Annotated in this window: 51 protein-coding genes (2 of these 51 running past the window's edge); 23 read left to right on the top strand and 28 right to left on the bottom strand. The window is 71.0% G+C overall.

From position 1 onward, the window contains the following. On the top strand, positions 1-66 hold the end of the coding sequence (locus BLU79_RS34305; RefSeq protein ID WP_093909883.1) for an SDR family NAD(P)-dependent oxidoreductase. It extends 900 nt beyond the left edge of the window; only the last 66 of its 966 coding nucleotides appear in the window; its start codon lies beyond the left edge, outside the window; the stop codon is at positions 64-66. Positions 67-121: 55 nt separating this feature from the next. On the opposite strand, the gene BLU79_RS34300 is transcribed toward BLU79_RS34305, so the two are convergent. The 4 genes from BLU79_RS34300 to BLU79_RS34285 form a co-directional block, all read right to left on the bottom strand. Next, positions 122-361, bottom strand: a complete 240-nt coding sequence (locus BLU79_RS34300) for a hypothetical protein (RefSeq protein WP_093909882.1) — start codon at positions 359-361, stop codon at positions 122-124. A 62-nt stretch (positions 362-423) separates the two neighbouring features. Beyond that, positions 424-1,713 carry an ROK family transcriptional regulator gene (locus BLU79_RS34295; RefSeq protein WP_093909881.1) on the bottom strand — a complete coding sequence of 430 codons (1,290 nt, stop codon included), beginning with the start codon at positions 1,711-1,713 and terminating at the stop codon, positions 424-426. 57 nt (positions 1,714-1,770) lie between these two features. Continuing rightward, positions 1,771-2,733, bottom strand: coding sequence for a phosphotransferase family protein (locus BLU79_RS34290; RefSeq protein ID WP_093909880.1), 963 nt, complete (start codon positions 2,731-2,733; stop codon positions 1,771-1,773). 24 nt (positions 2,734-2,757) lie between these two features. Then, positions 2,758-5,940, bottom strand: a complete 3,183-nt coding sequence (locus BLU79_RS34285) for a bifunctional cytochrome P450/NADPH--P450 reductase (protein ID WP_093909879.1) — start codon at positions 5,938-5,940, stop codon at positions 2,758-2,760. Positions 5,941-6,081: 141 nt separating this feature from the next. Between BLU79_RS34285 and BLU79_RS34280 the strand changes: the two genes are divergently transcribed. After that, positions 6,082-6,723, top strand: coding sequence for a PAS and helix-turn-helix domain-containing protein (locus BLU79_RS34280; RefSeq protein WP_093909878.1), 642 nt, complete (start codon positions 6,082-6,084; stop codon positions 6,721-6,723). Between the two features lie 196 nt (positions 6,724-6,919). After that, positions 6,920-7,414, top strand: a complete 495-nt coding sequence (locus BLU79_RS34275; protein ID WP_093909877.1) for an FBP domain-containing protein — start codon at positions 6,920-6,922, stop codon at positions 7,412-7,414. Positions 7,415-7,431: 17 nt separating this feature from the next. On the opposite strand, the gene BLU79_RS34270 is transcribed toward BLU79_RS34275, so the two are convergent. Further along, complete coding sequence (locus BLU79_RS34270) at positions 7,432-8,766, bottom strand: erythromycin esterase family protein (protein WP_093909876.1); 1,335 nt, start codon at positions 8,764-8,766, stop codon at positions 7,432-7,434. 267 nt (positions 8,767-9,033) lie between these two features. Here BLU79_RS34270 and BLU79_RS34265 point away from each other — a divergent pair, with 267 nt between their 5' ends. The 3 genes from BLU79_RS34265 (at position 9,034) to BLU79_RS34255 (ending at position 12,764) form a co-directional block, all read left to right on the top strand. Then, a complete protein-coding gene (locus BLU79_RS34265; protein WP_093909875.1) occupies positions 9,034-10,287 on the top strand; it encodes an aromatic acid exporter family protein in 1,254 nt (417 codons plus the stop codon). Positions 10,288-10,334: 47 nt separating this feature from the next. After that, positions 10,335-11,393: a hypothetical protein gene (locus BLU79_RS34260; protein ID WP_093909874.1), complete on the top strand. Its 1,059-nt coding sequence runs from the start codon at positions 10,335-10,337 to the stop codon at positions 11,391-11,393. A 159-nt stretch (positions 11,394-11,552) separates the two neighbouring features. After that, positions 11,553-12,764: a lactonase family protein gene (locus tag BLU79_RS34255; RefSeq protein ID WP_093909873.1), complete on the top strand. Its 1,212-nt coding sequence runs from the start codon at positions 11,553-11,555 to the stop codon at positions 12,762-12,764. Here BLU79_RS34255 and BLU79_RS34250 read toward each other — a convergent pair. Beyond that, positions 12,732-13,457, bottom strand: coding sequence for a DUF2470 domain-containing protein (locus BLU79_RS34250; RefSeq protein WP_093909872.1), 726 nt, complete (start codon positions 13,455-13,457; stop codon positions 12,732-12,734). The genes BLU79_RS34255 and BLU79_RS34250 overlap by 33 nt on opposite strands. Positions 13,458-13,552: 95 nt before the next feature. Beyond that, the gene (locus BLU79_RS34245) at positions 13,553-14,161 is read right to left on the bottom strand and encodes a TetR/AcrR family transcriptional regulator (protein WP_093909871.1); all 609 of its coding nucleotides are present in this window, start codon (positions 14,159-14,161) and stop codon (positions 13,553-13,555) included. 115 nt (positions 14,162-14,276) lie between these two features. On the opposite strand from BLU79_RS34245, the gene BLU79_RS34240 reads away from it, so the two are divergent. Next, positions 14,277-15,791, top strand: coding sequence for a cytochrome P450 (locus BLU79_RS34240; protein ID WP_093909870.1), 1,515 nt, complete (start codon positions 14,277-14,279; stop codon positions 15,789-15,791). On the opposite strand, the gene BLU79_RS34235 is transcribed toward BLU79_RS34240, so the two are convergent. Beyond that, positions 15,753-16,583: a pentapeptide repeat-containing protein gene (locus tag BLU79_RS34235; RefSeq protein WP_093909869.1), complete on the bottom strand. Its 831-nt coding sequence runs from the start codon at positions 16,581-16,583 to the stop codon at positions 15,753-15,755. The genes BLU79_RS34240 and BLU79_RS34235 overlap by 39 nt on opposite strands. Before the next feature lie 150 nt (positions 16,584-16,733). On the opposite strand from BLU79_RS34235, the gene BLU79_RS34230 reads away from it, so the two are divergent. After that, positions 16,734-16,934, top strand: a complete 201-nt coding sequence (locus BLU79_RS34230; protein WP_062700935.1) for a DUF5999 family protein — start codon at positions 16,734-16,736, stop codon at positions 16,932-16,934. Between the two features lie 4 nt (positions 16,935-16,938). Here BLU79_RS34230 and sigJ read toward each other — a convergent pair whose 3' ends face one another. From sigJ to BLU79_RS34180, 10 genes are all read right to left on the bottom strand, one after another. Continuing rightward, a complete protein-coding gene (gene sigJ / locus BLU79_RS34225; protein ID WP_093909868.1) occupies positions 16,939-17,832 on the bottom strand; it encodes an RNA polymerase sigma factor SigJ in 894 nt (297 codons plus the stop codon). A 31-nt stretch (positions 17,833-17,863) separates the two neighbouring features. Next, positions 17,864-18,607, bottom strand: coding sequence for a PIG-L deacetylase family protein (locus BLU79_RS34220; RefSeq protein ID WP_093909867.1), 744 nt, complete (start codon positions 18,605-18,607; stop codon positions 17,864-17,866). A gap of 28 nt (positions 18,608-18,635) precedes the next feature. Then, the gene (locus BLU79_RS34215) at positions 18,636-19,937 is read right to left on the bottom strand and encodes an alpha/beta fold hydrolase (RefSeq protein ID WP_093909999.1); all 1,302 of its coding nucleotides are present in this window, start codon (positions 19,935-19,937) and stop codon (positions 18,636-18,638) included. 132 nt (positions 19,938-20,069) lie between these two features. Next, complete coding sequence (locus BLU79_RS34210; protein WP_093909866.1) at positions 20,070-21,092, bottom strand: LacI family DNA-binding transcriptional regulator; 1,023 nt, start codon at positions 21,090-21,092, stop codon at positions 20,070-20,072. An 83-nt stretch (positions 21,093-21,175) separates the two neighbouring features. After that, positions 21,176-22,606, bottom strand: coding sequence for a BNR repeat-containing protein (locus BLU79_RS34205; RefSeq protein ID WP_093909865.1), 1,431 nt, complete (start codon positions 22,604-22,606; stop codon positions 21,176-21,178). Positions 22,607-22,672: 66 nt separating this feature from the next. After that, positions 22,673-22,993: an L-rhamnose mutarotase gene (locus BLU79_RS34200; protein ID WP_007386537.1), complete on the bottom strand. Its 321-nt coding sequence runs from the start codon at positions 22,991-22,993 to the stop codon at positions 22,673-22,675. Positions 22,994-23,025: 32 nt separating this feature from the next. Continuing rightward, on the bottom strand, positions 23,026-24,105 hold the full coding sequence (rhaS, locus tag BLU79_RS34195) for a rhamnose ABC transporter substrate-binding protein (protein WP_093909864.1): 1,080 nt from the start codon (positions 24,103-24,105) through the stop codon (positions 23,026-23,028). Positions 24,106-24,135: 30 nt separating this feature from the next. Further along, on the bottom strand, positions 24,136-25,128 hold the full coding sequence (locus BLU79_RS34190; protein ID WP_093909863.1) for an ABC transporter permease: 993 nt from the start codon (positions 25,126-25,128) through the stop codon (positions 24,136-24,138). Beyond that, on the bottom strand, positions 25,121-26,161 hold the full coding sequence (locus tag BLU79_RS34185; RefSeq protein ID WP_093909862.1) for an ABC transporter permease: 1,041 nt from the start codon (positions 26,159-26,161) through the stop codon (positions 25,121-25,123). Before BLU79_RS34185 ends, BLU79_RS34190 begins: the two co-directional genes overlap by 8 nt. Beyond that, positions 26,158-27,675 carry a sugar ABC transporter ATP-binding protein gene (locus BLU79_RS34180; protein ID WP_093909861.1) on the bottom strand — a complete coding sequence of 506 codons (1,518 nt, stop codon included), beginning with the start codon at positions 27,673-27,675 and terminating at the stop codon, positions 26,158-26,160. Before BLU79_RS34180 ends, BLU79_RS34185 begins: the two co-directional genes overlap by 4 nt. A 273-nt stretch (positions 27,676-27,948) precedes the next feature. On the opposite strand from BLU79_RS34180, the gene rhaI reads away from it, so the two are divergent. The 6 genes from rhaI (at position 27,949) to BLU79_RS34150 (ending at position 35,698) form a co-directional block, all read left to right on the top strand. After that, a complete protein-coding gene (rhaI, locus tag BLU79_RS34175; protein ID WP_093909860.1) occupies positions 27,949-29,109 on the top strand; it encodes an L-rhamnose isomerase in 1,161 nt (386 codons plus the stop codon). A 137-nt stretch (positions 29,110-29,246) separates the two neighbouring features. Beyond that, positions 29,247-31,286 (top strand): bifunctional aldolase/short-chain dehydrogenase, encoded by a 2,040-nt coding sequence (locus BLU79_RS34170; protein ID WP_093909859.1) that lies wholly within the window; start codon positions 29,247-29,249, stop codon positions 31,284-31,286. Positions 31,287-31,294: 8 nt separating this feature from the next. Further along, complete coding sequence (locus tag BLU79_RS34165) at positions 31,295-32,731, top strand: rhamnulokinase (RefSeq protein ID WP_093909998.1); 1,437 nt, start codon at positions 31,295-31,297, stop codon at positions 32,729-32,731. 71 nt (positions 32,732-32,802) lie between these two features. Continuing rightward, positions 32,803-33,558 carry a (Fe-S)-binding protein gene (locus BLU79_RS34160; RefSeq protein ID WP_093909858.1) on the top strand — a complete coding sequence of 252 codons (756 nt, stop codon included), beginning with the start codon at positions 32,803-32,805 and terminating at the stop codon, positions 33,556-33,558. Beyond that, positions 33,555-35,033, top strand: a complete 1,479-nt coding sequence (locus BLU79_RS34155; protein WP_093909857.1) for a LutB/LldF family L-lactate oxidation iron-sulfur protein — start codon at positions 33,555-33,557, stop codon at positions 35,031-35,033. Before BLU79_RS34160 ends, BLU79_RS34155 begins: the two co-directional genes overlap by 4 nt. Next, complete coding sequence (locus BLU79_RS34150) at positions 35,030-35,698, top strand: LutC/YkgG family protein (protein WP_093909856.1); 669 nt, start codon at positions 35,030-35,032, stop codon at positions 35,696-35,698. The genes BLU79_RS34155 and BLU79_RS34150 overlap by 4 nt, the downstream gene beginning before the upstream one ends. Here the strand turns inward: BLU79_RS34150 and BLU79_RS34145 are convergent. From BLU79_RS34145 to BLU79_RS34135, 3 genes are all read right to left on the bottom strand, one after another. After that, a complete protein-coding gene (locus BLU79_RS34145) occupies positions 35,671-38,796 on the bottom strand; it encodes an alpha-L-rhamnosidase (protein WP_093909855.1) in 3,126 nt (1,041 codons plus the stop codon). The two genes, BLU79_RS34150 and BLU79_RS34145, sit on opposite strands and share 28 nt — an antisense overlap. Before the next feature lie 179 nt (positions 38,797-38,975). Beyond that, entirely contained in the window at positions 38,976-39,905 is a 930-nt protein-coding gene (locus tag BLU79_RS34140) for a hypothetical protein (protein WP_093909854.1), read from the bottom strand. Between the two features lie 95 nt (positions 39,906-40,000). Further along, a complete protein-coding gene (locus BLU79_RS34135; RefSeq protein WP_093909853.1) occupies positions 40,001-40,591 on the bottom strand; it encodes a hypothetical protein in 591 nt (196 codons plus the stop codon). Between the two features lie 170 nt (positions 40,592-40,761). Between BLU79_RS34135 and BLU79_RS34130 the strand changes: the two genes are divergently transcribed. Beyond that, on the top strand, positions 40,762-41,553 hold the full coding sequence (locus BLU79_RS34130) for an ABC transporter ATP-binding protein (protein ID WP_177001289.1): 792 nt from the start codon (positions 40,762-40,764) through the stop codon (positions 41,551-41,553). 3 nt (positions 41,554-41,556) lie between these two features. Next, on the top strand, positions 41,557-42,867 hold the full coding sequence (locus BLU79_RS34125) for an FtsX-like permease family protein (protein ID WP_093909851.1): 1,311 nt from the start codon (positions 41,557-41,559) through the stop codon (positions 42,865-42,867). 71 nt (positions 42,868-42,938) lie between these two features. Here BLU79_RS34125 and BLU79_RS34120 read toward each other — a convergent pair whose 3' ends face one another. Beyond that, positions 42,939-43,517, bottom strand: a complete 579-nt coding sequence (locus tag BLU79_RS34120; RefSeq protein WP_093909850.1) for a TetR/AcrR family transcriptional regulator — start codon at positions 43,515-43,517, stop codon at positions 42,939-42,941. Positions 43,518-43,650: 133 nt separating this feature from the next. Between BLU79_RS34120 and BLU79_RS34115 the strand changes: the two genes are divergently transcribed. After that, entirely contained in the window at positions 43,651-44,508 is an 858-nt protein-coding gene (locus BLU79_RS34115; RefSeq protein ID WP_093909849.1) for an AAA family ATPase, read from the top strand. Beyond that, on the top strand, positions 44,505-45,863 hold the full coding sequence (locus BLU79_RS34110; protein WP_093909848.1) for a vWA domain-containing protein: 1,359 nt from the start codon (positions 44,505-44,507) through the stop codon (positions 45,861-45,863). The genes BLU79_RS34115 and BLU79_RS34110 overlap by 4 nt, the downstream gene beginning before the upstream one ends. A gap of 32 nt (positions 45,864-45,895) precedes the next feature. Here BLU79_RS34110 and BLU79_RS34105 read toward each other — a convergent pair whose 3' ends face one another. Then, positions 45,896-46,600 (bottom strand): SDR family oxidoreductase, encoded by a 705-nt coding sequence (locus BLU79_RS34105; protein WP_093909847.1) that lies wholly within the window; start codon positions 46,598-46,600, stop codon positions 45,896-45,898. 178 nt (positions 46,601-46,778) lie between these two features. On the opposite strand from BLU79_RS34105, the gene BLU79_RS34100 reads away from it, so the two are divergent. After that, positions 46,779-47,756 (top strand): NAD(P)-dependent alcohol dehydrogenase, encoded by a 978-nt coding sequence (locus BLU79_RS34100; RefSeq protein ID WP_093909846.1) that lies wholly within the window; start codon positions 46,779-46,781, stop codon positions 47,754-47,756. A gap of 24 nt (positions 47,757-47,780) precedes the next feature. Here the strand turns inward: BLU79_RS34100 and BLU79_RS34095 are convergent, their stop codons facing one another. The 3 genes from BLU79_RS34095 to BLU79_RS34085 form a co-directional block, all read right to left on the bottom strand. After that, positions 47,781-48,140, bottom strand: coding sequence for a cupin domain-containing protein (locus BLU79_RS34095; protein ID WP_093909845.1), 360 nt, complete (start codon positions 48,138-48,140; stop codon positions 47,781-47,783). Positions 48,141-48,312: 172 nt separating this feature from the next. Then, a complete protein-coding gene (locus tag BLU79_RS34090; protein ID WP_093909844.1) occupies positions 48,313-48,681 on the bottom strand; it encodes a nuclear transport factor 2 family protein in 369 nt (122 codons plus the stop codon). 9 nt (positions 48,682-48,690) lie between these two features. Continuing rightward, on the bottom strand, positions 48,691-49,224 hold the full coding sequence (locus BLU79_RS34085) for a cupin domain-containing protein (protein WP_093909843.1): 534 nt from the start codon (positions 49,222-49,224) through the stop codon (positions 48,691-48,693). Between the two features lie 123 nt (positions 49,225-49,347). Here BLU79_RS34085 and BLU79_RS34080 point away from each other — a divergent pair, with 123 nt between their 5' ends. After that, positions 49,348-50,418 carry a helix-turn-helix transcriptional regulator gene (locus BLU79_RS34080; RefSeq protein ID WP_177001288.1) on the top strand — a complete coding sequence of 357 codons (1,071 nt, stop codon included), beginning with the start codon at positions 49,348-49,350 and terminating at the stop codon, positions 50,416-50,418. Between the two features lie 42 nt (positions 50,419-50,460). On the opposite strand, the gene BLU79_RS34075 is transcribed toward BLU79_RS34080, so the two are convergent. Both BLU79_RS34075 and BLU79_RS34070 read right to left on the bottom strand, forming a co-directional pair. Then, the gene (locus BLU79_RS34075) at positions 50,461-51,435 is read right to left on the bottom strand and encodes a threo-3-hydroxy-L-aspartate ammonia-lyase (protein WP_093909841.1); all 975 of its coding nucleotides are present in this window, start codon (positions 51,433-51,435) and stop codon (positions 50,461-50,463) included. Next, a complete protein-coding gene (locus tag BLU79_RS34070; RefSeq protein WP_093909840.1) occupies positions 51,432-52,148 on the bottom strand; it encodes a helix-turn-helix transcriptional regulator in 717 nt (238 codons plus the stop codon). The genes BLU79_RS34075 and BLU79_RS34070 overlap by 4 nt, the downstream gene beginning before the upstream one ends. A gap of 259 nt (positions 52,149-52,407) precedes the next feature. On the opposite strand from BLU79_RS34070, the gene BLU79_RS34065 reads away from it, so the two are divergent. The 3 genes from BLU79_RS34065 to BLU79_RS34055 form a co-directional block, all read left to right on the top strand. Next, complete coding sequence (locus BLU79_RS34065) at positions 52,408-53,580, top strand: MFS transporter (RefSeq protein WP_093909839.1); 1,173 nt, start codon at positions 52,408-52,410, stop codon at positions 53,578-53,580. Between the two features lie 360 nt (positions 53,581-53,940). After that, the gene (locus BLU79_RS34060; protein ID WP_093909838.1) at positions 53,941-55,704 is read left to right on the top strand and encodes a glycoside hydrolase family 35 protein; all 1,764 of its coding nucleotides are present in this window, start codon (positions 53,941-53,943) and stop codon (positions 55,702-55,704) included. After that, a protein-coding gene (locus BLU79_RS34055) for a beta-galactosidase (protein WP_093909837.1) crosses the window boundary here: on the top strand, positions 55,704-56,316 show its beginning. It continues 1,751 nt past the right edge of the window; only the first 613 of its 2,364 coding nucleotides appear in the window; the start codon lies at positions 55,704-55,706; the stop codon falls past the right edge of the window. Before BLU79_RS34060 ends, BLU79_RS34055 begins: the two co-directional genes overlap by 1 nt.

The raw sequence follows: 56,316 nt of genomic DNA, 5'->3' as shown, positions 1-56,316 counted from the left end.
CAGGCGGCACGTCTGTGGGAGCTGTCGGCGGAGCTGACGGGCGTGAACGCGTTCCCCACGCCCTGAGAACCTGTGGAGCGGTGGTGCGGTGGGCGACCAGGGGCCGTTCCTGTCCCGGCTCTCAACCGGACGGCTCCTGAGGCACCGGATGTTCCGAAGGGACCGTGTCCGACCGCGGCACCCCCTGTCGGCCCGTGCCCGCCTCGTCGGTGTCGGGGACGTCGTCCGCCTCGGTGGCGTCGTCGGCGGGCTCGACGGGCACCTCCCACGGGTCCTCCCCCGTGTCCGCCTGCTGGTCCGGCAGGTCCCGCGGTACGGGCTCGCCGGTCCGGTCGGGCGCCTCGCGATCGTGGTCAGCCATCGTGCATCTCCCTGGCGTCGTCCGAACGCCCCGCGAGTACCGCCTGCCTCACCGGCGAAACGTCAGGGCGCCACCCGCTCGGCGAGGGACGCGCCCCGAGCGGACGACTCCCCGTCGGGCACGGACTCGGCGCGTCGGCCGCCGCGTGCGAAGAAGTCGGCGAGCGGCAGGATCGCGGCACCGACGGTGACCGCGTCCGGGCCGAGCCTGCCCAGGTCGACGGTGACCTTCTGGGCCGGACGCCGCAGGGCGTACGCGGCCGCGTGGCGGCGTACGGCGGGCAGGAACCGGGCGCCCAGCTGGAGACCCGCCCAGCCGCCGATCAGGATGCGCTCGGGCATGAAGAGGTTGATCAGGTCGGACAGGCCGGCGCCCACGTACTCGGCCGTCTCCTCCAGCACGGCGAGCGCCCTCGGGTCGGCCGCTTCGCCCTCGGGCGGATACGCGCCGGCCAGCATCGCCGCCAGCGCGGTCTCCTCGTCGGCGCCCTCCGGCACGCTTCCGCCTTCCTCGCGCCAGCGGTCCAGCAGCGACTCGGCGCCCGCGTAGGCCTCCAGGCAGCCGAGCGCACCGCATCGGCAGCGGCGCCCCCTGACCCGTACCGTCAGATGCCCCCACTCGACCGCCCGCCCGTGCTCCACCTCGGGGGCGACCAGACAGGCGCCGACGCCGGAGCCGAAGAGCACGACGATCGCGCTGCGGGCGCCGCGTCCGCCGCCGAACCACATCTCGGCCTGGCCGAGGGTTCTGGCGCCGTTGTCGATGAAGTAGGGGACGTCGTCCGGGAGTTGGGACCCGTCCCGCAGCAGCTTCTCCAGCGGCACCGCGTCCCAGCCGATCGTCTGCCCGTGCACCACGGCACCGGTGCGCGGCGTGTGTTCGACGATGCCGGGGACACCGATGCCGACGCCCAGGAGCCGCTCGGGCCCGATTCCGGCGCCCGCGAGCACCTCGGCGATGCCGTCGCGCACATGGCCGACGATGCCGTCCACCTCGTACCGGGCCTGCGCCAAGGGCCGTTCGGCGCGGGCGAGTTCGGTGAGGGTCAGGTCGAAGAGCCCGATCCGCACCCGGGTCTCGCCGACGTCGACGCCGATCATGTGGCCGCTGCCGGGAGCCACGCGCAGCAGGATGCGCGGTCGGCCGCCGTCGGAGTCGACGCTGCCGGCTTCCTCGACCAGGCCGTCGGAGATCAGCTCGGCGACGACGTTACTGACGGACCCGGAGCTGAGCCCGGTCGCCGGGCCGAGTTCGAAGCGGCTGAGGGGGCCGTCGAAATAGAGGCGCTGCAGTACGGCCGTACGGTTGCCCCGCCTGAGGTCCCGTACCGTGCGCCCGTTCCGCCCCGCCATGCGCTTCCCTTCGGACCAGCCCTGTTCCACCCCGTTCGAACCCGCCCCCATTGTGACCTACGTCGTGAGGTCCTCGATCTCGGCCAGCGCCGCCACCAGTTCCGGGGCGACCGTCTCCTGGACCCAGCGGTTCTGTGCGGCGTCGGCCGCCCGCGGGACCGTCTCCGTGAGCATGATCAGGTAGAGGTAGCCGCGGTACAGAGCCAGGCGCAGGCGGGCCGGTACGTCGAAGACGGCACGCCCTCCGGCCTCCCGGTATCCCGCCAGGAACGCCTCGTCCGTCTTGATGTCGCCGAGCAGCGCCAGGGAGACGAAGTCGGCCAGCGGGTCGCCCCAGAACATGCGCTCACCGTCGATGAGGCCGCCGATCCGGGCCTCCCCCGCCGCACGGTCCACCAGGATGTTGCCCTGCCACAGGTCGAAGTGGACCAGGCTCGGGACGGTGACCTCGTCCAGCGCCTCGTAGCCGGCGTGGAGCGCACGGGCTACATCGTCCACGGGACGCAGCAGCCGGGCGCCGTAACGGCGGGCGTCGTCGAGGATCGCGTCGAGCATCCCGGTGAACGCCGTGCGCCAGTCGGAGGCGAGCGGGCCGAGGGCGCCGGACGGGTAGCCGAAGCCCGGCCCGGTCATGGTGTGCAGTCGGGCGACCTGGCCGCCCAGCTCCGTACGCAGGGTGCTGCGCTCGGTGTCGGTGAGTGCGCCGTTCCAGGGGTCGCCCGGGCAGGCGGTCATCAGCAGGTGGCTGCCCAGGGCCACGACACGCGGGGCCGCGACGTCCGCCTTGGCAGCCGCGCCGTAGAACTCCGCCTCGGACACGAGGAGTTCGCTCTCGTACGTCAGACCCGGGACGGTCGGCGCGGGCGGCACCTTGAGCACGAACCGGCGGCCATCGCAGAGAAGCAGTTCCTCGACCGTGTTGTAGGTGCCGCCCGACAGCGGGCGCAGGTGGGCGAGGTGTCCCGGCGGCAGACCCGCCGCCCCCAGGACCTGTCGGGCCCGTTCCCAGGAGTCCACCACCGTGCGCCCACCCCTCCCCGTCGGTCAGCCGGCCGCGTACACGTCCTCGACGTAGCGGCCGTCCGCGATCAGCCCGTCGAGCCACCGCCCGGCCGCCCCGTCGTCGGCGCCCGGTGTGCGCTCCCGGTACAGCGTACGGAACGCCTCCCGCACGCCCGGCGCCATCCGGGAACCGTCGCCGCAGACGTAGACCCGGGCACCCGCGCCGAGCAGCTCCCAGACCTCGTCGGCCTCGGCGGCGATGCGGTGCTGCACGAAGCTCACGCCGTCCTGCGGGGCGGCGCTGAAGGCGGGGCGGAGCGAGACGGCACCGGCGGTCTCGGCCAAGAGCAGTTCCTCGGCGTGCAGGAAGTCGGCGTCCGGGGCGTCGCAGCCGAAGTAGCAGAGGGTCGGGGCGAGGTCGGCACCGGTCGCGAGGGCGGCCGTGCGGTCGGCGATCGCGCCGCGGAAGGGGGCCAGGCCCGTGCCCGCCGCGACCATGACGACCGGGGTCGAGCCGTCGATCCGGAAGACCTCCCGGCACGGCTGGACGCGCGCGTACACCGTGTCGCCGGGCTCGACGGCGGTGAGGTAGCCGGATCCGGTGCCCTGGTAGGTGCCCTTGCCGGAGCGTGCGGGGGCCTGGAGCAGGGAGACCATCAGGTCCGCGTGGCCGGGGTCGGCCGACGGCGAGGAGGAGATCGAGTAGTGGCGGGGACGCAGAGGCGTGAGGAGATCGAGGAGCGTCGGCCAGTCCAGGGCGCCGCGCAGGGCCGGGAAGTCCTCGATCACCTCGACGAGGGTGCGCGGATCGTCGGTCAGGTTCGCGAGAGCCATGCGCTCCGGCGGGCAGGGGTTGGCGGCGGCGAGGACGGAGAGCTGGGCCGCGCTGGGGCGCTCCTGCAACTCGACGTGGTGTGTGAGTAGTTGACGTACCGTCAGGGGCCGGTCCAGCGCGAGGCCGTCGCGGCGCGGGCGGGTGGCGCGGATGTCCAGGACGGTGTCGAGGTCGACGCCCAGTGCGGTGGCGGTACGGTCGACGAGGTCCGGGGCGTTGGCGGGCAGGACGGTGAGGTGGTCGGCGGTGCGGTAGGTGACGCCGTCGGGCAGGGCGACGCGGACGAGACGCTTGCGGCGGGGGTAGCCGGGGGCGGTCAGGTCGCGGGCCTCGGTGACCGTCATGGGGACGAGCCCGTGCCGTTCGGCGAGGGCGTCCAGGGGGCCTCCGGTCAGGGTGCGGACCTCGTACGCCGAGGTGGGCTCGTCGATCCCGTCGACGGGTCCCGCGTCCGGGTCGCCGTACCGCTCCAGCAGCGCCGTGCGGAGCCGGGCCGTGAAGTCCCGTACCGCGCCGGTCAGATCGCCGGAGGCGTCGGCGGCGGCGCGGTCGACGAGTCGGGTGGCGCCGAGTTCGGCGAGACGGTCGTCGATGCGGGTCGGAACGTGCTGGTAGGTGGCGGCCCAGTTGCGGTCGCCGACGCCGAGGACGGCGTAGATGACGTCCGTGGCCTCTCCCGCCTCCTCCTCCAGCCAGGTGGCGAAGGCGGTGGCGTCGTCGGTGGGACGGCCGTTGTAGGAGGCGGCGGTGATCACGACCGGGCGGTCGGTGGGCAGGCCACCGGCGTAGGCGTCGAGCGGCGCGACCTGTGTCTCGCAGCCGATCGCGGCGGCCTCGTCGGCGAGCTGGGCGGCGAAGTCGCGGCAGGTGCCGTAGTTGCTGCCGTGCAGGAACAGGGCGCTGGTGCCGGGGCAGACGCGGGCGGGCAGGGCGGCCGTGTCGGACACGGCTTCCGTGGTCGCGGGGGCGGCGCCGGGCAGCGGGGTGTGGACGCGGTCGGCGGGTGTGCGCGGGGTCAGGGTGAGGGTGAAGCCGTCGGGCTTGAGGGTGAGGGTCTCCTTGATGCCGAGGCGGTAGTCGGCGTGGTCGTGCAGCCGGTAGCGGTGGACCAGCATCGCCAGCAGCATGGTCGCCTCATGCAGGGCGAACTGCCGCCCGATGCAGGCGCGTTCACCGGTTCCGAAGGGCTTGAAGGCGTGCACCGAGCGGGCCGCCTCGGCCTCGGGCGTGAAGCGGGTGGGGTCGAACAGCTCGGGGTTGTCGCCCCAGACCGGCTGCCGGTGCAGCATCGGCGCGAGCACGGTGACGGACTGCCCGGCGCGCAGCGGGACGCGCCCGCCGAGCATCGTGTCCTCAAGGGCGTGGCGACTGAAGGCGGCGGCCGTCGGCCACAGCCGGAGCGCCTCGCCCAGGACCTGGCGGGTGTACGTCAGCCTGCCGACCTCGTCGTAGGTCGGCTCGGGGTCGGCCTGGTCGCCCCACAGCTCGTCGACCTCGCGCTGCACGAGCTGGAGCGCGGTCGGGTGCTTGGCCAGGTAGTACATGGCGAAGGACATCGCGCCGGAGGTCGTCTCGTGGCCGGCGATCAGGAAGGTGATGACCTGGTTGCGGATGTTGGCGGTGTCGAGGGTGGTGCCGTCCTGCGAGTGCTCGGCGCTGAGCATGAGCCCGAGCAGGTCCTCGGCATCGCGCTGGTCGGTGCCGGCACGGGAGGCGATGACGTCGTCGACGACCTGGGCGAGGTAGGCGGAGTCGTCCCGGAAGGCCGCGTCGGCCGCCGAGTAGTCCTGGCCCGGGACGCGGGCCAGCCGGTCCATGCTCCACTCCAGGCAGCGGACCATGGACTCGACGAAGGGATGGGGCTCGGAGCGCTCGAAGGAACCGAAGTCGTAGCCGAATCCGGCCAGCCCGATGGTGTCCAGTGTCATCCGGGTCATGTCGTCGGGGACGTTCACCGGCTGTCCGCCGCGGGCGTCACGGTCCCATGACGCGATCAGCCGCTGCGCCACCTTCAGCATCACGGGGTGGTAGGTGCGCATCGAGCCGAGCGCGAAGGCAGGCATGAGGATGTCGTGCGCCTTGGCCCAGTTCGGCTCGTCGTTGTACGCCGTGAACAGTCCGTCGGCGGCGAACTCCCGGACGTTCTCCAGGGCGGGCCCCACATGCTTGGCGAACCGCTTCTCGTCGGCGAGGTCGGTCACCAGGTCCAGGTCGGCGGTGAACAGCGTGTCCCGCCCGTGCAGCCGCCGCACGAGCACCGGCCCGTGCTCCCGCATCAGCTCCATGACCTGCTGGATCGGGGTGCGGCCGGGGCCGACGGCGGTGATGTCGACGACGGGGACGCCGGGGAGGGCGTCCGTGGACTGCGGGTGCGGCGCGGTGGGGGGCATGGCGCGACAACTGCCTTTCGCGGTACGGGAGTACTGCGATCCAGCGTGCTCGACGGGCCCCGGCCGCTCGCGCCCCTGCACTACATGATTGTGTAGTGCAGGGATGTACGCCGCTCTTGCGCCCGCTATCAGGAGGTGCTCATGGACTTCAGTCGCGAGGAGTCCGTGGTCTGGCGCAACCGCGCCCTGCTGGTCTTCGACCGTGTGTCGGTGCCGGTCGCGGTCTGTGATGTGTACGGCGCGGTCCTGCTGGCCAATCCCGCGATGGCGGCGGAGTGCGGTACCACTCCGGGGCGGCTGCGCGGCCGGGACGTTCTGGAACTGTTCCGGCCGCAGGAGGCGACCCAGGTCAAGCGGATCGCCGAGGCGCTGCGGCTGCGGCACCGCTCGCGGTACCAGGTGTCGGTGCGCTGGGAGGCGCCCGGCGGTGCGGAGCGGTACGGGGAGCTGACGGCGGACCCGGTGAGCGACACCGTGGAGGAGACGCCCGCGCTGCTGGTGATGCTCCGGGTGCTGGGTGAGCGCGAGGCACACGAGCAGCGTCCCGTGCGGGTCGCCCCGGCAGAGACACGCATCCTGGCCCTCCTCGCCGGCGGCGCCACCACCGCACAGACCGCCCGGGAAACCGGCCTCACGGTGGACGGCGTGAACTACCACCTACGACGCCTCTCGACCCGCTGGGGCGCGGCGAACCGCACGGAACTGGTGGCTCGGGCCTATGCGAGGGGCGTGCTCGCTGCTGGGGTGTGGCCGCCGGTGCCAACGGTTCCGGAAGCGGAGTAGGCCGCGCACGGCGGTTCGGCAGCGCCCTGAAGGGGCGCGGGGAACTGCGCGACCAGCCCAGCGCGACGACTGCGCCCGTGGCGACCCGACAAGGCCGAAAATCACTGGCTCCCCCTCAATTTGCTTCCTACCCTAGCCCTGAACCTAGTACCTCTAGGTTTTGCCGATGAACACCCCGCAGCCCCGGAGACCCCCTATGAAGCCCCTCACCGAGCAGGACATCCGCACCTCTTTCATCAACTGCTCGAAGGGGGAGGCCAAGCGCCTGCCCATGCCCCGCGATCTCGACGAACGCCCTTGGGACGACCTCGACTTCCTCGGCTGGCGGGATCCGGGGGCGCCCGATCGCAGCTATCTGGTCACCGAGCGGGAGGGGCGCCCAGTGGGCGTCACGTTCCGCTTCCCGTCCTCGCAGCGCGGCTTCCTGCATCGCAGCATGTGCTCGCTGTGTCTGACCACCCGTCCTGGCGGCGGCGTTTCCCTGATGACGGCACGCAAGGCCGGCGCGGCGGGCCGTGAGGGCAACTCGGTGGGGGTGTACATGTGCACCGACCTCGCCTGTTCGCTCTATGTCCGCGGCAAGAAGGTCGTGGACTCCGGGGCCCGCTTCGAGGAGAGCCTGACGCTGGAGGAGCAGATCGCCAGGACGACGGGCAATCTGGCTGCGTTCGTCGACAAGCTGTACGTCTGAGGGCGGGCGCCCGTCCGTCACCGGTCCCGCAGCCTCGACGCCTCCACCTGGTGCAGATGGATCAGGATGTCGTAGCTGCGGGCGAGCGCGATGTCGTGCGGGCCGTCCGGGTAGGCGGTGCCGATGCTGCGCGTCGGCCGTGCCTGCCGCAGCCAGTCGGCGGCCGGCGCTCGGACGGACCGCAGGTCGAGCAGGTGGTCGCGGTACCGCACCCGGTCGAGGGTCCGCTCGTTGCTGCCCGGGTCCGCCGGGCCCAGCGTCCAGCGGCGGACATCCTCGTCGTCGAGGCCGGTGGCGTTGAACGAGCCGTGGTCGAAGGTCAGGCCGACGCTCACATAGCCCGCGCCGATGCCCTCGCGCAGGAAGGCGCCCTGCACCTTCGGGTTCTCGACGGGCTCCTCCGGCACATAGCCGACGTGGTTGTTGTGCGCCGACAGCAGCACCTTGGTCCCGGTGTGCCGCTGCCACCACACCACGTTGGCGGCCATCGCCCCGTCGCGATAGCGCATGGCCGCGGCGATCTCCGCGGGGTCCTCGACGTCGAAGGCGTACTGCCGTGCGGTCTGGTCGATCACCCTCGCCTGCTGGACGGACCGGACGTACGCCTCGCGGTCGGCGCCCGGGGCCTGCCGCTCCAGCAGCCGCAGCGCCTCACCCGTGCGCTCCGCCCGCTCCTTGCGTTCGGCGTACGGCAGCCGCAGGTACTGCTCGATGTACGCGCCGGTCTGCACGGTCGGCCGCAGTCCGCGGTAGAGCTCGGCGAGGCGGGCGCTCAGCTCGGGGCGAGTCCCGGCCACGTACGCCTCCACGGCGTCGTACAGCTCGGGCCCGGTCCAGGCGATGTCGTCGCCCATGAAGCGGACGGGGTCTGCGGGGTGGCGGATGTTGTACGCCCGCATCCACTCGACGAGCCGCAGATAGTCGGTGTTGTTCCACCCCAGGTAGTCCCTCTGGAACTCCTCGCGCATGATGCGCCGCGGATCGCCCTTGCCGTACAGCACGTAGTCGTTGAGACGCGCGCCGGTGCTCCAGGGCGCCTCCAGGGCGAAGGTGCGAAAGCCCTTCGCCTCGACGAGGTGGCGGAAGACACGGTCCTTGAGGGCGAAGAAGTCGTGCGAACCGTGGGTGGCCTCGCCCAGGCCGACGACCCGGGCGTCGCCGATCATCCGGTCGAGGGAGCGCAGATCGCCGGTGTCACCGCCCGGTTCGACCGACCGCAGCGGGTGGGCGGCCCGGTCGAGCGCCTCGACGACCGTGGTGGCGGCCGGTGCGGCCGTGGCCGGGATGCTGGTCGTCGGGGCGGCGAGGATGATGAACAGGGTCAGGGCCAATACAGTCCTATGCCGTTTCATGATCCAAGAGTTGCGCTCCGAGGTGGGATGCGGCCATCCGGCGGTCCACCGTTTCCGGGGGCGGACGACCGCAGGGGGACCGCGGGGGTTGTCCTCAGTACCTGACCCGGTGAACCGCCCGGCCGCGCGCGGGTGTCCACCATCACCACCCCGCCCCCTTGCCGTACTCCGACCGCTGCGATCAATCTGGGGTTCCTTGCGGACCGTTACGGTCCGCAAGCGCTGTGTCGGCAGCATCTGTGAACGTGGAAAGGGAACGGCCCGAGGATGCCAGACGTACGTGAGGGGACGGCGTTCCAGGAGCGGCTCGGGAAGCTGCGCCGGGATCCCGTGGTGGCCCAGACCCTGCGGTCGGCCGCCGCGGCGACGATCGCCTACGTCATCGCGCTGCGCCTGAGCCCCGAGGCCGCGCCGCTGACCGCACCCCTGACCGCGCTGCTCGTCGTCCAGGTCACGCTGTACGCCACGCTCACCAACGGCATCCGCCGGGTGAACTCCGTGGTGGCCGGCGTGCTGGTCGCCATCGCCTTCAGCCTCCTGGTCGGCCTGACCTGGTGGAGCCTGGGGCTGCTGATCGTGGCCTCGCTGGTGGTCGGGCATCTGGTGCGGGTCGACGAGTATGTGCCCGAGGTGGCGATCAGCGCGATGCTGGTCCTCGGTGTCACGACCGTCGGGGACACGGCCTGGGCGCGGATCCTGGAGACGCTGATCGGCGCGGTGGTCGGGCTCGGCTTCAATCTCCTCCTCGCACCGCCGGTGTGGGTGGAGGAAGCCGGTGAGTCACTGGAGGGACTGGCCCGCCGGTTGCGGCAGTTGATGCTGCGCATCGGCGAGGAGGCGGCCGGCCGGCAACCGTTCGAGCAGGCGGCGGCCCGGCTGCACGAGGCGCGCCGGCTCGACCACGACATCGTCGAGGTGGACGCGGCGCTGAAGCAGGCCGAGGACAGCCTGCGGCTCAATCCGCGCGTACGGGACAGCCTGCTGCACCGGGTGGTGCTGCGCACCGGACTGGACACGCTGGAGATCTGCACGGTCGTCCTGCGCGTGCTCGCCCGCACCCTCACCGACCTCGCCAAGGAGCGTGAGCCCGAGCCGTTGTTCGCGAAGGAGACGGGCGCCGTCGTCGAGCAGTTGCTGTCCGAGATCGCCGACGCGGTGGTCAGCTTCTCGGTGCTGGTCACCACGCATGTCAGCAGCAACGCCGACGCGGCGGAGTCCCGGCTGAGCGCGGAGTTGCGCACGGCGGCGGGCACCCGCGACAAGCTCGCCCTGCTGCTGCGCGAGGAGGCCGAGCGCGAGAGTCGGCACTGGCAGCTGCTCGGCGCCGTCCTGACCGAGGTGAACCGCATCCTCGACGAGCTCGACACCGAGCACCGCTCGCGTCGCCTGCTGGAGGAGCTGGACCGGGTGTCCGAGGAGCAGCGCGTGCGGATGCCACGCCTGAACCGGCTGCGTGAGCGCATGGGCGTACAGGAGCAGCTCTGGCGGAACCGGACGGGGATGGGCGGGCGTTCTCGGTAGGGAGTGCCGGGACGGGGCCGGCGCCGCGGATGCGAGGGAGCGGGCCGATGGCCGACACGACCGTACGGATCGACGGAAACACCCTACGGCTGCCGGGCGGTGTCGCGGTGCGGTTCATCCGTACCCTGCGGCTGCCCGAGTCGGGCACGCATCCGCTGCCGCCGGGGCTCGGCGAGTTCCCGGTCCGGCGGGTGGCGGACTTCGCGGACACCGTTCCGCAGGCGTGGCGGGCGCGCGGCGGTGTGCTGCTGCCGGTCTATCTGCGCGAGGCGATGTGGCTCAGCTTCGGGGGCACGACGGAGCCGGCCGCCCTCCAGGTCGGGGTGGGCAAGGTGTGCGCGGTCTCGGGGAAGCCGTGGAGCGACCGGTTGTCCCGCAAACCGCAGAACTATGTCGTGCTGCCCCGGCAGCCCTGGCTGGACGGCATCAACTCCGGGAAGGGCACGGTCCGCCAGTTCGTGGCGGTGCCTCTGGGGCTGGGCGCGACCGTCGAGGGGCAGGTCACGGGCGAGGAGGTCTGGGGCGGCGTACAGCTGCAGGCGTTCCCGCTGAAGGAGCCCCGGCTGGCCGAGTGGCGTGCTGAGGAGCGGCGCCGGGCGGAGCTGGCGCGGGCGATCGCGCCGTCCGGCGGCTTCGGTGCCGCAATGCCCATGGCGGCACCGGCCCCTCAGGGCGCGGTCCCGGCGCCCGCCGCCGCTCCGGCGGGCCGTCCGTCCCGGGCCGCCGCGGCGATGGGACTGGGCGTCGGCGGCTCGATGCGGCAGGAGGTCTACGAGGACGACCGCCCGCTCTCCGACTGGGCGGACCGCCCCGGCGGCCGGGTCTTCGTCCATCTGGTGACCCCTCCGGAGTGGCGCCGCATCACCGGTGAGGCTCCGCCGCCGTCACCCGTGGACCGGGCGGCGTACACGCGCGCGGGGCTGCCCTGGTTCGACTACTACGACCAGGACGCCGAGGATCTCGCCCCCACGGACACCCTGGAGGCGGTGCAGCCGGTCGGTGACTGGCTCGGCGACGACCACGAGCCCTGGCAGGCCCCCGCGCCGGGCCAGGTGCTGCCGCTCAAGGACGCCCAGGGGAAGCCGGTGGAGGACGGGGACTGGTAGCCCACGCGAACTCACCCCAGGAAGCCCCGGAATCCCGGGGAATCAACCGACACTCCCGTTGCAGCATGTGCAATGTGCGTTGCTCTTCTTGCGCTCGGCGGGTGATCCACGCCAAGGTTGCTGTCGCGACCGTGACGACCGACGACCTGAGGTGTGGACATGGGCAGTGGTGGGCTGAGCAGGCGCCGATTCGTCGGAACCCTCGCGGGATCGGCCGCCGGCGTGACGGTCCCGGCGGCCACGGGTTGCGACGACGCGCCCGCACCGGCGGACACGGCGGCCTCCGAGGCGACAACGCCCCAGACACGTCCGAGCGCCCAGACCGAGAGCCGTAAGCCCTCGGGCCCGCGCCCCCTCTACCTGGGCACCTACACCTCCGTCGAGGGCGGCGGGACGGGCATCGGCCGCGCCACGTACGACCCGGTCACGGGTCGTATCACCGGCACCGGGACGATCACCGGCGTCGACGACCCCTCGTATCTGGCGCTGCACCCCGACAGGCGGACGCTCTACGCGGTCAACGAGCGCGAGGACGGCGCCGTGACCGCCGTCCGCCTCGCCGACCGCGAGGTTCTGGGGAGCCGGAGCACGGGCGGGGCGGCGCCCTGCCATCTGTCGGTCCATCCGAGCGGACGCTGGCTCTTGAGCGCCAACTACGGCACGGGCAGCGTGGCCGTGCACCCGATCGACGCCTCGGGCGCGCTCGGCGAGCGCACCGACCTGGTCACGCACTCCAGTCCGGCACCCGGACCCGGCCAGGAGGGCCCGCACGCCCACCAGTTCATCACCAGCCCCGACGGCGGCCACGTCCTCGCCGTCGACCTCGGCACGGACACCGTGTACACCTACCGCCTCGACCTGAAGGCGGGCACGCTGACCGAGGTCGCGCGGGCGCAGACCGAGCCGGGGGCGGGCCCGCGTCATCTCACCTTCCACCCGGGCGGCCGGTACGCCTACCTGGCCAACGAGGTCGACAACACCGTCGCCGTGTGCGCGTACGACCCCGGCACGGGCCGACTGACCATCGGCGAGGAGCAGTCCACGGGCACGGGTTCGGGCACCAGCTACCCCGCGCAGCTCATCGTGACGCCGAACGGCCGTTACGCCTACCTCGCCAACCGGGGCCACAACAGCCTCGCGCGCTACGCGGTGGAGGCGGACGGAGCCCGGCTCGGGCTGCTCGACACGGTGCCGGTGTCCGGGGACTTCCCGCGGCAGCTCGCCCTCTCGCCGGACGGCACTCTCCTGTTCGCGGCGAACCAGCGGTCGAGCACCGTCAGCGTCTTCCTCGTAGACGAGGAGAGCGGTGAACTGCGGCTCGCGGGCGAGCCGTTCGCCTCACCCGTCGCCGTCTGTGCGCTGCCGCTGTAGGGCGCGCGGGCACGAGGCCGCACTGGCCCGGGAGAGCAGGATGTGCATGCGCTCCGTGAGCTGCGCGACGTCGTCGGCGGGCCGGTGGAACGCCAGCCGTACGTCGGCCTGGGCGCGGGCGCGCTCGATGCGCAGCGTCAGTCCGTGCCGGTCGACGGCGAGGGGCTGGACGCGCACGGCGCCGTGCAGGCTGTCGGACTCGACCAGGCGGGTGAGCCGCTCGACGGCGTCCGGGTGGCAGTCGGCGAGGTGGGTGAGCAGCCGGGCCTCGGCGGTGGCCAGCGGGTCGGGCGTGGCGGCGGCGAACTCGTCGAGGTCGACGACCACGGCACCGGACGGCAGGCGCAGCACCGCGCGCGTCGCCTGGAAGGCGAGTTTGCCCTCCTCGGGGGCGAACCAGCCGGACAGCCAGAGCCGGGAGCGGATCCGCCCCCGCACCGGTACAGGGGCGACGTCGGCGAACTCCAGGACGGCGGACGGCTCCCCTCGGGGCGCGCAGATCGCCGCCGTGACGAGCACGCTGTCCTCCGGCACGTCCAGCAGGACGCGGCCGTTCTCGGTCACGGTGTGCGCGCCGACGAGCTCTTCGCGGCAGCCCTCCGCGGTCACCGCGCAGGACCACGCGGCGGCGAGCACCGACCGGGCACGTTCCGCCGCGGAAGGCGCTGCCGCCCAGGTTTGGCTGTCAGCCATCCCATACCTCCTTAGGTAAGCCTTGCCTAACCTATCGAAGATCGAGCCGCACGCCAACCAGCCCGGGCGAGGCTGTGCCCTCTCTTTGCGGATGCTCAGGGTGTGATGACGCCCAACAGGGCCCGGGCGCACAGGTCGCGCACCTGTTCCCGGGAGAGGTCCGAGCCTCTCAGCCACTCCAGACAGACGGCGGTGATGAACGCCAGCCAGCCCCGTACGGCGAGCTGGACGTCGGGCCGCTCCTCGAAGACCGGGCCGAACTCGGGGTCCGCCGCCATCGCCGCCAGGATCTGCTTCTCCTGTGCCGCCAGGGCCCGCTGGTAGACCTTGCGCACGGACTGGTCCCCGGCCGCGTCGGCACGATGGAAGGCGCGATAGCCATGGGCATGGGCCTCGACGTACTCCAGGTAGGTGTCGAGCCCTGCGGCCAGTTGCTCGCGCACCGGGACCCCGGGCACGGCGGCCGTCATCCGCAGCATGCGCTCGCTCTCCCGCTCGACGACGGCCGCGAAGAACTCCCGCTTCGTCGGGAAGTAGTGGTAGAGCAGTCCGCGCGAGACGCCGGCGATCTCGGCGACCTGCTCGATCCAGACGTCGTCGTACGGACTCTCCGAGAACAGCCGCGCCCCGACCGCGAGGAGCTGCTCACGGCGCTCCTCGGTGCTGAGCCGACGGCGTGTGCGCTCGCCCTGGTTCGCGGCCATACCCGCACTTTACTTGACGTGGATTCAACAGCCGGACCAGACTGAGCGCGTTATTGAACCCACGTACAACGAGCGCTGCCTCGCAATATGCCGCTGGATCAAGGGAGATCGCGTCATGGCGGAGACGACGACCGGGACCGGACTCCCGAAGGGGTTCCGCAGCGCGGAGCAGGGCTGGCCGGAGCTGCACCGCATACCGCATCCTCCGCACCGGCTCCCGCTGCTCGGCGATGTACTGGGCGCCGACCGGCGTACGCCGTTGCAGGACTCCCTGCGTCTCGCCCCGGAGTTGGGGCCGATATTCCGGCGCAAGGCCTTCGGCAAGGAGTTCGTGTTCGTGTGGGGCGCGGACCTCGCGGCCGACATGGCGGACGAGTCGCGGTTCGCCAAACATGTCGGGCTCGGCATCGCCAATCTGCGGCCCGTCGTCAAGGACGGCCTGTTCACGGCCTACAACCACGAGCGGAACTGGCAGTTGGCGCACGACGTCCTGGCCCCGGGGTTCAGCCGGGAGGCCATGGCGGGCTATCACCCGATGATGCTGGCCGTGGCCGACCGGCTCATGGAGCACTGGGACCGCGAACTGGCGGCGGGCCGATGGGTGGACGTTCCCGGCGACATGACCAAGCTGACCCTGGAGACCATCGCCCGCACCGGGTTCGGGCATGACTTCGGCTCCTTCGAGCGCGCCCGCCCGCACCCCTTCGTGACGGCGATGATCGGCACGCTCACCTACGCTCAGCGGCTCAACGCCGTACCCGCGCCGTTCCTGCTGCGGCGGGCCGCGCGACGCAACGACGCCGATATCGCGTACCTCAACCGCACGGTCGACGACCTGGTCCGCGCCCGTACGGCGGACGGACCGGGCGACGGGGACCTGCTGGACCGGATGCTGGAGACGGCCCATCCGGAGACGGGCGAGCGGCTCTCCCCGGAGAACGTCCGGCGCCAGGTGATCACCTTCCTGGTGGCCGGCCACGAGACGACCTCGGGCGCGCTCTCCTTCGCCCTGCACTACCTGTCCCGGCATCCGGACGTCGCCGCCCGCGCCCGCGCCGAAGTGGACAGCGTCTGGGGCGACACCGCGGTGCCCGGCTACGACCAGGTGGCACGGCTGCGGTACGTCCGCCGGATCCTCGACGAGGCACTGCGGCTGTGGCCGACGGCGCCCGCCTTCGCCCGGGAGGCCCGCGAGGACACCGTGCTCGGCGGCCTCCATCCGATGCGGCGGGGCGCCTGGGCGCTGGTGCTCACGGCGATGCTGCACCGCGATCCCGAGGTGTGGGGCGCGGACCCCGAGCGGTTCGATCCGGACCGCTTCGACCCGAAGGCCGTACGGACACGTCCGGCGCACACCTTCAAGCCGTTCGGGACCGGGGCGCGGGCCTGCATCGGACGCCAGTTCGCGCTGCACGAGGCCACGCTGGTGCTGGGTCTGCTGCTGCGCCGGTACGAGTTCCGGCTCGACCCGGCCTATCGGCTGCGGGTGACGGAGCGGCTGACGCTGATGCCGGAGGGGTTGCGGCTGCGCCTGGAGCGGCGGCGCTCCGCCGCCGGCGCCCTCCCGGGATCGGACGCCCTGGAGCCGTCCTCAGAGACCCGCTGTCCAGTGCACCGGGCGGCTGACTGACCCGGGCAGTCGGGTACCCGCGCTGCCGCGGGCCGCGTTCAGCTGGGGCTGGGTCAGGAAGAAGGCGTCGGTCAGATCGGCGTCCGTGAGGTCGGTGTCGCGCAGGTCGGCGCCGATGAGGTCCGCCCCGCGCAGGTCGGCGCCGGTCAGGTCGGCGGCGATGAGATAGGCACCGCGCAGGTTCGCGCCGCGCAGGTCGGCGCCCTTGAGCCGGGCGCCCATCAGGTCCGCGCCCCGGCGGTCCTTCTTGCGGCCGCGTACGCCCGCCCGCGCCAGCTCGCTGGTCTTCAGCAGCAGGACGTTGACCTTCTGCCGGTGAGCGGCCACATCCAGCGCGGCCAGTTCCTCAGGGGTTCCCCGGGTGATCGCCTCGGTCGTCTCCAGTAGCTCGCGCAGTTCGGCGTGGACGGGACGGGCGGCGGGCAGGGTGAGCGCCTCCGTCAGGTACCACAGCAGTTCGTGGAGCTGGCGGACGGCCGGGAAGACGTCGAACATGCGCCCGGCCTGCTCCCGGGAGCCGGTGCGCCAGTCCTGACCGCCGAAGGTGACCTGCGAGACCTTCTGTCCGGCGCCGAAGCAGTCGTAGACCGTGCAGCCGTTGAAGCCGCTCTGCCGGAGCCGGGCGTGGATGCCGCAGCGGTGGTCGTCCTGGAGGTTGCGGCAGGGCTTGCCGGCCGGCTTGTCGATCGCGAAGTCGGCGGAGGCGGTGAAGGGCAGCGCGACACAGCACAGCCCGAAGCATCGCTCGCAGTCGCCGCGCAGTTCGACCGGATCGGTCAGGTGTTGTTGCATGTCCGCCAGCCTACGACCTGCACATCATCGAACCTCACCGATGAGTTCCGGGCGCTGTGGGGGTCTCCTCATCCAACGGTAAACAAGCTCGGCTACCACTGGTACATGCGCCGAACAGGCAGGAGCCGTAACGGACTTCAGGGAGACGTCATGTGCAGTCACCAGCCCTCGTGCCCGACCGCCGACAGCCCGGACCACCACGCCGCCGTGATCGTGTCGGCCCACCCCGAACAGGGTTGGAGCCTGCTGTGCAACGGCACCATCGTCTTCGATGACACCGGTGAGCTGCTGCCGGACGGGCGGGTGGTGAGCCCGCACCGCACGGTCGGCGTGCTGGCCGTGGCGGCCTGAGGCGTCAGACGTCCAGCCCGGTCAGGTCCAGGCGTCCGAGACGCTCGGGGTCGGCCAGGATGTACATCTCCGTGATGCGGCCGTCGGCGATGGTGACGCCCATGACCGACTGCGGCTTCCCCTCGGGCAGGTTGACGGCCCCGATCGTCCCGTTGACCAGGACGAGCCGCGTGTACTGCGCGAGGTGGGCGAACAGCATCGCCTGGCCGGCCACCGACTTCGCCCCGCGCACCACCTTGGACGCCGCCGCACCGCCGACCAGCGGCCCGGAGTCGGCCCGCAGCACGACATCGGGGTCGAGCACCGCGAGCAGCGCCTCGAAGTCCCCGGCGCGGGAGGCGGCGATGAAGGCGTCGAGGACCTGCCGCTGCCTGCCGAGGTCGGGCTCGGCCGAGGGTGTGGCGCCGCGCACTCGGCGCCGGGCGCGGCTGGCCAGCTGGCGGGTGGCGGCCGAGGTGCGGTCCACGATCGGCGCGATCTCGTCGAACGGCACCGCGAACATGTCGTGCAGCACGAACGCGATCCGCTCGGCGGGCTCCAGCGCCTCCAGCACCACGAGCAGGGCCAGGCCCACCGAGTCGGCCTGGAGCACCTCCTGCTCCGGGTCGATGTGCGACAGCGGCCGGATCACCGGGTCCGGGACGAAGGCGTCGTCCAGCGGCTGCTCGTGGCGCCGGGTGCGTGAGCGCAGCATGTCCAGGCAGACCCGGCCGACCACGGTGGTCAGCCAGCCGCCGAGGTTCTCGATGTCGGCCGCGTCGCTGCGGCTCAGCTTCAGCCAGGCCTCCTGGACGGCGTCCTCCGCCTCGGCCAGGGAGCCGAGCATGCGGTAGGCGGCCGCCTTGAGATGGCCGCGGTGCTCCTCGAAGCGGTCCGCCAGCAGCTCTGTCTCGTTCACGTCTCCCCCTCCGTGATGATCTTTGCCGACGCTAGCGGCTGAACAGTTCGAAAGCGATGGCCGGCTTCCCGCCGAACCGCTCCCCCGTCGACTCGGCGTTCCCGGTGAGGAACCGGCGGGCGTACGCCTCCGGGTCCTCGTCCGTCAACACCTCGATGTAGGTGCGGTGTTCGAGCAGCGAGTGCACCCCGCGTTCCAGACCGGCCGTCGCGTCCACCGCGTGCGTGGGCGTACTGGAGCCGGCGACGGCGACCCAGCGGACGCCGTTCCAGGGCTCCAGGCCCTGCTCGATGAGCTCCGGGAAGATCCAGCGGTTGCCCGCGTCACCGGCCGCGTCCAGCGTCGCGCGGCCGACCGCCACGTGGTCCGGGGTGTTCCAGGCGACGCCGCCCCAGGTGTCCCGGTGGTTGAGCGTGATCACCAGCTCGGGGCGGTACCGGCGGATCGCGGCGGCGATGTCGCGGCGCAGCGCGATGCCGTACTCGATCACGCCGTCCTTGTGGTCGAGGAACTCCACCGCCGAGACGCCCACGACCGCGGCGCCGGCCCGCTGCTCGCTCTCGCGCAGCGGGCCGCACTTGGCGGGTTCGAGCGTGTCGATGCCGGCCTCGCCCCGGGTCGCCAGGACATAGCTGACCTCGCGGCCCCCGTCAGTCCAGGCTGCGATCGCCGCCGAGCAGCCGTACTCGAGGTCGTCCGGGTGCGCGACGACGGCGAGCGCGCGCTGCCAGTCGTCGGGCATGGGCTTCAGCTGAGTGATCGTCGGCTCGGTCATGTCCGCACCCTAACGCGTGACACTGACATCACGCTTCGTCACGGGTGAGCGCCAGCAGCCGGTCCAGGACCCGGGGGCCGCCGGCCCGTACGCCGTCGTGCTCGAACTCGTCGGTGACCCAGGTGCGCAGGCCGCGGACGGCGCGGGCCGTGGCGAGGGAGTGGGCCGTGTCGACGTACATGTCGTCGTGGTAGACGGCCGCCGCGACCGGTACCTCGTTGGCGGCGAGGCGCGCGGAGTCGTACAGGGGTGTCCAGTCGGTGCGGGCGGCGAGGAGTTCGGCGGTCTCGCGCAGGGGGCGCAGGGCCGGGTCGCAGTCGAACATCCAGGGGTGGATGGTCTCACCGGTGAACAGCAGCGGGCCGTCGCCCGCGAGGGTCTTGGCCGCGTCGAACTGCGGGAATTCGGCGCGGACGCGCTCGGCGGACCAGGCGGTGGGGCGGGCGTCCTGGCCGTAGATCGCCTCGTGGACGAGGGCGTAGAGGGGGTGGCTCGCGTACGACAGCAGGCCCTGGGCCTCCTCCTGGAAGGCGTCCGAGAGGGCCGGGCCCTGCGGGGTGCGGACGAAGGCGTTCTCCAGGAGGTAGTGCAGGCGGTGGCTGCCCTCGCTGCCGCCGAGGAGGATGCCCAGGGACTGGAAGGCCTCGGCGGTGAGCCGGTAGCCGTTCGGCAGGACGACGTTCTGCGCGAGGAGGTGGTCGGCGATACGGCGGGCGCGCTCGACGTCCTGCGGGTAGCGGGCGTAGTGCGCGCCGACCTTGCGCTCGATGCGCGGGTAGGCCGCGCGGTAGACGTCGTCGGCGTGGGCGTCGAGGGACGGCAGGCCGCCGGTGATGACGGCGGCGGTGAGGCCCTCGGGGGCGGTGGAGAGGTAGTTGACCGTGCAGAAGCCGCCGAAGCTCTGACCGAGGACGGTCCAGGGGGCACCGCCGGTCACCTCGCGCCGGATCGCCTCGCAGTCGCGGACGATCGCGTCGGCACGGAAGTGCGTGAGGTAGTCGGCCTGGGCGGCGGGGCCGCCGCGCAGCGGGAGCGTCTGGCGGTTGGCGGGCGTGGAGTGGCCGGTGCCGCGCTGGTCGAGGAGCAGGACGCGATACTCCTTGAGCGCGCGGCCGAGCCAGGCGCCCTTGCCGACGAAGCGGTTCGCGCCGAAGCCGGGGCCGCCCTGGAGGTAGACCAGCCACGGCAGGTCCTGGGGCGCCTTGTCGGTCGCGACGACTTCACGGGCGTAGAGCTCGATCGACTCCCCCGTGGGGGCGTCGTGGTCGAGGGGCACGGTGAAGTGGCGGTCGGTGAGGACGACGCCGGGCTGGCGGTAGCTGACGGTCAACAGGGCTCCCGGGACGGAGGGTTTTCGGGCCGCGTCCCAGTTCAGCACATGTTCGTCCGCCGACCGAGCCCCAGGATCATGAAATCGTACTGAATCGCGGATCAGTGGGCGCGGATCCGGAGCGTCCCGGAATCAGCGGGCCGACAGGCTGGACCGGCGCACCACCAGCTCGGGCTGGAGCACGACGCGCCGGTGCTCGTGCTTCGCCGCGGTGTCCTCCTCCGTCTCCTCCAGCAGCATCTCCGCCGCGAGGGTGCCCATGGTGACCGCGGGCTGGCGTACGGAGGTGAGGGGGACGGCCGCGGCGGCCGCGAACTCGATGTCGTCGTAGCCGACGATCGCGAGGTCGTCGGGGACGCCGACGCCCGCCGCGTACATGGCCTGGAGCACGCCGAGGGCGAGGAGGTCGTTGGCGCAGAAGACGGCGGTCGGGCGCTCGGCGAGGCCGAGCAGACGGGCGCCGGCGTCCCGGCCGGCGGCGACGTCGAGCCGCTCCGTGGGCAGCTCGCGCAGGTGCTCGGGGCCGAGGCCGGCCTCCTCCAGCGCCTTCAGGGCGCCGATGCGACGGTCGCGGACCTGGTTGAGGCCGGGCGGTCCGCTGACGTAGGCGATGGAGCGGTGCCCGGCGTCGACGAGGTGGCGTACGGCGAGCGCGCCGCCCGCAACGTCGTCGACGGAGACCGAGCACTCGGTGGTGCCCTCAGCGACCCGGTCGACGAGGACGAAGGGGATGTTGTGCCGCCGGAACGTCTCGATGTTGCGGCCGGTGGCGTCGGCCGGGGTCAGCAGGACGCCGCGCACCCGCTGCTCGGCGAAGAGCGACAGATAGTCGGCCTCCTCGCCGGCGCTCTGCCCGCTGTTGCAGACCATCACGCCGAGCCCGGCCTCGCGCGCGGCCCGCTCGGCGCCGCGCGCGACGTCGACGAAGAAGGGGTTGCCCATGTCGAGGACGAGCAGCCCCATGATCCGGCTGCGGCCCGCGCGCAGTTGGCGCGCGGACTCGCTGCGGACATAGCCCAGCCGGTCTATTGCGGACTGCACGCGCGCCCGGGTCTCGGTCGCGACCGTGTCCGGACGGTTGATGACGTTCGAGACCGTGCCGACGGAGACTCCGGCGGCGCGGGCGACGTCCTTGATACCCACCGACTGGGTCATCGGTCAGGGACCTCCAGAAAGATGTGGACTGCGTGGGGCCGCGGGAAGGCACATTACCGTCATGCCGCCCACAACAGCTGCGATCAGGCAGGCAGGCGGAAGTTGAGGTTGCGCAGCGCCGAGGGCGTCGTACCGCTGGACTTCTCCTGGTACATGATCGACAGGAAGTTGTCCTGCCCGACCCGGGTCTCGTCGATCACGACCTCGCCGAAGGCGTTCAGCCCGGCGGTGACGCCGTCGTACAGCACCGACCAGTCCGTGTACCCGGAGGCCTTGGAGGCTCCGGCGATCCGGCAGAAGGGGAAGATCGCGTACGCGTTGTCGTACTTGTCCAGGATCAGCTTGGTGCGCTGGCTGGAGTTCAGCGGAACCGGGATCTCCGTCTTCTGCCACGCCCCCGAGGAGTTCTTGCGGACGTGGAAGGCGCGGCCGTTGGCGGTGCGGTCGGCGACGTAGTTGGTGGTGCACTGCCCGAACCGGCCGGGGACGTAGCTGATGATCGCGTGCGGCAGGCCGGCGGAGTCGGTGAACTGGCTCTCCTGGTTCATCAGGGAGTGGTCCGGGTTGATCGCGTCGATCACCAGGCCGCTGTCGGTGACGGCGACCTTGTCGGAGCCGCCGGTGGTGCCGACCACCGCCCCCGCGTTGTTGCGCCAGGTGCGGCCGCGGTCGTCGGAGTAGACATAGCCGGTGTCGTGGTTGGTGATGCCGCCACCGTTGCACATCACGGCGCCGTTCTGCTCACGCCAGGTGAAGAACGAGTGCAGGCGCCCGTTCTTGTCGTAGTCGATGCCGTGCAGGTACATGTTGCGGGCCGTGGAGGAGCCATGCTCGCTGGTGTACGTGCCGGTGGAGCTGCTCCACTCGCCGAGGTTGGTCCAGGTAGAACCGTCGTACTCGGCGAGGGCGTTGCGGCCGTTGCCGGAGACGGCGACCCGGTAGCTGAGCTGCAGCTTGCCGTCGGGGGTGGAGACGAACTGCGGGTAGGTGAACTGCGAGGTGAGCGCGAGGCCGTCCAGGGTGGACTGGGGGGCGCCGAAGCGGCTCGCGACCCAGCTCAGGCCGGCCGGGTTGTCCATCAGGCCCGCGACCGACTTGACGTAGGTGAAGCCGTCGCTGTGCGAGTCCATGTTGAGGTGGAGGCGCCCGTCGACCTTCGAGATCCCCATCGATATGACGTTGTGGGAGTCGTTGTAGCGCAGGGTGTGGCCGACCTTGACCGTGGACCAGGTGGTGGCGCCGAGGGTGCGGCGGCCGACGACGGCGTTACGGTCGGCGGTGTACCAGACGGCGTACTGGTAGCCCTTGTAGGTCAGCAGGCCGTTCTTCTGGAAGGCGTTGTTGTTGACCAGGCCGTCGTACGACACGAAGAAGATGGCCTGCGTGTCGAGGGTGGTGGTGCCGGTCAGGGTGAGGGACGGGCCGGGGTCGGCGGCCCGCGCGGTTCCGGAGGCGAGGGCGGGGGTCATGACGGCTCCGGCGAGTGCGGCTCCCAGCAGGGTGCGTCTCTTCATCTCGGGGGACTCCATTGTCGGCGAGAGGCGGGGAGGGGGACCACGGGGGGCAGAACGGGGGGTGTGTCAGGCGAGGTGGAACACCTCGGTGAGCGGCTTCATCGCCTCGTCGGGGCGGGCCCCGTCGAGGGACTCGAAGAACTCGCCCATCTCGGCCTGCCAGCGGGCGTTGACCTCGGTGGCCTCCATACCGGCCTTGGCGGCCTCGAAGTCCTCGGTCTCCAGATAGCCGACGAGCAGGCCGTCGTCGCGCAGGAAGAGGGAGTAGTTGTGCCAGCCGGTGGCCGAGAGCGCTTCGAGCATCTCCGGCCACACGGCTGCGTGGCGTTCGCGGTACTCGGCGATCCGGTCCTCGCGGACCTTGAGGAGGAAACAGACGCGCTGCATGAAGTACCAGCTCCCGCAGGGGAAAGAGGGGCTCAGAAGTTGAAGTCGTCGATGTTCTTGGCGTCGAAGACGGTCGGCTTGCCGAGGCTGATCACGCCGTCCTTGCCGATGGTGTACGTGGTCTCGCCGGCCTTGAAGGTCTCACCCTCCTTGCCGGTGATCTGACCGGAGACCAGGGCGACGGCGGCACGGGCGGCCAGATCGCCGAGCTTCGCCGGGTCCCACAGCTCGAACGCCTCGACGGTGCCGTTCTTGACGTACTTGCGCATGTCGTTCGGGGTGCCGAGGCCGGTCAGCTTGACCTTGCCCTTGTACTTGGAGCCGGACAGGTACTGGGCGGCGGCCTTGATGCCGACGGTGGTCGGGGAGATGATCCCCTTCAGGTTCGGGTACTCCTGCAGCAGGCCCTGGGTCTGCTGGAAGGACTTCTGCGCGTCGTCGTCACCGTAGGCGACCTTGACGAGCTTGACGTCCTTGTACTTGGGGTCCTTGAGCTCGTCCTTCATGAAGTCGATCCAGGTGTTCTGGTTCGTCGCGGTCTGCGCGGCGGACAGGATCGCGATCTCGCCCTTGTAGCCGATCTGCTCGGCGAGCAGTTGCACCTCGGTGCGGCCGAGGTCCTCGGCGGACGCCTGGGAGACGAAGGCGTTGCGGCAGTCGGCGGTGGTGTCGGAGTCGTAGGTGACGACCTTGATGCCGTTCTTCATGGCCTGCTTGAGCGCCGTGCACAGGGCGCCCGGGTCCTGCGCGGACACGGCCATCGCGTCCACCTGCTGCTGGGTGAGCGTATTGACGTACGACACCTGCCCCGCGGTGTCGGTCGCACTGCTCGGCCCGACCTCCTTGTAGCTGGAGCCCAGCTCCTTCAGCGCCGCCTCGCCGCCCTTGTCGGCGGAGGTGAAGTAGGGGTTGTTGACCTGCTTGGGCAGGAAGCCGACGGTCAGGCCCTTCTTGAGCTCGGCGTTCGGGTCGGCCTTGCCGGCGGTGGCGGCCGAGGTCCCCTCGTTCTTAACGTCCTCCTTGGTCGTGCCGCCGCACGCGGTGGCGGCGAGGGCGAGGGAGGTGACGGCGGCGAGGGCCGCGCAGGTGCGGCGGAGGGATGACTTGCGCATGGTGGGAGTCCTTTACGAGGAAGGGCTGAGTTACGAGGTCGGAGTCGAGGCGGCTCTACGGCCCGCCCTCGCTACGGAGATCTGGCGCGCGACCCTGGGGCCGAGCACGGAGAGGACGAGCAGGACGCCGGTGACGACGATCTGCGACTGGGCGGAGACGTCCTGGAGGCTCATCACGTTCTGCAGCGCCCCCAGCAGGAACACCCCGGCGATGGCACCACCCAACGTGCCTTTGCCGCCGTCGAAGTCGATACCGCCGAGCAACACGGCGGCCACGACGGAGAGTTCGAGGCCGGTGGCGTTGTCGTAACGGGCACTGGCGTAGTGCAGCGCCCAGAAGATGCCGGTGAGCGAGGCCATCAGGCCCGTCACCGTGAACAGGATCAACTTCTGCCGCTTGACGCGGATACCGGCGAACCGCGCGGCCTCCTCACTCGCGCCGGTCGCGAAGATCGACCGCCCGAACGGGGTGGCGTGCAGGACGACCACGGCGATCGCGAGCAGGACGAGGAAGGGCAGGAAGGCGTACGGGATGAAGGTGTCGCCGATGCGTCCGGCCGCGAAGTCGAGGTACTGGGTGGGGAAGTCGGTCACCGCGTCCGAGCCGAGCACGATCTGCGCGATGCCCCGGTAGGCGGCGAGGGTGCCGATGGTGACGGCGAGGGAAGGCAGCCCCAGCTTGGTCACGAGCAGGCCGTTGATGAGCCCGCACACCACACCGAGCAGCAGACAGATCGGAATGATCGTCTCGATCGTCATGCCCTGGTTCCACAGCGCGCCCATCACCGCGCCCGAGAGACCGGCGGTGGAGGCGACCGACAGATCGATCTCGCCCGAGACGACCAGGAGCGTCATGGGCAGCGCGATCAAGGCGATCGGAAGGGTGTTCCCGATCAGGAATGACAGGTTGAGCGCGTTCCCGAAACCGTCGACCGTTGCGAAGGACAGCAGCAGTACGACGATGAGGAGGGCGCCGACCACCGTGTCCCAGCGAACGGCGCGCGCGAGCGACGAGTCAGCCATGGCGGGCGTTCCTCTTCTTCAGGGCGGAGGCCACCCGCAGGGCGACGATCCGGTCGACCGCGATGGCGAGGATGAGCAGGATGCCGTTGATGGCGAGCACCCAGACGGAGCTGACGCCGAGGGCGGGCAGCACGCTGTTGATGGAGGTCAGCAGCAGCGCGCCGAGCGCCGCGCCGTAGACGCTGCCCGACCCGCCGGTGAAGACGACGCCGCCGACCACGACCGCGCTGACGACGGTGAGTTCGTAGCCGTTGCCGGTGCCGGAGTCGACGTTGCCGAACCGGGCCAGGTACAGCGCGCCCGCGAGTCCGGCCAGCGCACCGCAGAAGGTGTACGCGGCGAGGATCCGCTTGCGCACCGGGATGCCGGCGAGGCGGGCGGCCTCCGGGTTGGAGCCGAGGGCGTACAGCTCGCGGCCGCTGCCGAAGTGCTTGAGGTAGTAGGCGGTGGCCACCAGGACGACGAGGGCGATCACCGCCAGCCAGGGCACGGCGGAGATGCCTCCGGAGCCGAAGTCGACGAAGCCGTCCGGGAGGTCGGCCGCGGTGATCTGCCGGGAGCCGACCCAGATGGAGTCGATGCCGCGGATGATGTAGAGAGTGCCGAGGGTGACGACGAGGGCGGGCACCTGGCCGAGGCTGACGAGCAGGCCGTTCAGCAGACCGAAGCCGATGCCCATCACGATCGCCAGGAACACGGCCACGACCGGGTTCCCGCCGCCGTGGAGGTAGGTGCCGGCGGCGAAGGCGCTGATGCCGAGCGTGGAGCCGACCGACAGGTCCACGTTCCTCGTGATCACCACCAGGGACTGGCCCGTGGCGACGAGCACGAGGATCGTCGCGTTCAGCAGGAGGTCCTTGATGCCCTGCTCGGTGAGGAACTCGCTGTTGCCCAGCTGGGTGACGACGATCATCACCACGAAGACCAGCAGGATGGCGAGTTCGCGCATCTTGAAGACACGGTCGACGAGGCGGGTGCCGCTGGACTTGGTCACCTCGGCGACGGGTGCTTGGTTCGGGGTGGTCACCGTCATGCGGCGGCCCTCCCGGTGGCTGCGGCCATCACGGTTTCCTCGGTGGCTTCGGAGCGTGGGATCTCGGCGGTGAGGCGGCCCTCGTGCATCACCAGCACGCGGTCGGCCATGCCGAGGATCTCGGGCAGATCGGAGGAGATCATCAGGACGGCCACACCGTCGGCGGCCAACTCGCTGAGCAGCCGGTGCACTTCGGCCTTGGTGCCGACGTCGATGCCCCGGGTGGGTTCGTCGACGATCAGCACCTTGGGGCCGGTGGCGAGCCACTTGGCGAGGACGACCTTCTGCTGGTTGCCGCCGGACAGGGTGTTGACCGTGTCGGCGATCCGGGCGTACTTGACCTGGAGCTTGACGGCCCAGTCGAGGGAGCGGCTGCGTTCGGCGCCGCGGTCCATCAGGCCGGCCTTGACGGTCGTACGGAGCCCGGTGAGGCCGATGTTGCGCTCGATGGACATGTCCATCACCAGACCCTGGGCGCGCCGGTCCTCGGGGACGAGGGCGAGGCCGGAGGCCATGGCGGTGGACGGGGCGCCGTTGGTCAGGGCCTTGCCGTCGACGGAGACGTCACCGGCGTCCCAGCGGTCGATGCCGAACACGGCCCGCGCGACCTCCGTGCGGCCGGCGCCGACGAGCCCTGCGAGGCCGACGATCTCTCCGCGCCGTACATCGAAGGAGACGTCGGTGAAGACGCCCTCCCGGGTCAACCGGCGTACGCTCAGGGCGACTTCGCCCGGCTTCACGTCCTGCTTGGGGTACAGCTCGTCGAGGTCGCGGCCGACCATCCGGCGCACCAGGTCGTCCTCGGTCATGCCGTCGAGGGGCTCGCTGGCGATCCAGGCGCCGTCGCGCAGGGTGGTCACCCGTCGGCAGATCTGGAAGATCTCCTCCAGGCGGTGCGAGATGAACAGGACGGCGGCGCCCTGTTCGCGCAGGGTGCGGACGACCCCGAAGAGGCGGGCGACCTCGCTGCCGGTGAGGGCGGCGGTCGGCTCGTCCATGATCAGGACGCGGGCGTCGAAGGAGAGCGCCTTGGCGATCTCGACGATCTGCTGGTCGGCGATGGACAGGCCGCGCGCGGGGCGGTCGGGGTCGAGTTCGACGCCGAGCCGCTGCATCAGGGCCAGGGTCGCGGTGTGCGTGGCCTTGTGGTCGATGCGGCCGAGGGCGCGGCGCGGCTGGCGGCCCATGAAGATGTTCTCGGCGATCGACAGGTCGGGGAAGAGGGTCGGCTCCTGGTAGATCACGGCGATACCGGCGTCGCGGGCGTCGCCGGGGCCGTGGAAGACGACGGGGGCACCGTCGAGCAGCACCTGGCCCGCGTCGGGCCGGTGCACGCCGGCGAGCGTCTTGATCAGGGTCGACTTGCCCGCGCCGTTCTCTCCGGCGAGGGCGTGCACCTCCCCGGGGAACAGCTCCAGGGAGACGTCCCGCAGGGCGCGGACCGCGCCGAAGGACTTCGAGATGTCCCTGAGCGCAAGAACCGGGGCCGGACCCGTGGTGGACGGGTGGGTCATGGGGGCTCCTCGACGACGCCGGCGGGACGGCCCTCACGGCGTCGTGAAAGGTTTCAACTTGGTTGCCGGGACGTTAGGCATGGAGCGCATGTCACGTCAATGGGTCCGTGTCGAAAAGATTTCGATGAACGAAGGTCGCGGTCGGGCTACGAGAAACAGCCTCAGTCGTGGGGGTTGACACCCCTTCGGGGGACTCATACGTTCCCGTCTTGAATCGTTTCACAGTGAAGCCGTTCAACCGACTTTCCGTCCCGACGTCACAGGAGCCCTCAAGTGACCGAGCTCGCCGCGGTGAAGGCCGCACTCAAGACGCAGGCAGTCGAAACGCCGTCGTGGGCGTACGGGAACTCGGGGACGCGGTTCAAGGTGTTCGCGCAGTCCGGAGTTCCGCGGACGCCGCGGGAGAAGTTGGACGACGCCGCGAAGGTGCATGAGTTCACCGGCGTCGCGCCCACCGTCGCCCTGCACATCCCTTGGGACAAGGTCGACGACTACTCGGCGCTGGCCAAGTACGCCGAAGAGCGTGGCGTGAAGCTGGGCGCCATCAACTCCAACACTTTTCAGGACGACGACTACATGCTGGGCAGCATCTGTCATCCCGATGCGGTGGTGCGGCGCAAGGCCGTGGACCATCTGCTGGAGTGCGTCGACATCATGGATGCGACCGGCTCCGCCGATCTCAAGCTGTGGTTCGCGGACGGTACGAACTATCCGGGTCAGGACGACATCCGCGCTCGGCAGGACCGCCTGGCGGAGGGGCTGGCCGAGGTGTACGCGCGGCTCGGCGACGGGCAGCGAATGCTGCTGGAGTACAAGTTCTTCGAGCCGGCGTTCTACACGACCGATGTGCCGGACTGGGGGACGGCGTATGCGCACTGCCTGAAGCTCGGGACCAAGGCGCAGGTCGTTGTCGACACCGGGCATCACGCGCCCGGGACCAACATCGAGTTCATCGTCGCGACGCTGCTCAGGGAGGGGAAGCTCGGCGGGTTCGACTTCAACTCTCGGTTCTATGCCGATGACGACCTGATGGTGGGGGCCGCCGATCCGTTCCAGCTGTTCCGGATCATGTACGAGGTCGTGCGTGGGGGTGGGTTCACGCCTGACGTGGCGTTCATGCTCGATCAGTGCCACAACATCGAGGCGAAGATTCCGGCGATCATCCGGTCGGTGATGAACGTGCAGGAAGCCACGGGGAAAGCGCTGCTGGTCGACCGGGAGGCGTTGGCTGTGGCGCAGGCTTCCGGGGATGTGCTCGGGGCGAATGCCGTGCTGATGGATGCGTACAACACGGATGTGCGGCCGTTGCTGGCCGAGGTGCGGGAGGAGATGGGGCTGGATGCCGACCCCATTGCCGCGTACCGCCGGTCCGGGTGGGCCGAGAAGATCGTGGCCGAGCGGGTTGGGGGGCAGCAGGCCGGGTGGGGGGCGTAAGCGTCTGCCGGGATCTGGCCCGGTGCGGACTGCGGGGCCGTTGTGGCTGGTCGCGCCCACGCGGCGGAGCCGCAAATTGATACAGCCCCGCGCCCCTAGGTAAGTGCACTCCCCCTCTCTCATAAGGACTGAAGTTCATGGCAACCCATCCTGAAGCCGCCGCCCTCCTCGCCCGGTCCCGTCGACTCGGCTCCGATGCCCGCAACACCAACTACGCCGGCGGCAACGCCTCCGCCAAGGGCACCGACATCGACCCCGTCACCGGCGGTGATGTCGAGCTGATGTGGGTCAAGGGGTCCGGAGGCGACCTGGGCACACTCACCGAGGCCGGGCTGGCCGTGTTGCGGGTGGATCGGATGCGGGCGCTCGTCGATGTCTATCCCGGTGTCGAGCGCGAGGACGAGATGGTCGCCGCCTTCGACTACTGCCTGCACGGCAAGGGCGGGGCGGCTCCCTCCATCGACACCGCGATGCACGGGCTTGTCGAGGCCGCGCATGTCGATCATCTGCACCCGGACTCCGGTATCGCGCTCGCCTGTGCCGCCGATGGGGAGAAGCTCACCGCCGAGTGTTTCGGTGACACGGTCGCGTGGGTGCCCTGGCGGCGGCCCGGGTTCCAGCTGGGGCTGGACATCGCCGCGATCAAGGCCGCCAACCCGCAGGCGATCGGCGTCGTCCTCGGCGGGCACGGGATCACCGCGTGGGGTGACACCGCGGAGGAGTGCGAGCGGAACTCGCTGCACATCATCCGGACCGCCGAGAAGTTCTTGGAGGAGAAGGGGAAGGCGGAGCCCTTCGGGCCCGTGATCGAGGACTACGCGGCTCTCGGCGCCGTCGAGCGGCGGGAGCGGGCCGCCGCCCTCGCCCCCGTGATCCGGTCGTTGGCCTCGCAGGACCGGCCGCAGGTCGGTCACTTCAACGACTCCGAGGTGGTCCTCGACTTCCTCGCCGGCGCCGAGCACCCGCGGCTTGCCGCCCTCGGTACCTCGTGCCCCGATCACTTCCTGCGCACCAAGGTGCGGCCCCTGGTCCTGGATCTGCCGCCGACCGCCCCGCTGGACGAGGTCATCGGCCGGTTCAAGGAACTGCACGCCGAGTACCGCGAGGAGTACGCCGCCTACTACCGGCGGCACGCGCTGCCCGACTCCCCCGCGATGCGCGGCGCCGACCCGGCGATCGTGCTCGTGCCGGGCGTCGGCATGTTCAGCTTCGGCAAGGACAAGCAGACCGCCCGGGTCGCGGGTGAGTTCTATGTCAACGCCATCAATGTGATGCGGGGCGCCGAGGCTGTTTCCACGTACGCGCCCATCGAGGAGTCCGAGAAGTTCCGTATCGAGTACTGGGCCCTTGAGGAGGCCAAGCTCCAACGGATGCCGAAGCCCAAGCCGCTCGCGACGCGGGTCGCGCTGGTGACGGGTGCCGGGAGCGGGATCGGGAAGGCCATCGCGCATCGGCTCGTCGGCGAGGGGGCGTGTGTGGTCGTCGCGGACCTCAATGGCGACAACGCCCAGGCCGTCGCCGACGAGCTCGGAGGGCCGGACAAGGCCGTCGCGGTGACGGTGGACGTCACCTCGGAGGAGCAGATCACCGGCGCCTTCAAGGCGGCCGTGCTCGCCTTCGGTGGTGTGGATCTGGTCGTGAACAACGCCGGTATCTCCATCTCCAAGCCGCTGCTGGAGACCTCGGCCAAGGACTGGGACCTGCAACACGACATCATGGCGCGCGGTTCCTTCCTCGTGTCGAGGGAGGCGGCGCGGGTGATGATCGCGCAGGAGCTGGGCGGCGACATCGTCTACATCGCCTCCAAGAACGCCGTCTTCGCCGGGCCCAACAACATCGCCTACTCCGCCACCAAGGCCGACCAGGCCCACCAGGTGCGGCTGCTGGCCGCCGAGCTGGGTGAGCACGGCATCCGCGTCAACGGGATCAACCCGGACGGTGTCGTGCGCGGGTCGGGGATCTTCGCCGGTGGGTGGGGGGCCAAGCGTGCCGCCGTGTACGGGGTCGAGGAGGAGAAGCTGGGTGAGTTCTACGCCCAGCGGACCATCCTCAAGCGCGAGGTGCTGCCCGAGCATGTCGCGAACGCCGTCTTCGCCCTCACCGGCGGGGACCTGACCCACACAACCGGGCTGCACATCCCGGTCGACGCCGGCGTCGCGGCCGCCTTCCTGCGGTGAGCGTGGACGTGAAGTCGTACGCCGCGGTCGACCTCGGCGCGTCCAGCGGGCGCGTCATGGTCGGCCGCGTCGGGCCCGACAGCCTGGAGCTGGCCGAGGCGCACCGGTTCCCGAACCGGACCGTGCGGGTCCCGGAGGGGCTGCGCTGGGATGTTCTCGCTCTGTATGCGGGGGTGCTGGAGGGGCTGCGGGCGGCCGGGCAGGTCGACTCCGTCGGGATCGACAGCTGGGCCGTGGACTACGGGCTCCTGGACGCCGACGGGGCCCTGCTCGGTAATCCGGTGCACTACCGGGACTCCCGGACGGAGGGCGTCGCGGAGAAGGTGTGGGCGACCGTCCCGGCGTCGGAGCTGTATGCCGCCACCGGGTTGCAGTACGCCCCCTTCAACACGCTCTACCAGCTCACGGCCGCGCGAGCCTCTGCCCAACTCTCGTACGCCGAGCGGCTGTTGCTCATCCCCGACCTCCTGACCTACTGGCTCACGGGCGAGCAGGGCACCGAGCTCACCAACGCCTCCACCACCCAGCTCGTCGATCCCCGCACGCGCGACTGGGCGTACGGCATCGCCTCCCGGCTTGGCATCGATCTGTCGTTGTTCGCGCGGCTGCGGCAGCCCGGTGATCCGGCGGGCGTCCTGCGACCGGAGGTGCTGGAGGAGACCGGACTCACGGGTCCGGTGCCGGTGACGGCGGTCGGGTCGCACGACACGGCGTCCGCCGTGGCCGCCGTCCCGGCCGGGGGCGAGCGCTTCGCGTACATCTGCACCGGCACCTGGTCGCTGGCGGGGCTGGAGCTGGACGCGCCCGTGCTGACCGAGGAGAGCCGGGCCGCCAACTTCACCAATGAGCTGGGGCTGGACGGCACGGTCCGGTATCTGCGGAACATCATGGGGCTGTGGCTGCTCCAGGAGTGCCTGCGTGCCTGGGGCGACCCGGAGCTGGGTGCGTTGTTGCTGGATGCCGCCAAGGTGCCGGCGCTGCGGTCGGTGGTGGACGCGGGGGACGCCGCGTTCCTGGCGCCGGGGCGTATGCCGGAGCGGATCGCCGAGGCGTGCCGGGCGACCGGGCAGCCGGTGCCCGAGTCGCCCTCCGCGATCACACGCTGCATCCTCGACTCGCTCGCCCTCGCCCATCGCCGGGCGATCACGGAGGCGCAGCGGCTGGCCGACCGTCCGGTCGACGTCGTGCATGTCGTGGGGGGCGGCACGCGCAACGCCCTGCTGTGCCAGTTGACCGCCGACGCCTGCGGGCTGCCGGTGGTGGCCGGTCCGACCGAGGCCGCAGCCCTCGGGAACGTCCTCGTCCAGGCGCGGGCCCACGGGCTGGTCGGCGACCTCGCGGACGGGCGGCGACTGCTCACCCGTACGCAGCCGTTGACCCGATACGAGCCGCGCGGGGACGCGGCGCGCTGGCGCGAGGCGGAGGCTCGGCTCACCCGAGGGTGAGCGGGGTCTCCCCCGGGCCGCATACCCGGACTACCCTTCACTCATCCGATGATCGATCACAAGGAGCCGCGATGCGTGTCGCCCTGTTCCTGACCTGTGTCAACGACACGCTCTATCCGGACACCGGGCGCGCCGTGGTGAAACTGCTGACCAGGCTGGGCGTCGAGGTCGACTTCCCGATGGCCCAGACCTGCTGCGGGCAGGCGCACTACAACACCGGCTATCGACACGAGGCCGAGCCGCTGGCCCGGCATTTCTCCGATGTCTTCGGGGAGTACGAGGCGATCGTCACCCCGTCCGGGTCGTGCGGGGCGATGGTGCGGGAGCTGTATCCGCGGATGGGTGAGCGGGCCCGGGCGGAGGGGCGCGGGGACACGCTCGCGGCGACGCTGGCGCCCGTGGTGCCCAAGACGTACGAGCTGACGGAGTTCCTGGTGGACGTGTTGGGGGTGACGGACGTGGGCGCCCACTACCCGCACAAGGTGACCTATCACCCGACCTGTCACGGCCTGCGCGGGCTGGGGCTCGGCGACCGGCCCCGGCGGCTGCTCCAGGCGGTCAAGGGGCTGGAGTTGGTCGAGCTGCCCGGTGCGGACGAGTGCTGCGGGTTCGGCGGCACCTTCGCGCTGAAGAATTCCGATGTCTCGGCGGCCATGGGCGCGGACAAGGTGCGCAACGCCGAGTCGACCGGCGCCGAGGTGCTGTGCGCGGCCGACAACTCCTGTCTGATGCACATCGGCGGCACCATGGCACGGCTGAGCACGGGCATGCGGCCGGTGCACATCGCGGAGATCCTGGCGAGCACGGAGGAGGAGCCGGCGGTATGAGCGGGACATTCGTCGGGATGCCGGCGTTTCCGAAGGCCGCACACGAGGCCGTGCACGACCAGACCCTGCGCGGCAATCTGCGGCACGCCACGCACACCATCCGCGCCAAGCGGGCCAAGGCCGTCGCGGAGGTGTCCGACTGGGCGGCACTGCGGGAGGCCGGGAAGCGGATCAAGGACCATACGCTGCGTCATCTCGACCGGTATCTCACGCAGTTGGAGGAGTCGGTCACGGCGGCGGGCGGTACGGTCCACTGGGCCGCCGACGCCGACGAGGCCAACCGGATCGTGGCCGATCTCGTCAAGGCGACCGGCGAGTCGGAGGTCGTCAAGGTCAAGTCGATGGCCACGCAGGAGATCGGGCTGAACGAGGCGCTGGAGGCGGAGGGCATCCGCGCCTACGAGACCGATCTCGCCGAGCTCATCGTTCAGTTGGGCAAGGACCGCCCCTCGCACATCCTCGTTCCGGCGATCCACCGCAACCGGGGCGAGATCCGCGACATCTTCCGCAAGGAGATGAGCGAGTGGGGCCGCCCGGCCCCGGACGGCCTCACCGACACGCCCGCCGAACTCGCCGAGGCGGCGCGCCTGCATCTGCGGGAGAAGTTCCTGCGCGCCAAGGTCGGGATCTCCGGCGCCAACTTCATGATCGCCGAGACCGGCACGCTGGTGGTCGTGGAGTCCGAGGGCAACGGGCGGATGTGCCTGACCCTGCCGGAGACGCTGATCTCGGTCGTCGGCATCGAGAAGATCCTGCCGACCTGGCGGGACCTGGAGGTGTTCCTGCAGACACTCCCCCGCTCCTCGACCGCCGAGCGCATGAACCCGTACACGACCATGTGGACCGGTACGACGGACGGCGACGGGCCGAAGTCCTTCCATCTGGTCCTGCTCGACAACGGCCGCACCGACACGCTCGCTGACGAGGTCGGCCGCCAGGCCCTGCGCTGCATCCGCTGCTCGGCGTGTCTCAATGTGTGCCCGGTGTACGAGCGGGCGGGCGGGCACGCGTACGGCTCGGTCTACCCGGGCCCGATCGGCGCCATCCTCAGCCCTCAACTCCGGGGCGTGGCAAGCGAGATCGACGCCTCGCTGCCGTATGCGTCGACGCTGTGCGGCGCCTGCTACGAGGTGTGCCCGGTGGCCATCGACATCCCCGAGGTGCTGGTGCATCTGCGGGAGCGGGTCGTGGAGGGCGGCGAAGTGACCTCGCGGGGCAACAAGGTGGTGCTCAAGCCCGCGAAGGGGCATGCCGCCGAGCGGGCCGCCATGCGGGCGGCGCGCTGGGCGTTCGGCCGGCCGGGAGCCCTGCGGGCCGGGCAGCGGCTCGCGTCGCGCACCCGGCGTCTGCATCCGCGGTCGCTGCCCGGCCCCGGCAAGGCGTGGAGCGGCAGCCGCGATCTGCCGGCGGTGCCCAAGGAGCCCTTCCGGGACTGGTGGCAGCGGACCAACGGTGGGAAGGACGGCGCGAAGTGAGCAGCAGGGAACGGATCCTGGGCCGGGTGCGGCGCGCGCTGGTGGACGTAGGACCGGACGAGCCGTCGTACGACCAGGCGGTGCCCCGTGACTATCTGCGCGAGCACGGGGAGCGGAGTGTCGCGGAAACGGTGGATCTGCTGGCCGAGAACCTGGCGGACTACCGGGCGATCGTGCATCGCTGCACGGCCGAGGACCTGCCCGCGACCATCGCGGGGATGCTCGCCGCCCGGGGGGCGAAGAGTGTGGCCGTGCCGCCGGGGCTGGATCCCGGGTGGCTCGCGGCGGCCGACGCCGAGCGGATCCCGGACCGGGCGGAGAACACCCCGCACGAGCTGGACCAGGTCGACAGCGTGGTCACGGCGTGTGCGGTGGCGGTCGCCGAGACCGGCACCATCGTGCTGGACGGTGGCCCCGACCAGGGCCGCCGCCGTATCACCCTCGTCCCCGACCACCACATCTGTGTCGTACGGGTCCCGGAGCAGGTCGTCTCCTCCGTCCCGCAGGCCCTCGAACGCCTCGACCCGGCCCGCCCGTTGACATGGATCTCCGGTCCGTCGGCGACCAGCGACATCGAGCTGGACCGGGTCGAGGGGGTGCACGGTCCGCGCACCCTGGAGGTGGTGCTGGTGGGCGGTCAGGCGAGCGCGGACGTCACCTCGTAGCGGCCGGACGGGAGGCGGTAGGAGGCGGTGCCGTCCGCGAAGCCCAGGTACTCGACGCCCTCGACCCGGGAGAGGGGCGTGCGGGCCTCGCGGACCGTCGACGGGTCGGCGGTGGGGATGTGGAGGGTCGCGGTCGTGTTGGGAGGCACCGTGGCCCGGTAGGTCAGCTTCCGGTCGTCCGCCCGCCACTGGCTGACGATCTCGCCGTACGGCGAGAGATGCGAGCCGGTCACTCGCGTGACCTTGCCGGTGGGGTCGAGGTGGGGCCGGAGGAAGAAGTGCCGGAAGCCGGGGTGTTCCGGGTCCTTGGCGATGCCGGCCATGCTCTCGTACATCCACTCCATGATCGCGCCGTAGGAGTAGTGGTTGAACGAGTTCATGTCGACCGGGCCGAAGCCGTCCTCCTTCGAGTACGAGTTCCAGCGCTCCCAGATGGTGGTGGCGCCGTTGCGCACCGAGAACAGCCAGGACGGCATGGCGTCCTGGTGGAGGAGCTTGTACGCGAGGTCGACGCGGCCCTCGTCGGTGAGCACGGGGGCGAGGACGTTCACACCGAGGAAGCCGACGGAGAGGGTGTTCTCCCCGTACTTCACGCGCGTGCTGTCCGGGTGGGCCTCCTTGTAGGCCTCGTCGTTGCCGATGTTCTCGGCGAGTGACCTCACGAGGTGGCGGCGCTGGGCCTCGGTGTCGTAGAAGCCCAGTTTGAGGACCCAGAGCAGGGCGGTCTGGCTGTTGTCCTCGGGCTTTCCGCCGGTCCACGGCGGTGCCTCGCCCAGGCTGGAGCGGATCGTGGCCTCGCCCGTGGTGGGGTCGGTGACGAGGTACTTGGCGACGAAGGCCCGCTTGATGCGGGAGAAGAGCTCGTCGTAGGCGCGGGACTCGTCTTCGCGGCCGGTGGCGCGGGCCATGTCGGCCATGAGGCGGGCGCTGTAGCCGTAGTAGACGTCGCTGATGAGCTGGGTGCTGGTGACTTGGAAGGCCAGCCAGTCGCCGAAGATCGCGCCCTGTCCGGCATAGCTGTCGCCGGTGCGTTGCCGTATCCAGTCCAGGTATTTCTTCATCGCGGCCCAACTGCGGTCGATGACCGTGGTGTCACCGGACATCTGCCACACCGTCCACGGCACGACGACCCCGCAGTCCGCCCAACCGCTGGCGGGAACCGGCTGGTTGTAGCGGGAGCCGGGTGCGACCCAGGTGAACTGGGCGCCGTCCTGCCCGTATGTCTTCTGTGAGTCGATCAGGATGTCCTCGAAGTGGCTGAGGAAGCTGACGGCGTCGGCGTTGTAGAGGCCGGTGTTGCAGAAGAGCTGGGTGTCGCCGGTCCAGCCGAGGCGTTCGTCGCGCTGGGGGCAGTCGGTGGGGACCCACAGGTAGTTGCCGCGTTGGCCCCAACGGACGTTGCTGATCAGCTGGTTGACGTCGGTGTCGTCGGTGGTGATCGTGCCGATGTCGTGGAGGGCGGAGGTGGCGACCCTGCCGGTGAAGTCGGTGAGGGTGACCGTGTCGGTCGCGGTGACGGAGACGTAGCGGAAGCCGTAGAAGGTCAGGGTGTCCTCGTGGGTCTCGCCCTCGGGGTCGCCCTTGAGGATGTAGGTGCTGGTGGCCTTGGCGGCGCGGAGGTTGGCGCGGTAGACCGAGCCGACGGGGCCGTCGGCACCCGCGCTGTCGTCGTTGAGCATCTCGCCGGGTTTGAAGACGACTTGGGCACCCGCCGGGCCGCGCAGCGTGTAGCGGGGCACTCCGACCATGTTCTGGCCGAGGTCGATGACGGCGGTGTCGCCGGGGCGCAGGGTCACGGCGGTGGTGGCCGCGGCGGCCGGGTCGGTGACCGTGCGGGCGGCGTCGACGACGATGCGGCCCTTGCCGTTGGGGCTGCCGTCCTGGCCGGTGACGCCGGTGTGGACGGTGACGGAGTGCGGCCTGCGGTCCCAGTCCGGCACCAGGCGGGCGCTCTCGCCTGGGTAGGCGACCAGCTTCGCGTCGGGGAATCGGGAGGTGAAGTCGTGTGCGCTCACCCCCGCCCAGCCGGAGGCGTCGAAGTCGTTCGCCGTCCAGCCCGGGAGTTCCTTGCGGGCGTCGTAGGTCTGGCCGTCGTAGATGTCGTCGGCGCGGTAGGGGCCGGTGTCGGTGGCCTTCCAGTCATCGCCTGGTGCGGTGACGATCGTCTGCTCGGATCCGTCGGCGTACCGGACGAGGAGCTTGGCCTTGAGGGCCAGGCGGTTGCCGTCGGCGGAGTAGTAGGTGCTGTTGTCGGAGACACGGCCGTTGTACCAGCCGTTGCCGAGTACGGCCGCCAGGGTGACCTGCCCTTGGTGCCGCTCCCTCGCGACCAGGTCCGTGACGTCGTAGGTGAAGTAGTTGACGGTGCTGTCGTAGTTGGTCCAGCCCGGCGTCAGCAGTTCGTGCGTGGTTTCGTCGCCCTGCTGGACCGTGACCCGGTGGCCGTTGACGTGGGCCTCGTACACGCCGAGGGCGGAGATGTAGAGGCGTGCGTCGCGTACTCGGCGTCCCGTCAGCCGGGTCTGGCGGCGCAGCAGCGGGGCGCCGGGGGTGTTGGGCTGCTTGCCCGCCATGGCGATCCACTGGGCGCCGTCCCAGCCGGCGACTCCGTCGGTGCCGAGGAGGCCGGTCTCGAAGTGGGCGGTCGGGGCGGTGGGGACGGGGCGGCCGGTCTCGTCCCAGGCCGTCACCGTCCAGTGGTAGCGGGTGGAGGAGTTGAGGGCGGGGCCCGCGTAGCGCACGGCGATCGAGTCGGGTGACGTGACTCGGCCGCTGTTCCAGACGTCCGCCCGGGCGGGGGTCAGGCGGTCGGGTGCGGTGGCGACGAGGATCCGGTACGCCGACTGGCGGCGGCCTCGCGCCGAGGAGGCCATGCGCCAGCCGAACCTGGGGTGGGGGGCGTCCACGCCGAGGGGGTTCGTTCTGTGCTCGACCGTCAGGCCCTCGACGGCGGTGCGGTGCGAGGTCGGTGCCGCCGAGGCGGGTCCGCCTCCCATGATCCCGCCGGCCATGGCCAGTGGTGCGGCGCCGAGTGCCGTGGTGAGCACCGTCCTGCGACGCACCCCGTCACCCTTCGTGCTGTCGACTCCGTCGTTCATGCCGTAGTCCCTTTCGGCTGTTCGGAGTTGGAACGATTCAGCTCGAACGACGGTTGAAGCTAGTGGCAGAAGTGAAAGGTGTCCATGGTTCGATCAGGACAAATACCTTGCAGAATCCAACAGAACTCCCCAGTCACAGAAGGGAAGTTGGAGTGAATTGAAACAGTTCAAAATCGGAATCAGGCATTCTTGCCCGGACGCCGCGTCGAGTCGCGGCTCAGGATGCCGAAAGCCCACCGCTCGTTGAAGCCGGCCACGAAGCCGATGGCGCACCAGAAGCCCCAGAACTCGGTGCCCGCGGCGGCCGATCCCGGGCTCCCCGCCGCCGGGCAGATCTCGGTGGTGGTGGCGGGCGGCTCGAAGACGGTCACGATGCCGCCGCTGAGCAGGAAGTAGAGCGCGAGGGCCAGGATCCAGCCGACGAAGACCCGGTAGACGCCCTCGTGGCGCATGCTGCGGGCCATCTGCCCGGGGACGACGATGCCCTCCCGCCCGTTGGACTGCCGGCGCGCCAACTGGTCCGCGCTCCCCCGCAGCCGGACCAGCACGCTGAGTACGGCCCCGAACGCGCCGACGCCACCGCACACGAACGCGCCCAGCAGATTCCAGCGATTGGTGCAGTTCAGCGCCACGCCCAGCGCGCCGAGCAGGTCGACGCCCCAGAGCACCGGCACGGCGAGCAGGGCCAGGCTGGCGGCCGAGCCCATCGCGAGACCGATGTTGAGGCCCCGGCTGACGGCGGTCGCACTGTCCTGCGCCAGCCGCCCTCTCAAGTCGGCGATCTCCTGGTCGAGATACTCGGCGAGATGCTCGTTCGGCTTGGCGTCGCCGAGCCGTGGGTCGCTCAGCGCGTTGCCGAGCACCCGCACCACGGTGACCCGTGCCGACACGCGCGTCCTGCGCTCGAAAGCGCGCTGCGAGGCGCCGTAGAGGAGCTGTAACTGCAGTTGCTGTTCGGGATACAGATCACCGAACTGCACATAGCCGGGCTCGAAGCCGCCCGGCACGACATCCGCCAGCCCCTCGGGCCACAACTCGGTGTCCGCCCCCTGGACCGACTCCCGCATGCCACGCCACCACACCTGGCGGCGCCCCCCGTTATCCGTCATGAGCACACCTGTACCGGTATCGGAGCCCTGCGGGGAAGTCTCCCCGGGCACCAGTCCGGTCACCGATGTCACGGAGCCGCATCCTCCGCCCGCGGTCAGGAGTAGACGATCGGGCAGCCACGCCGTATCGAGTGCTGGGCGGCGCGTAGGTACAGCGCCACGTAGAACGACACGTCGAGGTCGTCGCACCACCGTCCGGGCCGGGCCGCCGCGGTCTCCTTGGCCTGGCCGTCCAGGAACCAGCTGGTCAGCTCCAGGTTGTCCGATGCCGCCGGTATCCGGTCGGTGGGCAGCTCGACGGCCTCCGCGAGCCGCTGCGCGAGGGCGAGAATCTGCGGGGCGCCGGCGATGGTCGTCGTCAGGTCGTAGGCGCACTCGACGGGCAACTCGATCTCCTCGTCGAGCGACACCGGCACCAGCACCGTCCAGCCGCAGAGCAACTCCTCCTCCGCCCGCGACAGATGTGCCCGGCACAGCGCGCTGAAGCCGTCCATGGGCGGGACGAGCTTCTCCTCGAAGCCGGTCCCGGAACCAGGAGCGAACCCCGCCTCTTCGGGGACGCTCGTGTACGGCGGAAGCCCGCGGCGCCTCAACTCCTCGTTCAGACCGGCGGCGACGTCCCCCCGCCCGTCCTCCTCCTCGCCGAACCACTCCTGCGCCCCGACGCTCACCAGATAGATCCCCATGCCCGCAACGTACCGCCCACCACTGACATCGCCTTCGGTCACCGGCTGCCGACCCCCCGTCGGTGGTGTCGCTGAGTACACCCGGCAATTCGGGTTCTGCGCCCAATGTGGCAAAGGCGCCTGCTCCGTAGCTTCGTCGACAGGGCACAGGGAGTGCCGGACGGAGAGTGATGACGATGTTTCGCGCAACCTCGCGACGTACGCACGACCAGGGACCCGCCGCCGAAGCGCTCCGGCTGGTCAAGGTCAGCAAGACCTATGGTTCGGACGACAGCGCGGTGACCGCTCTGGACGGGGTGACCCTCGGTCTGGGGCGCGGCACCTTCACCGCGGTGATGGGGCCGTCGGGGTCCGGCAAGACCACGCTGCTGCACTGCGCGGCCGGTCTCGACCGGCCCGACAGCGGCATCGTGCGGGTGGACGGCACCGAACTGACCGGGGGTGGCGAGGCGGAGCTGACGAAGTTCCGGCGCGGCCGGATCGGGTTCGTGTTCCAGCAGTACAACCTGCTGGAGACGCTGACCGTCGCCCAGAACACCGTGCTGCCGCTCAAGCTCGCCGGGCAGCGCGTCGACCGACAGCGGGCGAAGGAGGTCCTGACCTCCGTGGGCCTCGGCGACCGACTCGGGCACCGCCCCGACCAGCTGTCCGGTGGTCAGCGGCAGCGCGTGGCCATCGCCCGTGCCCTGGTGACCGAGCCCCGGGTGATCTTCGCGGACGAACCGACGGGCGCCCTGGACACGCGCAGCGCACGCGATGTGCTGCGGCTGCTCCAGCAGGCGGTGCGGGTGCACGGCCGGACCGTGGTGATGGTGACCCACGACCCGGTCGCCGCCTCCTACGCCGACTCGGTGCTGTTCCTGGCGGACGGCCGGCTGGCGGGCCACCTCCAGGCGCCGACCCCGGACGCGGTGGCCGAACGCCTCGCGCACCTCGGCGACACCGTGGCGATGGGGGTCTGAGCCATGTTCATGCTGGCCATGCGGTCGATGCGGCACCGCCCCGGACGGTTCCTCGCCACCCTGCTGTGCGCGTTCCTGGGTGCGGCGATCATCATGACGTTCAACTCGATGCACGACACGGCGGGGCAGGACGGCGTCGACTCCACCAGCGCGGAGACGCTGTCGACGGCGGCGGGTGTCGTCGGCGGCTACGGCACCCTGCTGGTCTTCTTCGCCGTCGCCTCGGCCTTGACCGTCAACGTCCGTCAGCGCGCTGCCGAGTTGGCGCTGCTGCGCTGCTCCGGGGCGACTCCGGCACAGCTCAAGCGGATGGTCGTGGGCGAGGCGGTGGTCGTGGGCCTGGTGGGCTCGGTCCTCGCGATCGGCCCGGCGATGCTGGGCGGTCGGGCGCTGCTGGAAGTGTTCCAGGACAGCGGCCAGGTCGCCGAGTCCGTCGACCACTCCTTCGGCCCGATCGCGCTCCTGACGGGCATCGACATCACACTGCTCGCGTCGGCGGGCGCCGCCTTCCTCGCCGTACGGCGGGCGACACGTGGGCACGAACAGCGGGGCGGGGCACGGAAGTTCCTCGCGTACGCCGCGCTGGTCGCCGGGGCGGTCGCGGTCTGCTCCACCTTCGTGTTCTCCGCGACGGACGCGGCCTTGATGGCGCCGCCCGCGTACGGGGCGATCCTGCTGTCGGTGGGATTCGCGCTGATGGCGCCCCGGCTGCTGGGGGGCGTGCTGGACCGGCTGCCGCTGAGCGGGGCGAGCGGCTGGCTGGCGGTGCGCAACCTGCGGGAGCGGGCCGGCCATCTGGCCGGGATCCTGATGTCGCTGATCCTGTTCACCGCGGTGGCCACGGCCACGCTCACCCTGCAGGCGGTGGAGAGCGACGCGGTCGAGGCCTCGGGCCTGACGAAGTCGATCGACGCCAAGAACCTGGAGACGCTCAACTTCACGGTCGTCGGCATCATCGTGGTCTTCGTCTGCGTGATGCTGGTCAACTCGCTGTACGCGGCGACGAGTTACCGAGGCCGGGAGTTCGGGCAGCAGCGTCTGTCCGGGGCGACCCCGGGGCAGGTGCTCGGGACGGTCGGCGTCGAGACGGTGATCCTGACCGTCACCGGAGTCCTGTTCGGGATGGCGGCCGCGCTGGCCGGGATCGTCCCGTTCACGGTGGTGCGCACCGACGGGGTGCTGCCGGGCGAGGTCTACGGCATCGGGGTCGCGGTGGCCGCGATCGCGGCGGCGGTGACGCTGGGGACGAGCCTGGTCACGGCCCGGCGGATGCTGCGCACTCCGGCGGTCGGGGCGGTCGCGGTGGCGTCGTGAGCACAGACGGGGCGAGGGGCGGTCACCACGGTGGCCGCCTCTTCCCGTGTCGTCTTATTCCGGATCCCGCGTCATCTCATTCCGGCGGCGTCCAGCAGCGTGGTCACCGTCGGCACCGCCAGCCCGTCCAGCGTCTCGATCCGGGCGCCCGCCCGCGCGCTGGCCCCGTCGAAGACCAGCATCAGCTGGCGGGCGAGCAGCTCCGGATCCCGCGCGCCGCCCTCCTCGGCCTGCGTACGGAAGACGCCTTGCAGTCGCTCCTTCGCGACGTGGGCGACCACGCTCGCCGGGTGGCCCGGATCCTTCAGCTCGACCAGTGCGGCGAGATACGGGCAGCCCTGGTAGGCGGGCTCGGTGGACGCCTTCTCCAGCTGTTCGAAGACGTGCAGGATCCGCTCGCGGGGCGTGCCGGCGTCCTGCGCTCCGGACGCCAGCCGGGCCTCGTAGACCGGCAGCCGTCGCTCCAGGCTCGCCGCGAGGACCTCGTCCTTGCTCGCGAAGAGCTGGTACATGGACCGTTTCGACACGCCGGCCGTCCGGCACAGCGCCTCGACTCCGATGGAGACGCCCTCGCTATAGAAGAGCTCGGCCGCCGCGTCGAGGAGCCGGTCCCTGGTGGGACTGGTGGACGCCTTGTCTGTTGTGGCCATAAGGACGAGGTTACTCGCCGGCGGGCGAGAGGAAACCGATCGGTCTATCGCCTTCCGGTCAGCCGATCCCTCGTGACATCATCGCTGAACAAGCGCTTAGATACCGCGCTGGGACATTGACCTGGAGGCCCCGTTGTTCACATCCGTCGACGACGTCTCCGCGCGTCTGGCCGAGACCGGCTATCTCGCCTCGCCCGCCGTCGCCACGACCGTCTTCCTCGCCGCCCGCCTCGGCAAACCGCTCCTGGTGGAGGGCCCGGCCGGGGTCGGCAAGACCGAGCTCGCCAAGGCCGTCGCCGAGGTCGGCGGGGCGCGGCTCGTCCGTCTGCAGTGCTACGAGGGGGTCGACGAGTCCCGGGCGCTGTACGAGTGGAACCACGCCAAGCAACTCCTGCGCATCAGCGCGGGCCGCGACGAGACCTGGGACGAGACGCGCACGGACATCTTCAGCGAGGAGTTCCTGCTCACCCGTCCGCTGCTGACGGCCATCCGGGGCGACGACCCCAAGGTGCTGCTGATCGACGAGACCGACAAGGCGGACGTCGAGGTGGAGGGCCTGCTGCTGGAGGTGCTCAGCGACTTCCAGGTCACGGTCCCCGAACTGGGCACCATCACCGCGACGCGCCGCCCGTTCGTCGTGCTCACCTCCAACGCGAGCCGTGAACTGTCCGAGGCGCTGCGCCGCCGCTGTCTGTTCCTCCACATCGGCTTCCCGGACGAGGAGTTGGAGCGCCGTATCGTACGGCTGAAGGTGCCGGGGCTCGACGAGGTTCTGGCCCGCTCGGTCGTACGGGTCGTGGGCGCGCTGCGGGCGATGGATCTGCGCAAGCTGCCGTCGGTCGCCGAGACCATCGACTGGGCGCGCACCCTGCTCGCGCTCGACGCCGACACGCTGGACGAGACCGTCGTACAGGACACGCTCGGCGTACTCCTCAAGCACCAGGACGACGTCCTCAAGGCCACCGCCAAGCTCGATCTGGACGCCCTGTGACCACGCCCGCAGGCGTGGCGGAGCGGCTGACCTCCCTCGTCGGGGCGCTGCGCGCGCACGGCATCCGGATCGGCACCGGCGAGACGGTGGACGCGGCGCAGGCCGTCGAGGCGCTCGGCCTCACGGAGCGGGAGCTGTTGCGGGAAGGGCTGGCGGCGACGCTGTTGCACGGCACCGGGCAACGGCAGGTGTTCGACCCGGTCTTCGATCTCTACTTCCCGCGCGGTGTGGGCGGCCCGGAGCAGAAGACCGCGGGGCGGGACGACCTGCGCGACCGGCTGGCGGCCGCACTCGCCGCCAACGACCAGGCCCTCATGGGCCGACTGGCGATCGAGGCCGTCGACGGGTTCGGGGGCTACGGCTCCTCGCCGGAGTCGGACGGCTGGTCGTCGTACCAGACACTGGAACGGCTGCGCCCGCAGACGCTGCTCGCCCGCGTCCGGGACGACATCCGTGGGCAAGGCGGGAGTTCGGGGTTCGGGGACCGGCTGCTGGAGGACGAGATCCGGCGGCGTATCGAGACCTTTCGCGCGCTGGTGGCAGCGGAGGCACGGCGCCGGGTCGCCGAGCGGCGCGGCCGGGACGAGATCGCCCGGCGGGCGGTACGACCGACCGCCGACCGGGTCGACTTCCTGTTCGCCGGGAAGGCCCAACTGGCGGAGCTGCGCAGGGCTGTCCAGCCGCTCGCGCGCAAGCTCGCGACCCGGCTCGCGGCCCGTCGCCGCCGCGCCTGCCGAGGTGCGATCGACCTACGGCGGACCCTGCGCGGGTCGCTGTCGACGGGCGGCGTGCCGATGAAGCCGGTGCTGCGCAGACGGCGCCCCGTGCGCCCCGAACTGGTGCTGCTGTGCGATGTGTCGGGGTCGGTGTCCGGCTTCTCGGACTTCACGATGCTGCTGGTGCAGGCGCTGCACGACCAGTTCAGCAAGGTGCGGGTGTTCGCCTTCGTCAACCGGATCGACGAGGTGACCGGACTGCTCGATCGCGGCACCGCCGATCCGGAAGGGCTCAGTGCTCGTATCGATGCGGAGGCCACGCTCACCGGCTATCACGGCAGCAGCGACTACGGCATGGCGCTGGGCGAGTTCGCGGAGCGGTACGGCGACGCGGTCGGCCCGCGCACGACCGTGTTCGTCCTCGGGGACGCCCGTACGAACATGAGCGACCCGAACCTGCCTGCCGTACGGCAGATCGCCGAACGGGCGCGCCGCGTCTACTGGTTGAACCCCGAGCAGCGCTCCCGCTGGGGCACGGGCGACTCCGCCGCGCCCGCCTATGCCGAGTTGGTCGAGATGCACGAGTGCCGCACCGCCCGGCAGCTCAGCGCGCTGGTGGCACGCCTGCTGCCGGTGTGATCAGGGTTCGATCAGGAGTGGTCGGGGAGTGATCAGGCGGCGGTGAGCTGCGGGTAGAGGGTGGCCGGATCGGCCGCCAGCCCCGCCTTGACCTGCCGGGTCAGGTCGTCGGCCAGGACCTCGTAGGCGCCCGAGGCGATCCCGTCGAGGGCCTGGGCCGCAACGCCCTCGGCCGTGGACTTGGGCGCGTCGATGCCGGCGGTCAGATCGGTGTCGACGTACCCGACGTGCAGGCCGGTGACGTCGATGCCGCGCGGCTTCAGGTCGAGGCGCAGCGAGTTGGTCTGCGACCAGAAGGCGGCCTTGGACGCGCTGTAGGAGCCGGCGAGACCGATCCAGGACAGCACGGAGTGGACATTGAGGATGTGGCCGCCGCCGTTGCGTTCGAGGACGGGGACGAAGGCCCGGGTGACCAGGAGCGGTCCGTAGAAGTTGGTCTCGAACTCGCGGCGCACGTCCTCGATGGGCGAGTCCAGGAAGTTCGCGTTCACCGAGGCTCCCGCGTTGTTGATCAGCAGGGTGACGTCCTGCGCCTGCTCGGCGGCGGCCGCGACGGACGCGGGGTCGGTCACCTCCAGGGCCAGCGGCACCGCGTCGGGGTGTGTGACGGTGCGCGGGTCGCGGGCGGTGGCGTACACCTTCTTCGCACCCCGCTCGTAGAGCGCGGCGACCAGGGCACGGCCGATACCGCGGCTGCCGCCGGTGACCAGGGCTACGGAACCTTCGATGGCGGTCATGGGACTCTCCTCGACATCTCCAAGATAGGAAACCAATCGGTTTCCCATGACCAGAAGCGTAAACCGATCGGTTTCCTCAGGGTAGGGGGAGGGGGCGACCCCGGAGAAAATCAGGGTTCGTCCCCGATGGTTCGCCTGATGGGGATTCCCTACGCTCGTCGGGAGTGGAGGGGGTCTCATGAAGGCAGTGGTGCAGGACCGGTACGGCTCGGCGGACACGCTGGAGTTCATGGACATCGACAGGCCGGTGCCGGCCGAGGACGAGGTGCTGGTGCGGGTGCACGCGGCCTCGGTCAACGCGTACGACTGGCACTTCATGCGCGGCGACCCGCTGCTCGGCCGCGGCATGATGGGCCTGCGCCGGCCCAGGACGCGCGTGCGGGGCCGGGACTTCGCCGGCCGGGTGGAAGCGGTGGGCTCCGGGGTCACGGGGCTCAAGCCCGGCGACGAGGTGTACGGCGAGGCCGACGGAGCGTTCGCCGAGTACGTGTGCGCGCGGGACACCGATGTGGGCCCGAAGCCGGCCAACCTCACCTTCGAGCAGGCGGCGGCGATACCCCTGGCGGCGAACACCGCCCTGATCGGCCTGCGCGACGTCGCCCGGGTGCGGAAAGGCCAGACGCTCCTGGTGAACGGGGCGTCGGGCGGCGTCGGCACGTTCGCCGTGCAGCTCGGCAAGGCGTACGGCGCCGAGGTGACGGCCGTGTGCAGCACGCGCAACCTGGACCTGGTCCGGTCACTCGGCGCGGACCGGGTGATCGACTACACGCAGGAGGACTTCACCAAGGGCGACCGACGGTACGACGTGGTGCTGGACCTCGTGGGCAACCGCTCGCTCGGGGAGTTCCGGCGCGTGCTGACGCCCACCGGGGCGCTCGTGCTCTCCGGCGGTGGGGTGTACGAGGGCGGCAGCTTCGTCGGACCGATGGGGCTGTTCCTCAAGCGGCGGCTGGCGGCGCCCTTCGCCCGCCACCAGCGGCTGCTCGAGATCTCGGCCATACAGAGCAGGGCGAACCTCGCGGCCCTGCGGGAGCTGGCCGAGTCCGGGAAGATCGCCCCAGTCGTCGAGCGGACGTATCCGCTGAGCGAGGCGGCCGAGGCCATCCGGTACCTGGAGGTGGAGCACGCGCGCGCGAAGGTCGTCGTCACCGTGTGACATGCCGGCGCGGGCCGGCCGGAGCTACTTCTTCTTCGCGTACTCCCTCGCCGTCTGCCCCTGGAAGTCGTAGACCACGACCTGCTCGTCGCCCACGACCCAGGCGTCGTGTCCGGGCGAGCACACGAAGACGTCGCCGGGTCCGACTTCCTGTTCGCCGCCGTCGTCCATGCGGATGTGCATGCGGCCCTGGACCATGTAGCAGTTGTGGTGCATCTGACAGGTCTCGGTGCCCGCGATCGGCGCGACGGACTCGGTCCAGCGCCAGCCGGGCTCGAAGGTCGCCACGGCGAAGTCGAGGTCGGTCATATGCACGGCTTCGAGGTGGCCGCGGGGGAAATCACGTCGCTCGTCCGGCTTTTCGAGGGGCTTCACTTCCAACATGGCGCGCTCCCTTCCGGCCGCGTTTCAGCGCGGCCGGGCCGGTCTCCCCGGCGGCCCTGTGCACCGCCGTCGGCGGCCGGCCTCCTACCAGTCAATCGTCCGCCCGTCGATCCGGGGCCGCCAACCGGGGGACGCGCGCTCGGACCCGGTTCCCACAGGGCGGCGAACGCGTTCAGGGCGCGTGGACCGGAGCCAGGTCGAGCACGACCCGGAAGTCCACGATCAGTCCGTCGTCGCCGACCCTCCAGATGGACACCGCTGGCAGGGTCACTTCCCTGGTGTCGAGCCGGGTATAGGTCACGTCGGTGACGGCGATGGTCGTCGCGTCGACGGTCCAGGCATCGACGATGCGGTGACGCAGGCCGGCGATGGTGTCCATGAACGCGGCGTTCGCGGCCAGGATGGCCTCCCGACCGGCGAGCGGCTCGCCGTTGCCGAACACCATGGTCGCGTTCTCGGCGAAGAGATCGGCGACCGCGCTCAGCTCCCGCCGGTCGATCTTCGGCGAAGAGGACGTCGGGCGTGATGCTGGTCGTGGCATCTGTGGTGGTCATGTCGTCTCCTGTCCGGACGGAGGACCGTCGACCGAGCCGTCGGCAGGGCCCTCGACGTGCACGCCGTGGGCCCGTGAGAGCTCGGCGATGCGGGCGAAGTCTGCGGGGTCGAGCGCGGGTGCCCGCTCTCCGGGCCGGGCCGGCACCCCCGCCTCGGCGAAGAAGCCCTCCAGGCCGGCGGGTGCGGTCAGTATCAGCATGCGGGCGGCCGTCCCTCCCGGGTTGGTGAACCCGTGCACGATGCCCCGCGGCAGATAGACGAAGTCCCCCTCGCGGGCCAGGACCGTCGACCGCCCGGTCAGGACCTCGAGCTCACCGTCGAGCAGGTAGAAGACCTCGTCCTCGCGGCTGTGCGTGTGCGGAGGCGGCCCGCCGCCGGGCGGGACCGACGCCTCGAGCAGCGCGAACGCGCCGTTCGTCGAGTCGCCGCTCGCCTTGATGGTGTAGGTGTCCCCCACCAGCCACAGGGAGCGCCCCTCTCCGGACCGCACAGGGCGGACCGGCGCCGACACTTCGTTGATCGCGGTCATCACGTCTCCTTCTTGCCTTCCCCGTTGACCTGCCTGCTCACGACGTTAGGGGTGAGGGAAACGGCTGCCCATACCACTTTTCTGGTGTTCTGCCCGAGGGCGGTTCATGGAACGATGGACGAGGTGAACCACAGCACTCGGGCACGCGCCCATGAGCGGGTGGCACGGCTCACCGGCGCGCGACTGGATCTGCCGACGTTCCTGGACGAGGCGTCCGCACTGCTCGCGCGGGCGCTGCCGCACGACGCGGCCTGCTGGCACACCATGGACCCCGCGACACTCATCGAGACGGGCTTCCACCTGGAGGACATGCCCAGCGCTCCCGACGCCGAGGTTGCCGCACTCGTCTATCTGCCCGACGACTTCAACTCCTTCGTCACGCTCGCGCGGGCCGGTCGCCACAGCGGTGTGCTGAGTACGGCCACCGGCGGCCGTCCGGAGCGGAGCCCGCGCTACCGCCATCTGCTGCGCCCGTACAACGTCACCGGCGAGCTGCGTACGTCCTGCGTCGTGGACGGCGCCTGCTGGGGCAAATTCGCGTTCTTCCGCGAGGCTCCCGCCGATTTCACCGAGGACGAGCAGGACTTCGCCGACGATCTCGCCTCCTTGCTGGGCGACGGATTCCGGGGCGCGGTAGTCCGGGCCAGGAGCGGCGGCACAGCCGCGGGATGGTGGCCCGGGCTGCTGCTGTTCGACGAGAACCGGCAGGTCGAGTCGGCGACCGGCCCGGCCCGTCACTGGCTCGGCGAACTCGGGTTTCACGGCACGATGGGCGAGGGCCTCCTTCCGTACGCACTCCTCATGGTCGCCGAGCGCGCCCGCGGAACCGCAGCCGACGCAAGCGTGCGGGTGTGCGGTGAGTCCGGTGTCTGGGTCGAGCTGCACGCCTCACCGGCCTCCGGGGGCGAGCCCGGAAGGGTCGCCGTCATCCTGCAGTCGGCCACCGCCCCCTCCGTCGCACCGCTGCTGTCCGCCGCCTACGGCCTCACCGCCAGAGAGCGCGAGCTGGTCGAACTGGTGCTGCAAGGCTGCGGGACGGGCGAGATCGCCGCGCGCCTGTTCATCTCGCCCCACACCGTCCAGGGGCACCTCACATCAGTCTTCGCCAAGACCGGTGTACGCAGCAGGCGGGAGCTGGTCACCCGAGTGTTCGTGCCGGATCGCAGCACTCCTGACGGCGCGTCCGGCGGATGAACTCCGGCCGGTTCATCGGCGTACGGATCGCCGATCGCGCTGTCACGCACTCCCACAGAGTTCGGCGAAGCGCCCGGCGTCGACATTGCCGCCGGAGATGATCACGCCCACGCGGCGCGGAAGGGCGCCCGCCCGGCCGGTGAGCAGGGCGGCCAGCGCGGTGGCCCCGCTCGGCTCGACCACGATCTTCAGGCGTTCGAAGGCGAACCGCATGGCGTCCCGGATCTCGTCGTCGCCGACCAGCGCGATCGAGTCGAGGAACCGCCGGTTGATGGAGAAGGTGAGTTCACCGGGGGTGTGCAGGGCCTGGCCGTCGGCGATGGTGTGCGGCACCGGGATGCTGATGCGCCGCCCCGCCTCCAGGGAGCGCTTGGTGTCGTCGCCGGCCTCCGGTTCGACGCCGATCATCCGGATGGCCGGGTGGAGGCTCTTGGCCACCGTGGCGCTGCCGGCCATGAGCCCGCCACCGCCGACGGGAGTCACCAGCGCGTCCAACTCCCCCACCTCTTCGAGGAGTTCGAGAGCGGCAGTGCCCTGGCCCGCGATGACGTGCGGATGCTCGTAGGGCGGGATGAGGGCGAGGCCGCGCTCGGCGGCGAGGGCCTCCCCGATCGCGATGCGGTCGCCGGTGTAGCGGTCGTACGTGACGATCTCGGCGCCGTAGCCGACGGTCGCGGCCCGCTTCGACGGCGGGGCGTCCTCGGGCATGACGATCACGGCACTGGTGCCGAGCTCCCGGGCGGCGAGGGCGACGGCCTGGGCGTGGTTCCCGGACGAGTAGGCGACGATGCCGCGAGCCAGCTGCTCCGGGCTCAGTCGGGACGCCGCATTGTAGGCGCCACGGAACTTGAAGGCGCCGATGCGCTGGAAGTTCTCGCACTTGAGGAAGACCTCGGCGCCGACGCGTGCGTCGAGCGTCCGTGAGCGCAGCACCGGGGTGCGGTGCGCGACGCCCTTGAGCCGGGCGGCGGCATCGCGGACGTCGTCGAAGGTGATCGGCGGGGTGGTGGTCGTCACGCGTTTCCTCCAGGAGATGTCTTGTCGGTCGCGGTCCGGTCCGTCGCCGCCCGGTCCTCGGCGCGCGCCTGTGACAGATAGCTGTAGGCGGACGCGCGGGAGATGCCGAGCCGTGCCGCGACCTGCTCGATCGCGCGCCGCACGGCGAAGACGCCGCGCTCGTCCAGGCCGCGGAACAGCTCCAGGCGCCGGCCGCGGTCGAGAGCGGCCCAGCTGCCGTTCTGCCGGAGCTGGTGGGCGTCGAGGATGGCGTCGACGACGGAGTCGATGTCATTGCCGAAGGTGGTGACCGGCACCTCGGCCGGGGTGCCGCCGATGCCGGCGAGGGCGCCGAGCAGGGCGTGGGCGTCGCCCACGGCGGTGACGTCCAGGTTGACGCAGAGGGCGCCGAACACGGTGCCCATGGAGTCCCGCAGCACCATCGTGGACGCCTTGACCAGCTTGCCGCCCCGGGTCCGGGTGACGTAGTTCAGCTCGTCGCCCGCCTTGTCGCCGCGCGCGACGATCCGCATGCCGATCTCGCTCATCGCCCCGCCCACGGCCCGCCCGGTCACCGAACCGGCCACGGCGACCACGGACTCCTCCGGCCGCCGGTAGTCGTGCAGAACCACCTCGCACATCGGTCCGAACGTCGCCACGAGCCCGTCGATGACCGGCGTCAGCGCGGCGACGATCGCGTCCCGCTCGGATTCCAGGGCCTGTTCGGCCGCCATCACTCACTCCCTGTCCGTCTGGGCTTGGGGCGATCGGTCCACCGAACCGATCTGATCCGATCCAATTCCTAGACTACACGTCCAGCGTTTGTATTGTCAGTCCAACGATGCGAGACGGCGCGCCGCGCACGCCACCACAAGGCAGCAACCGACGCCTCCCGCAAGGAAATTGACCGCCCTCACCCCACAGACCGCACGACGGGTGAGCCCGGCACAGATCTTGACGAGGCGCGCGATGTTACCGGTAACATCCAGCACCATGACAGTGACGTCGGCACCCCCGCACCCCCGGGTCTTCAGCCTCGCCGCCGTGGTCGCCTCCTGCGTCGGCTTCGTACTCATCGGTGCCCTCCAGGCCCTGTACGGACCGGCGATCCCCGCCTTCCGCGAGGAGTTCGACCTGTCCCCGTCGGCCGCCGGCCTCGGGCTGAGCGCGCACTTCGTCGGCGGCGTGGCCGGTGTGCTGCTCTTCGACCGGCTCTACGGCCGGATCGGCAACCGGCGGATCCTCGGCGCCTCGTATCTGCTGATGGCGGTCGGCGCGGCCGGCTTCGCCCTCGCCCCGAACTGGCCGGTCGCCCTGGGCATGGCCCTGCTGGCCGGGCTCGGCTTCGGCGGTATCGACTACGGCCTCAACCAGCTGTTCGCCGTCGGCTTCGGCCACCGCTCGACCGCCATGCTGAACATCCTCAACGCCCACTTCGGCATCGGCGCGATCCTCGGCCCGGCCCTGATCGGCACGATCGGCTCCACCCACTACCCCGCCGTGTTCCTCGGCTTCGCGCTGGCCAACCTGCCCCTGCTGCTGTGCCTGCGCGGCGTACGCGACCGGGCGCCGCAACCGTCCGAGGCACACACCGAGTCGCACGGCGGCCAGGTCCTCGCCCGCAGTCTCGGCTCCGTCCTCGCCGTGTTCGTCGCCCTGTACGTCCTGCACGTCGGCATCGAGGCCGGGGTCGGCGGCTGGGAGCCGACCCATCTGGAGACCGTCGGCTACGGCGCCGGGTTCGCCGCCACGGCGACATCCCTGTACTGGCTGATGATGACCGTGGGCCGCTTCCTGGTCGCCCCGATCGCGCTGCGCTTCTCGGCGCAGGCCATCATCACCGTCTCGTGCGCGGGCATGACGGTCTGCCTGCTGCTCGCGACGATTCCGGAACTGGCGCCGTACGCCTACGCCGGAGTCGGCCTGTTCATCGCGCCGATCTTCCCGACCGGCCTGCCCTGGCTCCACCGATCCGCACCGCGGGCCCGCCGGGCCGGCGCCCTCGTCATCGCCGCCTCGATGATCGGCGGCGTGGTGGCGGGCCCGGCCCTGGGCAAGGCCATCGAGTGGTCGGGCGTCCGCACCGTCCCGCTCCTCCTGAGCGCCGTGTCGGCCCTGTGCCTGGCGGCGACCCTATGGCTGATCCACACCACCCGAACCCGCTGAGCCCGCACCACCACCCGAACCCGCTGAGCCCTCACGATCCGAACCCGCTGAACCGACGCCACTCCAACCCACCAAGCCACACCACTCGCCCCACGCCGGCCCGCACTGCCCGAACCCGCTGAGCCGACACCACACCAACCCGCCAAGCCACACCACCCGCCCCAGCCAAGCGCCCCACCCGAACCCGCCAAGCACGCACCGTCCGAACCGGCCAGCGCACCACTCGCCCTACCCCAGCCCGCACCACCCGGCCCCGCTGAGCCGCGCAACCCGCCCACCACGGCCCTCGACCCGCCCCCGCCAACCCCGCGCCCAGCGCCCCCGCACACCCACACACCCGATCCGAAGGGAAGTCCCCCCGTGTCCGCTCTCACCGCCTCGCCCGACGGTTTCCTGCTCCACGGTGAGCCGTTCCGGATCATCTCCGGCGCCATGCACTACTTCCGGATCCACCCCGACCAGTGGGCCGACCGGCTGCGCAAGGCCCGTCTGATGGGGCTCAACTCGGTGGAGACGTATGTGCCGTGGAACCTTCACCAGCCCGATCCGGACGGGCCCCTCGTCCTCGACGGGTTCCTGGATCTGCCCCGCTATCTGAGCCTCGCCCGGGACGAGGGTCTGCACGTCCTGCTGCGTCCGGGGCCGTTCATCTGCGCCGAGTGGGACGACGGTGGGCTGCCCTCCTGGCTGATCGCGGACCCCGAGATCCGGCTGCGCTCCAGCGACCCGCGCTTCACCGGGGCGTTCGACCGCTACCTGGACCTGCTGCTGCCCCCGCTCCTGCCGTACACGGCCGCGGCGGGCGGCCCGGTGATCGCGGTCCAGGTGGAGAACGAGTACGGCGCGTACGGTGACGACACGGCGTATATGAAGCACGTCGAGGAGGCCTTCCGGGCCCGAGGTGTCGGGGAGTTGCTCTTCACCTGCGACCAGGCCAACCCCGAGCATCTGGCCGCCGGAACCCTCCCCGGCGTCCTGGCGACCGCCACCTTCGGCAGCCGGGCCGAGCAGAACCTCGCCGAACTGCGCCGGCATCAGCCCGAAGGCCCGCTGATGTGCGCGGAGTTCTGGATCGGCTGGTTCGATCACTGGGGCGGCCCGCATCACACACGGGACGCCGCCGATGCCGCAGCCGACCTGGACCGACTGCTGTCGGCGGGCGCCTCGGTCAACATCTACATGTTCCACGGCGGCACCAACTTCGGTTTCACCAACGGCGCCAACCACAAGCACGCCTACGAGCCGACCGTGACGTCGTACGACTACGACGCGGCCCTCACCGAATGCGGCGACCCCGGCCCCAAGTACCACGCGTTCCGCGAGGTCATCGCCCGCCACGCGCCGGTCCCCGAGGAGACCGCCCCCGCATCGACTCCCAAACTCCCGCCCCGCACCGTCGCGTTGGACCGTCGAGCGCCCCTGCTGACCCATGTGAAGGACCTCGCCGAGCCCGTCCACACCGAGCACCCGGCGACGATGAACGACCTCGGCCTGCACACCGGGTACGCCCTCTACCGCACAACCTTCGACACCGCGGGCGACGGCCTGCTGCACTTCACCGGCGGGGTCGGCGACCGTGCCCAGGTCTTCGTCGACGGCGCCCCCGTCGGCGTACTGGAACGCGAACGCCACGACGAGACCCTGCCCGTCCGCGTCCCGCACCCCGGCGCCACGCTGGACGTGCTCGTCGAGAACATGGGCGGCGTCAACTACGGCCCCCGCATCGGCGCCCCCAAGGGCCTGCTGGGCCCCGTCACCTTCAACGGCACTCCCCTGCACGGCTGGGACTGCCATCCCCTCCCCCTGGACGACCTGAGCGCGCTGCCGTTCACCCATGCGGACACGCCCACAGTCGCCGAACCCGCCTTCCACCACGGCACGTTCGACGTCGACAGCCCGGCCGACACCTTCCTCGCCCTGCCCGGCTGGACCAAGGGCCAGGCCTGGGTCAACGGCTTCCACCTGGGCCGCTACTGGAACCGCGGCCCACAACACACCCTCTACGTCCCCGCGCCCGTTCTGCGCCCCGGCGCCAACGACCTCGTCCTGCTGGAACTGCACGCCACCACCGACACCCGCGCCCAGCTCACCGACACCCCCGACCTCGGCCCGGAGACCGACTGATGCCCCGCCCGCACCGGCTGCGCGTCCCGGCACCCGCCACTCCTCCGTTGGCCGGGCACCTCCCCTTCGCCGACGCGCCGAACGCCCCCGACCCGATCGAGGTCACCAGCCGCTGGCTCACCCGCGCCGGCCACCCCTGGTTCCCGGTCTCCGGCGAGTTCCACTACTCCCGCTGCCCCGAGGGCGAGTGGGAGGAGGAGCTGCTGAAGATGAAGGCGGGCGGGGTGACGGCCGTCGCGAGCTATGTCATCTGGATCCATCACGAGGAGATCGAGGGCCGCGTCCGCTTCGACGGCAACCGCGACCTGCGCCGCTTCGCCGAGCTGTGCGCCCGCCACGGCCTGGACTTCATCCCCCGCATCGGGCCCTGGTCCCACGCGGAGGTACGGGGCGGCGGCCTGCCCGACTGGCTCCTGTCCCGCGACTGCACGCCCCGCACCGACGACCCGGCGTATCTGGAGCCCGTCCGCGGCTGGTTCGCGGCCATCGCCGAGCAGTTGTACGGCCTCGACCGCGGTCACGGCGGTCCGATCATCGCCATCCAGATCGAGAACGAGCTCTACGACCAGCCCGGTCATCTGCTGACGCTGAAGCGGATGGCCCAGGAGGCGG

Source organism: Streptomyces sp. cf386 (assembly GCF_900103585.1).
Lineage (GTDB): Bacteria > Actinomycetota > Actinomycetes > Streptomycetales > Streptomycetaceae > Streptomyces.
This window is presented reverse-complemented; position numbering and strand designations above follow the sequence as displayed.

Excerpts from the sequence above, each read along its gene's own strand:
- BLU79_RS34300 (WP_093909882.1), bottom strand. The coding sequence starts at position 361 with ATGGCTGACCACGATCGCGAGGCGCCCGACCGGACCGGCGAGCCCGTA.
- BLU79_RS34295 (WP_093909881.1), bottom strand. The coding sequence starts at position 1,713 with ATGGCGGGGCGGAACGGGCGCACGGTACGGGACCTCAGGCGGGGCAAC.
- BLU79_RS34285 (WP_093909879.1), bottom strand. The coding sequence starts at position 5,940 with ATGCCCCCCACCGCGCCGCACCCGCAGTCCACGGACGCCCTCCCCGGC.
- BLU79_RS34280 (WP_093909878.1), top strand. The coding sequence starts at position 6,082 with ATGGACTTCAGTCGCGAGGAGTCCGTGGTCTGGCGCAACCGCGCCCTG.
- BLU79_RS34275 (WP_093909877.1), top strand. The coding sequence starts at position 6,920 with ATGAAGCCCCTCACCGAGCAGGACATCCGCACCTCTTTCATCAACTGC.
- BLU79_RS34270 (WP_093909876.1), bottom strand. The coding sequence starts at position 8,766 with ATGAAACGGCATAGGACTGTATTGGCCCTGACCCTGTTCATCATCCTC.
- BLU79_RS34265 (WP_093909875.1), top strand. The coding sequence starts at position 9,034 with ATGCCAGACGTACGTGAGGGGACGGCGTTCCAGGAGCGGCTCGGGAAG.
- BLU79_RS34260 (WP_093909874.1), top strand. The coding sequence starts at position 10,335 with ATGGCCGACACGACCGTACGGATCGACGGAAACACCCTACGGCTGCCG.
- BLU79_RS34255 (WP_093909873.1), top strand. The coding sequence starts at position 11,553 with ATGGGCAGTGGTGGGCTGAGCAGGCGCCGATTCGTCGGAACCCTCGCG.
- BLU79_RS34250 (WP_093909872.1), bottom strand. The coding sequence starts at position 13,457 with ATGGCTGACAGCCAAACCTGGGCGGCAGCGCCTTCCGCGGCGGAACGT.
- BLU79_RS34245 (WP_093909871.1), bottom strand. The coding sequence starts at position 14,161 with ATGGCCGCGAACCAGGGCGAGCGCACACGCCGTCGGCTCAGCACCGAG.
- BLU79_RS34240 (WP_093909870.1), top strand. The coding sequence starts at position 14,277 with ATGGCGGAGACGACGACCGGGACCGGACTCCCGAAGGGGTTCCGCAGC.
- BLU79_RS34235 (WP_093909869.1), bottom strand. The coding sequence starts at position 16,583 with ATGCAACAACACCTGACCGATCCGGTCGAACTGCGCGGCGACTGCGAG.
- BLU79_RS34230 (WP_062700935.1), top strand. The coding sequence starts at position 16,734 with ATGTGCAGTCACCAGCCCTCGTGCCCGACCGCCGACAGCCCGGACCAC.
- BLU79_RS34220 (WP_093909867.1), bottom strand. The coding sequence starts at position 18,607 with ATGACCGAGCCGACGATCACTCAGCTGAAGCCCATGCCCGACGACTGG.
- BLU79_RS34210 (WP_093909866.1), bottom strand. The coding sequence starts at position 21,092 with ATGACCCAGTCGGTGGGTATCAAGGACGTCGCCCGCGCCGCCGGAGTC.
- BLU79_RS34205 (WP_093909865.1), bottom strand. The coding sequence starts at position 22,606 with ATGAAGAGACGCACCCTGCTGGGAGCCGCACTCGCCGGAGCCGTCATG.
- BLU79_RS34200 (WP_007386537.1), bottom strand. The coding sequence starts at position 22,993 with ATGCAGCGCGTCTGTTTCCTCCTCAAGGTCCGCGAGGACCGGATCGCC.
- rhaS (WP_093909864.1), bottom strand. The coding sequence starts at position 24,105 with ATGCGCAAGTCATCCCTCCGCCGCACCTGCGCGGCCCTCGCCGCCGTC.
- BLU79_RS34190 (WP_093909863.1), bottom strand. The coding sequence starts at position 25,128 with ATGGCTGACTCGTCGCTCGCGCGCGCCGTTCGCTGGGACACGGTGGTC.
- BLU79_RS34185 (WP_093909862.1), bottom strand. The coding sequence starts at position 26,161 with ATGACGGTGACCACCCCGAACCAAGCACCCGTCGCCGAGGTGACCAAG.
- BLU79_RS34180 (WP_093909861.1), bottom strand. The coding sequence starts at position 27,675 with ATGACCCACCCGTCCACCACGGGTCCGGCCCCGGTTCTTGCGCTCAGG.
- BLU79_RS34170 (WP_093909859.1), top strand. The coding sequence starts at position 29,247 with ATGGCAACCCATCCTGAAGCCGCCGCCCTCCTCGCCCGGTCCCGTCGA.
- BLU79_RS34160 (WP_093909858.1), top strand. The coding sequence starts at position 32,803 with ATGCGTGTCGCCCTGTTCCTGACCTGTGTCAACGACACGCTCTATCCG.
- BLU79_RS34155 (WP_093909857.1), top strand. The coding sequence starts at position 33,555 with ATGAGCGGGACATTCGTCGGGATGCCGGCGTTTCCGAAGGCCGCACAC.
- BLU79_RS34145 (WP_093909855.1), bottom strand. The coding sequence starts at position 38,796 with ATGAACGACGGAGTCGACAGCACGAAGGGTGACGGGGTGCGTCGCAGG.
- BLU79_RS34140 (WP_093909854.1), bottom strand. The coding sequence starts at position 39,905 with ATGACGGATAACGGGGGGCGCCGCCAGGTGTGGTGGCGTGGCATGCGG.
- BLU79_RS34135 (WP_093909853.1), bottom strand. The coding sequence starts at position 40,591 with ATGGGGATCTATCTGGTGAGCGTCGGGGCGCAGGAGTGGTTCGGCGAG.
- BLU79_RS34130 (WP_177001289.1), top strand. The coding sequence starts at position 40,762 with ATGACGATGTTTCGCGCAACCTCGCGACGTACGCACGACCAGGGACCC.
- BLU79_RS34125 (WP_093909851.1), top strand. The coding sequence starts at position 41,557 with ATGTTCATGCTGGCCATGCGGTCGATGCGGCACCGCCCCGGACGGTTC.
- BLU79_RS34120 (WP_093909850.1), bottom strand. The coding sequence starts at position 43,517 with ATGGCCACAACAGACAAGGCGTCCACCAGTCCCACCAGGGACCGGCTC.
- BLU79_RS34105 (WP_093909847.1), bottom strand. The coding sequence starts at position 46,600 with ATGACCGCCATCGAAGGTTCCGTAGCCCTGGTCACCGGCGGCAGCCGC.
- BLU79_RS34100 (WP_093909846.1), top strand. The coding sequence starts at position 46,779 with ATGAAGGCAGTGGTGCAGGACCGGTACGGCTCGGCGGACACGCTGGAG.
- BLU79_RS34095 (WP_093909845.1), bottom strand. The coding sequence starts at position 48,140 with ATGTTGGAAGTGAAGCCCCTCGAAAAGCCGGACGAGCGACGTGATTTC.
- BLU79_RS34090 (WP_093909844.1), bottom strand. The coding sequence starts at position 48,681 with ATGCCACGACCAGCATCACGCCCGACGTCCTCTTCGCCGAAGATCGAC.
- BLU79_RS34085 (WP_093909843.1), bottom strand. The coding sequence starts at position 49,224 with ATGACCGCGATCAACGAAGTGTCGGCGCCGGTCCGCCCTGTGCGGTCC.
- BLU79_RS34070 (WP_093909840.1), bottom strand. The coding sequence starts at position 52,148 with ATGGCGGCCGAACAGGCCCTGGAATCCGAGCGGGACGCGATCGTCGCC.
- BLU79_RS34065 (WP_093909839.1), top strand. The coding sequence starts at position 52,408 with ATGACAGTGACGTCGGCACCCCCGCACCCCCGGGTCTTCAGCCTCGCC.